The 57,671-nt window shown below is 45.5% G+C and carries 59 protein-coding genes, 1 pseudogene and 1 riboswitch (2 of these 61 cut by a window edge); of the genes and pseudogenes, 54 read left to right on the top strand and 6 right to left on the bottom strand.

The genetic code is table 11. From position 1 onward, the window contains the following. The 9 genes from accB to Tfer_RS01950 form a co-directional block, all read left to right on the top strand. A protein-coding gene (accB, locus tag Tfer_RS01910) for an acetyl-CoA carboxylase biotin carboxyl carrier protein (RefSeq protein WP_052216641.1) crosses the window boundary here: on the top strand, positions 1–717 show its 3' end. 1,191 nt of this gene lie to the left of the window's left edge; the window shows 717 of its 1,908 coding nt (coding positions 1,192–1,908); its start codon lies off the left edge, out of view; its stop codon occupies positions 715–717. A gap of 70 nt (positions 718–787) precedes the next feature. Then, entirely contained in the window at positions 788–2,137 is a 1,350-nt protein-coding gene (gene accC, locus Tfer_RS01915) for an acetyl-CoA carboxylase biotin carboxylase subunit (protein ID WP_052216642.1), read from the top strand. A 129-nt stretch (positions 2,138–2,266) separates the two neighbouring features. Beyond that, the gene (locus Tfer_RS01920; protein WP_052216643.1) at positions 2,267–2,668 is read left to right on the top strand and encodes an Asp23/Gls24 family envelope stress response protein; all 402 of its coding nucleotides are present in this window, start codon (positions 2,267–2,269) and stop codon (positions 2,666–2,668) included. An 85-nt stretch (positions 2,669–2,753) separates the two neighbouring features. Beyond that, a complete protein-coding gene (amaP, locus tag Tfer_RS01925) occupies positions 2,754–3,299 on the top strand; it encodes an alkaline shock response membrane anchor protein AmaP (RefSeq protein WP_013120579.1) in 546 nt (181 codons plus the stop codon). A 12-nt stretch (positions 3,300–3,311) separates the two neighbouring features. Beyond that, positions 3,312–3,530: a DUF2273 domain-containing protein gene (locus Tfer_RS01930; RefSeq protein ID WP_052216644.1), complete on the top strand. Its 219-nt coding sequence runs from the start codon at positions 3,312–3,314 to the stop codon at positions 3,528–3,530. Between the two features lie 107 nt (positions 3,531–3,637). Next, positions 3,638–4,066, top strand: coding sequence for a transcription antitermination factor NusB (nusB, locus tag Tfer_RS01935; protein ID WP_052216645.1), 429 nt, complete (start codon positions 3,638–3,640; stop codon positions 4,064–4,066). 4 nt (positions 4,067–4,070) lie between these two features. Further along, positions 4,071–5,090 (top strand): tRNA (adenosine(37)-N6)-threonylcarbamoyltransferase complex transferase subunit TsaD, encoded by a 1,020-nt coding sequence (locus Tfer_RS01940; RefSeq protein ID WP_052216646.1) that lies wholly within the window; start codon positions 4,071–4,073, stop codon positions 5,088–5,090. 299 nt (positions 5,091–5,389) lie between these two features. Beyond that, a complete protein-coding gene (locus tag Tfer_RS01945; RefSeq protein ID WP_152908941.1) occupies positions 5,390–7,174 on the top strand; it encodes a hypothetical protein in 1,785 nt (594 codons plus the stop codon). A 61-nt stretch (positions 7,175–7,235) separates the two neighbouring features. Then, positions 7,236–7,315, top strand: a riboswitch (NiCo riboswitch). Positions 7,316–7,406: 91 nt separating this feature from the next. After that, the gene (locus tag Tfer_RS01950; protein ID WP_052216648.1) at positions 7,407–8,582 is read left to right on the top strand and encodes a cation diffusion facilitator family transporter; all 1,176 of its coding nucleotides are present in this window, start codon (positions 7,407–7,409) and stop codon (positions 8,580–8,582) included. Here the strand turns inward: Tfer_RS01950 and Tfer_RS16445 are convergent. After that, positions 8,579–8,734 carry a hypothetical protein gene (locus Tfer_RS16445; RefSeq protein WP_207642441.1) on the bottom strand — a complete coding sequence of 52 codons (156 nt, stop codon included), beginning with the start codon at positions 8,732–8,734 and terminating at the stop codon, positions 8,579–8,581. The two genes, Tfer_RS01950 and Tfer_RS16445, sit on opposite strands and share 4 nt — an antisense overlap. Positions 8,735–8,829: 95 nt before the next feature. Between Tfer_RS16445 and Tfer_RS01955 the strand changes: the two genes are divergently transcribed. The 5 genes from Tfer_RS01955 (at position 8,830) to Tfer_RS01975 (ending at position 13,715) form a co-directional block, all read left to right on the top strand. Further along, positions 8,830–9,366: a PGRP and LysM peptidoglycan-binding domain-containing protein gene (locus Tfer_RS01955; RefSeq protein WP_052216649.1), complete on the top strand. Its 537-nt coding sequence runs from the start codon at positions 8,830–8,832 to the stop codon at positions 9,364–9,366. A 240-nt stretch (positions 9,367–9,606) separates the two neighbouring features. After that, positions 9,607–10,470: a bifunctional 5,10-methylenetetrahydrofolate dehydrogenase/5,10-methenyltetrahydrofolate cyclohydrolase gene (locus Tfer_RS01960; RefSeq protein WP_052216650.1), complete on the top strand. Its 864-nt coding sequence runs from the start codon at positions 9,607–9,609 to the stop codon at positions 10,468–10,470. A 141-nt stretch (positions 10,471–10,611) separates the two neighbouring features. Beyond that, positions 10,612–11,457 (top strand): sulfide/dihydroorotate dehydrogenase-like FAD/NAD-binding protein, encoded by an 846-nt coding sequence (locus Tfer_RS01965; protein ID WP_052216651.1) that lies wholly within the window; start codon positions 10,612–10,614, stop codon positions 11,455–11,457. Continuing rightward, positions 11,445–12,833, top strand: coding sequence for an NADPH-dependent glutamate synthase (gltA, locus tag Tfer_RS01970; protein ID WP_052216652.1), 1,389 nt, complete (start codon positions 11,445–11,447; stop codon positions 12,831–12,833). The genes Tfer_RS01965 and gltA overlap by 13 nt, the downstream gene beginning before the upstream one ends. A gap of 27 nt (positions 12,834–12,860) precedes the next feature. Next, complete coding sequence (locus Tfer_RS01975) at positions 12,861–13,715, top strand: bifunctional 5,10-methylenetetrahydrofolate dehydrogenase/5,10-methenyltetrahydrofolate cyclohydrolase (RefSeq protein ID WP_052216653.1); 855 nt, start codon at positions 12,861–12,863, stop codon at positions 13,713–13,715. Positions 13,716–13,755: 40 nt separating this feature from the next. On the opposite strand, the gene Tfer_RS01980 is transcribed toward Tfer_RS01975, so the two are convergent. After that, positions 13,756–14,406 carry a spore coat protein gene (locus Tfer_RS01980; RefSeq protein WP_052216654.1) on the bottom strand — a complete coding sequence of 217 codons (651 nt, stop codon included), beginning with the start codon at positions 14,404–14,406 and terminating at the stop codon, positions 13,756–13,758. 380 nt (positions 14,407–14,786) lie between these two features. Between Tfer_RS01980 and xseA the strand changes: the two genes are divergently transcribed. The 7 genes from xseA (at position 14,787) to Tfer_RS16450 (ending at position 21,610) form a co-directional block, all read left to right on the top strand. Next, a complete protein-coding gene (xseA, locus tag Tfer_RS01985) occupies positions 14,787–15,986 on the top strand; it encodes an exodeoxyribonuclease VII large subunit (RefSeq protein WP_152908948.1) in 1,200 nt (399 codons plus the stop codon). After that, entirely contained in the window at positions 15,983–16,246 is a 264-nt protein-coding gene (gene xseB / locus Tfer_RS01990; protein ID WP_013120564.1) for an exodeoxyribonuclease VII small subunit, read from the top strand. Before xseA ends, xseB begins: the two co-directional genes overlap by 4 nt. Further along, a complete protein-coding gene (locus Tfer_RS01995) occupies positions 16,239–17,138 on the top strand; it encodes a polyprenyl synthetase family protein (protein WP_052216656.1) in 900 nt (299 codons plus the stop codon). Before xseB ends, Tfer_RS01995 begins: the two co-directional genes overlap by 8 nt. A gap of 883 nt (positions 17,139–18,021) precedes the next feature. Beyond that, complete coding sequence (locus Tfer_RS02000) at positions 18,022–18,618, top strand: hypothetical protein (protein ID WP_052216657.1); 597 nt, start codon at positions 18,022–18,024, stop codon at positions 18,616–18,618. A gap of 5 nt (positions 18,619–18,623) precedes the next feature. Next, a complete protein-coding gene (dxs, locus tag Tfer_RS02005) occupies positions 18,624–20,540 on the top strand; it encodes a 1-deoxy-D-xylulose-5-phosphate synthase (protein WP_052216658.1) in 1,917 nt (638 codons plus the stop codon). Positions 20,541–20,551: 11 nt separating this feature from the next. Next, complete coding sequence (locus tag Tfer_RS02010; protein ID WP_013120560.1) at positions 20,552–21,367, top strand: TlyA family RNA methyltransferase; 816 nt, start codon at positions 20,552–20,554, stop codon at positions 21,365–21,367. Positions 21,368–21,439: 72 nt separating this feature from the next. Next, a complete protein-coding gene (locus Tfer_RS16450; protein ID WP_160315512.1) occupies positions 21,440–21,610 on the top strand; it encodes a hypothetical protein in 171 nt (56 codons plus the stop codon). A 37-nt stretch (positions 21,611–21,647) separates the two neighbouring features. Here the strand turns inward: Tfer_RS16450 and Tfer_RS02015 are convergent, their stop codons facing one another. Beyond that, positions 21,648–22,145 (bottom strand): DUF4352 domain-containing protein, encoded by a 498-nt coding sequence (locus Tfer_RS02015; RefSeq protein ID WP_052216659.1) that lies wholly within the window; start codon positions 22,143–22,145, stop codon positions 21,648–21,650. A gap of 159 nt (positions 22,146–22,304) precedes the next feature. Between Tfer_RS02015 and Tfer_RS02020 the strand changes: the two genes are divergently transcribed. The 22 genes from Tfer_RS02020 to Tfer_RS02125 all read left to right on the top strand — a co-directional run bounded on the left by Tfer_RS02020 (position 22,305) and on the right by Tfer_RS02125 (position 43,876). Continuing rightward, positions 22,305–23,162, top strand: coding sequence for an NAD(+)/NADH kinase (locus Tfer_RS02020; RefSeq protein WP_052216660.1), 858 nt, complete (start codon positions 22,305–22,307; stop codon positions 23,160–23,162). Next, entirely contained in the window at positions 23,155–23,724 is a 570-nt protein-coding gene (gene mnmM, locus Tfer_RS02025) for a tRNA 5-(aminomethyl)-2-thiouridylate-methyltransferase MnmM (RefSeq protein ID WP_083436717.1), read from the top strand. Before Tfer_RS02020 ends, mnmM begins: the two co-directional genes overlap by 8 nt. A 17-nt stretch (positions 23,725–23,741) precedes the next feature. Then, positions 23,742–24,203 (top strand): arginine repressor, encoded by a 462-nt coding sequence (argR, locus tag Tfer_RS02030; protein WP_052216661.1) that lies wholly within the window; start codon positions 23,742–23,744, stop codon positions 24,201–24,203. Between the two features lie 2 nt (positions 24,204–24,205). Then, complete coding sequence (gene recN, locus Tfer_RS02035) at positions 24,206–25,915, top strand: DNA repair protein RecN (RefSeq protein ID WP_052216662.1); 1,710 nt, start codon at positions 24,206–24,208, stop codon at positions 25,913–25,915. Positions 25,916–26,375: 460 nt separating this feature from the next. After that, complete coding sequence (gene spoIVB / locus Tfer_RS02040; protein ID WP_052216663.1) at positions 26,376–27,731, top strand: SpoIVB peptidase; 1,356 nt, start codon at positions 26,376–26,378, stop codon at positions 27,729–27,731. Between the two features lie 197 nt (positions 27,732–27,928). Continuing rightward, positions 27,929–28,699 carry a sporulation transcription factor Spo0A gene (gene spo0A, locus Tfer_RS02045; protein WP_052216664.1) on the top strand — a complete coding sequence of 257 codons (771 nt, stop codon included), beginning with the start codon at positions 27,929–27,931 and terminating at the stop codon, positions 28,697–28,699. A 289-nt stretch (positions 28,700–28,988) separates the two neighbouring features. Beyond that, positions 28,989–30,110: a putative cytokinetic ring protein SteA gene (gene steA, locus Tfer_RS02050; RefSeq protein WP_052216826.1), complete on the top strand. Its 1,122-nt coding sequence runs from the start codon at positions 28,989–28,991 to the stop codon at positions 30,108–30,110. 11 nt (positions 30,111–30,121) lie between these two features. After that, positions 30,122–31,003, top strand: a complete 882-nt coding sequence (locus Tfer_RS02055) for a copper transporter (RefSeq protein WP_052216665.1) — start codon at positions 30,122–30,124, stop codon at positions 31,001–31,003. 11 nt (positions 31,004–31,014) lie between these two features. Beyond that, positions 31,015–31,689 (top strand): glycosyltransferase family 2 protein, encoded by a 675-nt coding sequence (locus Tfer_RS02060; protein ID WP_052216666.1) that lies wholly within the window; start codon positions 31,015–31,017, stop codon positions 31,687–31,689. A 3-nt stretch (positions 31,690–31,692) separates the two neighbouring features. Continuing rightward, on the top strand, positions 31,693–32,532 hold the full coding sequence (locus Tfer_RS02065; protein WP_052216667.1) for an MraY family glycosyltransferase: 840 nt from the start codon (positions 31,693–31,695) through the stop codon (positions 32,530–32,532). A 246-nt stretch (positions 32,533–32,778) separates the two neighbouring features. After that, on the top strand, positions 32,779–34,521 hold the full coding sequence (locus tag Tfer_RS02070) for a sigma-54 interaction domain-containing protein (RefSeq protein WP_052216668.1): 1,743 nt from the start codon (positions 32,779–32,781) through the stop codon (positions 34,519–34,521). Between the two features lie 114 nt (positions 34,522–34,635). Next, entirely contained in the window at positions 34,636–35,670 is a 1,035-nt protein-coding gene (locus Tfer_RS02075) for a bifunctional enoyl-CoA hydratase/phosphate acetyltransferase (RefSeq protein ID WP_282432038.1), read from the top strand. 331 nt (positions 35,671–36,001) lie between these two features. Further along, positions 36,002–36,556, top strand: coding sequence for a helix-turn-helix domain-containing protein (locus tag Tfer_RS02080; RefSeq protein WP_052216670.1), 555 nt, complete (start codon positions 36,002–36,004; stop codon positions 36,554–36,556). A gap of 35 nt (positions 36,557–36,591) precedes the next feature. Then, the gene (locus Tfer_RS02085; RefSeq protein WP_052216671.1) at positions 36,592–38,253 is read left to right on the top strand and encodes an AMP-binding protein; all 1,662 of its coding nucleotides are present in this window, start codon (positions 36,592–36,594) and stop codon (positions 38,251–38,253) included. Between the two features lie 87 nt (positions 38,254–38,340). Then, entirely contained in the window at positions 38,341–39,024 is a 684-nt protein-coding gene (locus Tfer_RS02090; protein WP_083436720.1) for a CpaE/TadZ family protein, read from the top strand. A 130-nt stretch (positions 39,025–39,154) separates the two neighbouring features. Further along, positions 39,155–39,373, top strand: a complete 219-nt coding sequence (locus Tfer_RS02095; RefSeq protein WP_013120542.1) for a 4Fe-4S binding protein — start codon at positions 39,155–39,157, stop codon at positions 39,371–39,373. A gap of 1 nt (position 39,374) precedes the next feature. After that, entirely contained in the window at positions 39,375–40,436 is a 1,062-nt protein-coding gene (locus Tfer_RS02100) for a 3-methyl-2-oxobutanoate dehydrogenase subunit VorB (RefSeq protein WP_052216672.1), read from the top strand. Beyond that, complete coding sequence (locus Tfer_RS02105) at positions 40,436–41,185, top strand: thiamine pyrophosphate-dependent enzyme (RefSeq protein WP_052216673.1); 750 nt, start codon at positions 40,436–40,438, stop codon at positions 41,183–41,185. The genes Tfer_RS02100 and Tfer_RS02105 overlap by 1 nt, the downstream gene beginning before the upstream one ends. Next, positions 41,185–41,733 (top strand): 2-oxoacid:ferredoxin oxidoreductase subunit gamma family protein, encoded by a 549-nt coding sequence (locus tag Tfer_RS02110; RefSeq protein WP_052216674.1) that lies wholly within the window; start codon positions 41,185–41,187, stop codon positions 41,731–41,733. Before Tfer_RS02105 ends, Tfer_RS02110 begins: the two co-directional genes overlap by 1 nt. Before the next feature lie 567 nt (positions 41,734–42,300). Then, complete coding sequence (locus Tfer_RS15815; RefSeq protein ID WP_160315513.1) at positions 42,301–42,744, top strand: amidase domain-containing protein; 444 nt, start codon at positions 42,301–42,303, stop codon at positions 42,742–42,744. A 20-nt stretch (positions 42,745–42,764) separates the two neighbouring features. Then, the gene (locus tag Tfer_RS02120) at positions 42,765–43,343 is read left to right on the top strand and encodes a nuclear transport factor 2 family protein (RefSeq protein ID WP_052216676.1); all 579 of its coding nucleotides are present in this window, start codon (positions 42,765–42,767) and stop codon (positions 43,341–43,343) included. A 92-nt stretch (positions 43,344–43,435) separates the two neighbouring features. Beyond that, positions 43,436–43,876 carry a hypothetical protein gene (locus Tfer_RS02125; protein WP_052216677.1) on the top strand — a complete coding sequence of 147 codons (441 nt, stop codon included), beginning with the start codon at positions 43,436–43,438 and terminating at the stop codon, positions 43,874–43,876. A gap of 359 nt (positions 43,877–44,235) precedes the next feature. Here the strand turns inward: Tfer_RS02125 and Tfer_RS02130 are convergent, their stop codons facing one another. From Tfer_RS02130 to Tfer_RS02140, 3 genes and pseudogenes are all read right to left on the bottom strand, one after another. Next, entirely contained in the window at positions 44,236–44,748 is a 513-nt protein-coding gene (locus Tfer_RS02130; protein ID WP_242843536.1) for an ExeA family protein, read from the bottom strand. Between the two features lie 130 nt (positions 44,749–44,878). Further along, a pseudogene (locus Tfer_RS02135) lies at positions 44,879–46,125 on the bottom strand (transposase). 96 nt (positions 46,126–46,221) lie between these two features. Beyond that, a complete protein-coding gene (locus Tfer_RS02140) occupies positions 46,222–46,542 on the bottom strand; it encodes a DUF6431 domain-containing protein (RefSeq protein ID WP_052216678.1) in 321 nt (106 codons plus the stop codon). Positions 46,543–46,763: 221 nt separating this feature from the next. On the opposite strand from Tfer_RS02140, the gene Tfer_RS02145 reads away from it, so the two are divergent. The 11 genes from Tfer_RS02145 to Tfer_RS02195 form a co-directional block, all read left to right on the top strand. Continuing rightward, complete coding sequence (locus Tfer_RS02145) at positions 46,764–47,909, top strand: YncE family protein (protein WP_052216679.1); 1,146 nt, start codon at positions 46,764–46,766, stop codon at positions 47,907–47,909. 394 nt (positions 47,910–48,303) lie between these two features. Next, complete coding sequence (locus tag Tfer_RS02150) at positions 48,304–49,437, top strand: M20/M25/M40 family metallo-hydrolase (RefSeq protein WP_052216680.1); 1,134 nt, start codon at positions 48,304–48,306, stop codon at positions 49,435–49,437. A gap of 2 nt (positions 49,438–49,439) precedes the next feature. Continuing rightward, a complete protein-coding gene (locus Tfer_RS02155; RefSeq protein WP_052216681.1) occupies positions 49,440–50,510 on the top strand; it encodes a DUF3866 family protein in 1,071 nt (356 codons plus the stop codon). Between the two features lie 69 nt (positions 50,511–50,579). After that, a complete protein-coding gene (locus tag Tfer_RS02160; RefSeq protein WP_242843537.1) occupies positions 50,580–51,917 on the top strand; it encodes an endonuclease Q family protein in 1,338 nt (445 codons plus the stop codon). A gap of 3 nt (positions 51,918–51,920) precedes the next feature. Next, positions 51,921–52,604: a hypothetical protein gene (locus Tfer_RS02165; RefSeq protein WP_052216683.1), complete on the top strand. Its 684-nt coding sequence runs from the start codon at positions 51,921–51,923 to the stop codon at positions 52,602–52,604. Positions 52,605–52,691: 87 nt separating this feature from the next. Continuing rightward, a complete protein-coding gene (gene spoIIM, locus Tfer_RS02170) occupies positions 52,692–53,324 on the top strand; it encodes a stage II sporulation protein M (RefSeq protein WP_052216684.1) in 633 nt (210 codons plus the stop codon). A 105-nt stretch (positions 53,325–53,429) separates the two neighbouring features. Next, positions 53,430–53,693, top strand: a complete 264-nt coding sequence (locus tag Tfer_RS02175; protein WP_152908942.1) for a hypothetical protein — start codon at positions 53,430–53,432, stop codon at positions 53,691–53,693. A gap of 119 nt (positions 53,694–53,812) precedes the next feature. Further along, positions 53,813–54,700, top strand: coding sequence for a site-specific tyrosine recombinase XerD (xerD, locus tag Tfer_RS02180; RefSeq protein WP_052216685.1), 888 nt, complete (start codon positions 53,813–53,815; stop codon positions 54,698–54,700). 16 nt (positions 54,701–54,716) lie between these two features. Continuing rightward, complete coding sequence (locus Tfer_RS02185) at positions 54,717–55,907, top strand: phosphopentomutase (protein ID WP_052216686.1); 1,191 nt, start codon at positions 54,717–54,719, stop codon at positions 55,905–55,907. 160 nt (positions 55,908–56,067) lie between these two features. Beyond that, positions 56,068–56,892, top strand: a complete 825-nt coding sequence (locus tag Tfer_RS02190; protein WP_052216687.1) for a purine-nucleoside phosphorylase — start codon at positions 56,068–56,070, stop codon at positions 56,890–56,892. After that, a protein-coding gene (locus tag Tfer_RS02195; RefSeq protein WP_052216688.1) for a pyrimidine-nucleoside phosphorylase crosses the window boundary here: on the top strand, positions 56,892–57,671 show its 5' portion. Its footprint extends 546 nt past the window's final position; 780 of the gene's 1,326 nt are visible here — the first part of the coding sequence; it begins with the start codon at positions 56,892–56,894; the stop codon falls past the right edge of the window. Before Tfer_RS02190 ends, Tfer_RS02195 begins: the two co-directional genes overlap by 1 nt.

The raw sequence follows: 57,671 nt of genomic DNA on the forward strand, positions 1-57,671 counted from the left end.
ATTAAGTGCCGCCCTGCTGATTTATTGGAACCCAGAATGGATAAACTAAGGAAAGAAGTGGAAGGCATTGCCCGGTCAGAAGAGGATGTCCTGTCATATGCCTTGTTCCCACAGGTGGCGCTGAAGTTTTTTGAATGGCGTAAGAATCACGAAAATGATGCCGATGATGATATCCCGGATGAGGTAATAGAAGAAGCCGGTGCGGAACAAACAGATATACAACAAGTATCATCATCCAATGTATCGAAGGGGGTTGAAGAAGTGAATCTCAATGAAATTAAGGAATTAATCAAACTGCTTGGGGAGACCGATATTACCGAACTGCACCTGGAAAGCGCCGGGGTTAAGGTAGCCATCAAAAAGGGTAGCACCGGACAGTTAGGTGCACCGGTTTTCGAAGCTACAGGCGACGTGCAGGCGGAAAAAGCTGAAAAAGCGCCCAAACCGGTAATTGAAAAGTCCAGGGATACCAGCAACCTTATTCCGATTACGGCTCCCATGGTCGGGACTTTCTACCGCCGCCCGGCGCCTGACGCGGAGCCTTTTGTGGAAGTAGGTCAAATGGTATCCGAAGGACAGCCCGTTTGTATAATTGAGGCCATGAAACTGATGAATGAAATAGAATCGGAAGTAGCGGGCAAAATTGTCGAGGTTCTGGTTGAAGACGGACAGCCGGTGGAGTACGGACAGACTTTGTTCCTTGTTGAAAAAGCATAAATAGCGCCGGTGACCGGTGGTCAGTGGCCGGCGGTGATATTACTTGAAGCTACAACGGTGGAGGTGTGTAATGTTTAAAAAAGTTCTGATTGCCAATAGGGGAGAAATCGCCGTTCGGATTATCAGGGCATGCAAAGAAATGGACATCAGGACTGTTGCTGTATATTCGGAAGCAGACCGGGATTCTTTACATGTCCGTTTGGCAGACGAAGCTTTTTGTATAGGTCCTGCTCCCTCAGGTAAGAGTTATCTGAACAAAGCTAATATCATAGCGGCGGCAGAAGTATCCGGAGCCGATGCCATCCATCCCGGCTACGGGTTTTTGGCTGAGAACGCCGAATTTGCGGAAATATGCGAAAGCTGCGGTATAAAGTTTATCGGGCCGTCTATTTCCGCTTTGGAAAATATGGGCGCAAAAGCAGTAGCGCGGGAAACCATGATCAAGGCCGGGGTACCTGTTGTTCCCGGTACTGAAGGAGTTATTACTGATAAAGAAGAAGCGGTCAGAATTGCCCAGGAAATCGGTTACCCGGTTATTATTAAAGCTTCAGCAGGCGGTGGCGGCAAAGGCATGCGCATTGCCCAGAGCAAAAATGACCTGATCAAAGCCATTCAAACGGCCCAGGCAGAAGCCGAGGCAGCTTTCGGCAATGCTGAAGTTTACATCGAGAAATATGTGGAAGAACCGAGACATATTGAGTTTCAGATTCTGGCTGACAATTACGGCAATACAGTTTACCTGGGTGAGCGTGACTGCTCTATCCAGAGAAGAAACCAGAAATTGCTGGAAGAAGCTCCTTCTTCGGCCCTGACCCCTGAACTGAGGAAAAAAATGGGTGAAACGGCTGTGCGCGCGGCAAAAGCAGTAAATTACAGCAATGCCGGTACTGTGGAGTTTCTCCTGGATAAAGATAATAATTTTTATTTTATTGAAATGAATACCCGGATTCAGGTAGAACACCCTGTCACTGAATTGGTCACAGGAATTGACCTGATTAAAGAACAGATCAGGATTGCTGCCGGTGAAGAATTGGGCTATACGCAGGATGATGTTAAAATCAACGGGTGGGCTATCGAATGCCGGATAAATGCCGAAGACCCGGCCAAAAATTTTATGCCTTCGCCCGGGAAGGTGATAAAGTACGTCCCGCCGGGTGGCATGGGAGTACGGGTAGACAGCGCCGTATACGAAGGCTATACCATTCCGCCTTTCTACGATTCGATGGTAGCTAAGCTAATTGTGTGGGGACGCAACAGGGAAGAGGCTATTCAGAGAATGCGCCGGTCCCTGCAGGAATTTGAAATAGAAGGGGTAAAAACCACGATTCCTTTCCATTTGGTGGTTGTGGATAATGCTTTCTTCCAGAGGGGGGACTTTTATACCAATTTTATTCAGCGCCGCGTCTTGCAGGAAGATTAGAATTGGCGGCAGAAGGTTTGACTAGCGCGCATGACAAGAATAGATGCGCGCTTTTCTTGAATAGAAGTTTACAATTTGGTATAATATGTTTATAGTTGGTGTAAGCAATTCGACCGGGAGGTGTCGGTTATGGAAAAGAAAGAGCTCATTGAAAGGCACGAAACAGAACTGGGTGTAATCCGCATTGCGGATGAAGTAGTAGCGATTATTGCCGGCCTGGCTGCGACGGAAATTCCAGGGGTAGCGGGCATGAGTGGAGGCTTAGCCGGTGGAATTGCTGAGATGTTGGGACGGAAAAATCTGTCCAGGGGCGTTAAAGTAGAAGTAGGTGAAAAAGAAACGGCTATCGACATGTTTGTAATTGTGGAATTTGGTGTGCGAATTCCCGATGTTGCTCATCAAATACAGGAAAACGTCAAACGGGCCATTGAAAGCATGACCGGACTGAATGTCGTGGAAGTAAACATAAATATCCAGGGAGTGGTTTTTCCCACACCTGAACCCAAGGAAGAAGAACATAGAGTAAAGTAGTTTTTTCCCCCTGAACACTCAGGGGGTTCAAATTATTTGGTAATGTAAATTTATGTATTTGAAGAACCCGAATGGAGTGTTGCTCGTGAATTTTTTTGACCGTTTGTTATTGGGATTGTACAGTCTAAGCATGGTTATCCTGTTTGTAGTGGTCGGCTTAGTGGCTGCTGGATGGACAACTCCTCTCGACCTTTTGGAATTTGCCCTCTTTAAGCAGGACCAAAGAATTGCGGTAGGACTGGTCGCTATAGTATTTATTCTTATCAGTTTAAAGTTTTTGATTAACAGTTTTGGCACAAAAAATGAGGTAATGCATGCCCTGATCAAAGAATCGGCTATGGGACAGGTACGTATTACGGTGCAGGCCCTGGAAAACATTGTCAAAAAATCCGTGCTGCAGGTGCGGGGTATCCGAGAAGTTCAGCCCAGGATTATTTCCCGCCCGGAGGGGATAGGGGTATTTATTCATGTTATTGTTGCGCCTGATTTGGCTATTCCACAGGTATCCGATGAAATTCAGGAAAAAGTCAAAGAGAACCTTGAACGTATTGCCGGGGTTAATGTACATGCCGTTAAGGTATTGGTGGAAAATATTGCTACTGACATGAAGGTCAGGGATAGGGTCAATTAGGGGGAATGAATAATGCGAGACAGGTCTTGGCAGGATTTTCTGGGAATGCATTTAGGAAAAATACTGGGTGTAGCCCTGGGCCTTCTATTAGGCTGGATGGTTATTGAATACGGCTTGTTGAAAACCTTGTTTGTTATAATATTAATTGTACTGGGTTATTTTATCGGCAAAAAGGTCGATGAAGACGAGGATATATTGATGGCTGTCAGAAGGTTTTTCAGAGGTTATTAGCAGCCGGCCCCTGCCATTTAGGCGGGGGTGTTTTGGTTTGCCGGGTAACAGAAATTTTTTGACCTTGTAAGGTTATACTACTTATAGTTACAGACAGGAGGTTATCAATGAGCAGGAGAAAAGCCAGGGAAGCGGCCTTACAGGTTCTCTTCCAGATAGAAATGGCCGGAGTGGAAGAAGGAAAGGCTTATGAATACATTTTTTCGGAATTCAACATAGGTGAAAATGCCCAAAAGTTCTGCCGGGAACTGGTCCAGGGCACGTTAAGAAACCGCGCGTATATTGATGACATCATCAGAGAAGTTTCTAATGAATGGGATTTGTACCGAATGGCTAATGTGGACAGGAATATTATTCGCATGGCCCTTTATGAAATGCTTTTTCGGGAAGATGTGCCGAAGAATGTGGCCATAAACGAGGCCATTGAGCTGGGTAAGGATTTTAGCACGGCTGATTCAGGCAAGTTTATAAACGGCATTTTGGGCTATGTGGCCAAAAATATGGAGCAGTTCAAAAGGACCGAACCAGGAGTGTAGCCATATGGGGTTGGTTTTGGGCATTGATACAAGTTGTTACACCACTTCTCTTGCTATGTTGGACACAGGCGGAGGATTGGTGGCGGACCAGAGGAAGTTGCTTGATGTTCCTGCCGGTGCGCGGGGTCTGCAGCAGAGCAACGCCGTATTTCAGCATATTCAGAACATCAAAAACCTCTTTGATAATCTTTGGGAAATACCAGGCAGAAGAAAGCTGATACTAGGGGTTGCGGCCAGCGTCAGGCCACGCCCGGTGGAAGGCTCTTATATGCCCGTATTTACTGTGGCGGAAAGTTACGGCCGGACTATAGCCGGGTTGCTGGGCGTGCCTTTTATCCCTACCAGCCACCAGGAAGGGCATATTATGGCGGGGTTGTGGTCGATAGGCATATTTCCGGCCAGGGAATTTTTAGCGGTACATTTATCAGGAGGAACTACGGAAGTCCTGCGGGTCACCCAACAAGGGGAATCAGCGGATATGATGTTTGACATCCGCCTGCTCGGGGGAACAAAAGATTTAAATGCCGGCCAGTTCATTGACCGGATAGGGGTGGCTTTGGGTTTACCTTTCCCGGCGGGCCCAGAACTGGAAAAATTGGCCCGTAGGGCTGCCGGCGCCATACCTATTCCCTCATCGGTACACGGATTGGAAATAAGTTTCTCCGGTCCGGAGACAATGGCGCAGCGCTTAATCAGCAGCGGGGCAGATGCAACTGAAGTTGCCCGCGGTGTAGAACAGTGTATAGCAAATTCCCTGGAAAAGGTCCTGCGCAGGGCTATAGAACAGACAGGTGTGATAGACATTCTCCTGGTAGGCGGAGTGACCGCCAATTACTATATCAGATCCCGGTTGCGGGAGCGCTTGGAGCACCGGGCAGTAGGAGCCAGGCTTTTCTTTGCCGAACCGTCCATGAGTTCCGATAATGCCGTTGGCGTGGCGGCAATTGGGTTGCGTAAGCTAAAAGCAAGCCCCGGTGGGGAAAATGGGTCCTACCCGACCCGGATTAAAGATAAAATTACATAAGGGGATTTTAGCCCTGCTCCAAAAACCATTTACAACTATTCTGGGAGAATACATTTGTGTCATATACTGGGTCGGGAAATAGGATGTTTCCCGACCGGTTTTGCTTTCAGGCACTGGGTGAAGTTGTGGGTGCAAAGTCGCACCATGCCAAAGTAATAATTTGGCATAAATTACCTCTGCTGTATTGGCAGGAATATTGAGGAAAATTGTCGAAATTGGTCAGTACATTTGGACATGATAGAAAGGAGGGAAAAGGGAAAATCAACGACATATATGATATGTCAACAAGGGGAGGCAATATGATGAACCGCACTTCGCTACAGGACAAGCCGAGGTTTCCATTATTGCTGTTTCTAGTGGTTTTCAGTATCTTTATTCTAAGCGTTCCGGCCCTTGCCTTTGCCGATACTAACGGTCCCTCGTTTACTAACCTTTTTCCGCAGGGTGGAGCGGTAATAAAATCAAGCAGAGTAACTATTGCTTTAACGGCAGTTGACCCCGATTTTATCGATTACAACTCCGTTGTAATGCTGCTGGACGGTAACCTGGTCAATCCGATCAAGCAGTATGGATGGATTGACGAGTATACCGATGACTATTCCACCTTGGAAATGTATTATTCTGCCAGCCTGGTGGAAGGCAGTCATTTTGTTTCAATCACGGTAAGAGACCGCGCGGGGAATTCTTCTACCAAACAATGGAACTTCACAATATCAGAACCACCGCAAATTTCCCCCATACAGCCCGAGGGCAATGCTACCGTAACGGAATTAAAACCTCTTATATCTGCCAAGGTTACCGATAATACAGCCGTTGACAGTGGCTCAGTGGAGATGTATCTTGACGGCACTAGGGTAAACGCTGTATTTGATGCGGCATCTGGGGTCATAAACTTTACGCCGGAAAATGAACTGCCCAATGAAAGCTGGCACACGGTCTTGGTCAAGGCCCGTGATACTGCAGGCAATCAGGCGCAATTTTCCTGGAAGTTTTTTATCAACACTTATACTGAAATGACTTTTTCCATGAATGATGCAACCTGCCAGCAGTGCCATGATCGAACCAGTCATCCCATGAATAATTGCGGTAAATGCCACGGTACAAATCTATCGCCATCCAATCCTACATATCCGTTGGACGATTGTTATAAATGCCATTTTAACGCTACCACCTACCCAAGCGCTTACCATAACCAAGGGCTGCCGGTAGCAAATCCGCCTCTTCACGGGGCGCAGGATACGGACAGTTGTATGGAGTGCCATGGCAAGACATGGACGACAGGTATTCCGCCTGTACACAGTATCAGTGATGTTTCACGAAGGCACACAACAACATCACAGGGATGTACCATGTGCCATGCCACCACGCTGACCAGGGAACATGCTCGCCGGTATGATGACAACGGCAATCAACTGACCTGTTTTACCTGTCATAATAATCCTGATCCACAGGTGCAAAAGGCTATCGCCGAGAAGAATTCGGCCTGCAGCGCATGTCATCTGAACCTTGATGCCGGCGGCGGGCACCCGGCACACCAAAACGGGCTGGATGCAGCCTGTCAGACCTGTCATTCCGACACTATCCTGGGCGAACAACAGTTTCACAAGGCTAAAGGATGTAATATCTGTCACCAAAAAGACGCCGGCGAAACTGTTAAGTATGCAATTAATACAAAAAATACCAATTGTCTGGCCTGCCATGACCAGGGACATAATTTACACATGATTGCCAAAGAACCCGCCGATTTGCCTAAATATCCCGGGTTTACCTGGAGTGTTCCCCAAAAGGCCAGTATTATGGCTGGTGAAGCCTGGATGCCTGCGGAATACGCAGGGGTAGGCGGTAAGCTGCTGATTTCCTCACGGCGCAGTGATGTTAGCGCTGGAGAACTTTTCAACTGGTATGAGGAACAGATGGCCCAGGCCGGCTGGGAAAAAGTGTCCGGAAACATAGCACCCGGCAATTACATGGTTATGTCATATCAGAAAGGGAACCGGCATGCTACCGTTATTATATATAACGGGGAATACCATAGCGCTCAGGCCCCGGCAATAGGTTTCCGGATAGAAATACTTTATAAGTAAAATATTTGAAAAATTATTTGCACAAAGGTTTGCTTTTAGCAATAAATTGTGTTAAAATAAAAAAGCATAATGGATCAGGTAGAACGGAAAAGTTTTACCGGGCTTTTATGAGCAGCAGGATTATAAACCTGTGGGACCGTGTGGTTCCACAGGTTTTTCGCTAAACGGGGAAATTTTTTGAACATACCAGCACACAGAATTCATATAATAAAGATGTTAGGGGGTATGGCCATTGGCGCAGGCTGATTTTGCGGATGCTCAAAAAGAAAAAAAGGCGGTAGCTTTAAGCTCGGTCCTGGCATCCCTGTTTCTGACGGGTGGAAAACTCATTATAGGTTTGCTGACGGGCAGTCTGGGTATTCTGTCTGAAGCTGCCCATTCAGCCCTGGATTTTGGCGCTGCAGCCATAACTTACTTTGCAGTCAGTATTTCCGATAAACCGGCGGATAAAGAACACCATTACGGTCACGGTAAGGTTGAAAATTTTTCTGCTCTTGTAGAAGCCCTATTACTAATGGTAACATGTCTGTGGATTGTTAAAGAAGCCATAAACAGGCTAATGATGCCGGAACTCCGGTTGGAGGTAACGGCATGGGGTTTTGGAGTTCTGGTTGTGTCAATTATTATAGATTTCTCCAGGTCCCGGGCGCTGAAAAAGGCAGCTAAAAAGCACAAAAGCCAGGCTCTGGAAGCCGATGCCCTGCATTTTTCCAGCGACATCCTGAGTTCTCTGGTAGTAATTGTGGGTTTGGTATTTGCCAAGTTTGGCTATGAGAAGGCTGACCCCATTGCAGCATTGGTGGTTGCGGTTCTGGTTATTATTGCCAGTTTGCGTTTGGCCAAGGAAACCGTTGATGGCCTGCTGGACCGGGCTCCGGAAGGGATAAGGCAGCGGATTGAATCGGATGTAACGGGTGTACCCGGAGTTTTGGGTTTACATAAGATACGGGTACGCCGGGTGGGCCCTAAAATATTCGGGGATTTGCACGTATTGGTTGACGGGAATAAGACTATCAAAGAAGGGCACCAGTTAGCCGACCGGGTTGAGGATGTACTGGCCAAGTATGCTTCCGATGTGGTAATCCATATTGAACCTGTCGAAGAGGTGATGAAGGAAGATATCATCACAGAGGAAGATTTAAAAAAGATACTGGAGAAAGCGATGGAAAGGCTGGGCGGTAAGTTTGTCAATTACCATGAATTATCCCTCCGGTATGATTACATTGCAGGTCCCGTGGGCGGTGTACACCTGGTTCTACCCCAAGGTTTGCCTTTAAATGAGGCTCATCATATAGCCCACTCCATTGAAGAGGAAATAATGGCCAATTACCCGGGAACGAAATTTAACGTAAAAATAGAGCCCTGCGCCGGGACCTGTACCGAATGCGCCCTGTTTTGCGATGATTAATCGTCTTCCTGGTTAATAAAGTTTATTATTTGTTCCGCGGAGAACCCGAAAATTTCTATCAACTTATCTTCCGGCGGATTGTCCGGGTTTTTCCATATTTCGATTATTTTTTCCCGGATACTGTTTTTTAAATCCTGAATTGATTTGGACATCATACATACCTCCGAATTTCACATTATTGTAATTCCCTTCATAAACTGTAATATGCTCAGAAGGCAAAAAAAATACAGTTTTGGAGGGATTTTTCGTGCGTTATGTTGTAAAGCCGGGCGATACGCTCTATATTATTGCCCAGCGTTTCGGGGTGACAGTAGCCGACATTCTGGCCGTTAATCCTCAAATTAGAGACCCTAACTTGATTTTCCCCGGCCAGGTAATAATTATTCCTGGCAAAAGGCCCGAAATTCCGCCTTATTACCCTGGGTTTCCGCCAATGTTTCCCCCGGGATATTGGGGGTGGCCGCCCTATATTCCCGGTGAATATCCTGTAGGTTGGTGGCCTAATGTACCTCCGGGATACTATCCATACATGCCTTCGGGTGGACAATGGCCCCAATTACCTGCTGAACCGGGTCCAGGCTTTGGGGTGTTAAAGAGAGGGAGCAGAGGCCCGGAAGTAAAAATGCTGCAGGAACGCCTGGCAGAACTTGGTTACTATACAGGACCTATAGACGGGGTATTCGGTAGGCGGACCGAAATGGCTGTAAGGGCTTTTCAGAGGGAAAAAGGGTTCCCGGAAACAGGCATCGTTGAAGAAGTAACTTGGGCAGCGTTAGGCTTATAAAATAATAAATCTTTTTGAGGGGTTGGACTATTTCGGGCACATAGTGAATATAATCACTATGTGCATTTATTTTGAGCATGGCAATATAAACGGGCTTATGTGCTACATTGCCAAAATTTAAAATATTACAACTTTTTTTAATTATTCAGGCAGGATTAAGGGCAAAGTTAGCGAATAATTTCACATTAGTGACATTTAATAACAAAAGATATTTAATTAACAAAAGGAGGTTTTTAAAAAATGCCTGCACAAATTTTAAAAGGCAAACCATTAGCGGACAAAATTAAAGAGCAGACCAGGAAGGAAGTTGAGGAACTGAAACAGAAAGGTATTGAGCCTTTCCTTGTAGCGGTTCAGGTTGGTGAAAATGCTGCTTCCAAGTTTTACACCGATAACCAGCGAAAAAACGCAGAGCAGCTTGGTATCAAGTATGAATTAAGGGAACTGCCTGCCGAAACTACTCAGGAAGAACTTATCAAATACATAGAAGACCTGAACAACGATGACAAGGTTTCCGGCATAATTCTGCAAATGCCTCTGCCGCCGCACATTGAAGCCAGAGAGGTGCAGTGGAAAATAGCTTTTGAGAAAGATATCGAGGGTGTTACACCGCATAACATGGGACTTGTTTCTTTCGGTAAGCCCCGGCTTGCTCCGTGTACGGCCGTAGGTGCTTACGAGCTTGTCAAGTCAACGGGCATCGACCTAACCGGTAAAGAGGTAGTTGTTGTGGGACACAGTGATATTGTTGGTAAACCGGCAGCCCTGCTTCACCTGAATGACCTGGGGACAGTTACCGTATGCCATATCGGTACTGCTAAAGCCGGAAAAACCCCTGAACATGTGGCTAGGGCTGACGTACTTATAGTTGCCGTCGGCGTACCCGGATTAATTAAGGGCGAATGGATTAAACCCGGCGCCATTGTTATTGATATTGGAATTAACGAGGTAGACGGCAAGATAGTTGGAGACGTGGAATTTGACAAGGCTGTCGAAAGAGCAGGTATTATTACTCCTGTTCCCGGTGGCGCCGGTACAATGACTACTGCTATTCTGCTGAGAAACGTGGTGGAAGCCGCCAAGTGGCAGGCTGAAAAAAGATAGTGTTTAGCGGAAGCCGGTTTATGAATATTTAGATTTGACCGCGATCCCTTAAAATTGAGGGTTCTGCGGTTTTTTCTTCTGAATTTTACCCGGTAGTGGTATAATAGGATTATATGCTGTAGGACAAGAGGAGGTTAATCTATGTATAGGATTCTACAGAAACGCTCCCTGGCTACCGGTATCCACATGTATGAAATATCGGCGCCGGAAATTGCAGCCAAAGCGCTACCGGGACAGTTTATCATTCTGAGAGTGGACGAATGGGGAGAACGTATTCCCCTGACTATATTTGATTTTGACCGCAAATCGGGCAGTATTAAAATTATTTTTCAGGAAGTGGGTTTCACTACAAAAAGACTGGCCTGCCTGAAACAGGGTGATTTTATCACTGATATAGCCGGCCCCCTGGGCATGCCCAGCCATATCAAAAAGTACGGACGGGTAATTGCTATAGGCGGTGGTGTGGGTGCAGCGCCCATTTTCCCTATTGTTCGTGCTCTGAAGGAGGCGGGGAACGAAGTTATTTCAATTATCGGTGCGAAATCAGCCGAGACTTTGATTTTGCAGGACGTTATGAATAATGTCAGTGACCGGCTGATTATTTGTACTGATGACGGTTCCGTCGGCGAAAAGGGGTTTGTTACAGAGGTACTGCAGAAACAATTGACAGGTGAAAAACCGGACCTGGTGATGGCCATAGGACCCCTGCCGATGATGCAGGCGGTCAGTGAGTTAACGGCTTCTTATGCTGTAAAAACGCTGGTTAGCCTAAACCCGATTATGGTGGATGGAACAGGAATGTGTGGAGCCTGCCGGGTAAAAATAGGAGAGGAGACCAAGTTTGCTTGTGTTGAGGGACCGGAGTTTGACGGACACCTGGTTGATTGGGAAACCCTGATCAGGCGGTCCACAATGTATGCCAAAGAACAAGAGCTAATTCTCGGTGAGAAGGTCCGTTCAGGAGGTGGCTGCGGATGTCATTCATAACTGCTAAACACCCCATGCCTGAACAGGATCCACGGGAAAGGATTAAGAATTTCAAAGAAGTTGCTCTTGGTTACGATCAGGAAACGGCTGTTGCCGAAGCCAACCGGTGCCTACAGTGCAAAGGTGCTCCCTGCCAAAAAGGGTGTCCTGTCGGAGTGGAGATCCCTGCCTTTATTAAGTTGATTAAAGAAGGAGATTTTATCGCTGCCGGTAATAAAATTAAAGAACGTAATAACCTGCCGGCTGTTTGCGGTCGGGTATGTCCACAAGAAAACCAGTGTGAAAAGCAGTGTGTGCTGGGTAAAAGAGGAGAGCCTGTCGGCATAGGCAGGTTAGAAAGGTTTGCCGCCGATTTTGGTGCAGCTTTTGACAGGACAGCGCAGCACTTAAGCCGGCAATTAACCGGTAAGAAAGTAGCTGTAATCGGTTCGGGACCTGCGGGATTGACAGCGGCCGGGGATTTGGCCAAACTTGGCTATCGGGTTACCGTTTTTGAAGCCCTGCATGTTCCCGGCGGCGTTCTTGCCTACGGCATTCCGGAGTTTCGCCTGCCGAAAGACATTGTCAAAAGAGAAGTGGACTACCTGAAAAGTCTAGGTGTGGAAATAAAAACAAATATGATTATAGGGAAGACTTTTACCATAGACGAATTATTTACAGACGGTTTCCAAGCAATATTTGTCGCAACTGGGGCAGGGCTGCCTTACTTCATGAACATCCCGGGTGAAAACCTGAATGGGGTCTTTTCGGCCAACGAGTTTTTAACGCGGACCAATCTCATGAAGGCATACATGTTTCCGGAATACCATACGCCGGTCCATATCGGTGCAAAAGTAGCAGTCATCGGAGCAGGAAACGTAGCTATGGATTCGGCCCGGACAGCCCTTCGGCTGGGAGCGCAAAAAGTAACTGTTGTTTACCGCCGTTCGGAGAAGGAAATGCCTGCCCGGCTGGAAGAAATAAAGCATGCCCAGGAAGAAGGCGTGGAGTTTCTTTTCCTGACCAGCCCCGTCAAACTTATTGGGGATAAAGAAGGTTGGGTGAAGAATATGCAATGTATCAGGTATGAACTTGGTGAACCCGATGCCTCGGGTCGGAGAAAACCGGTGGCGGTCCCCGGATCGGAATTTAATGTTGAGGTGGATACGGTTATCATGGCTATCGGCCAGGGGCCCAACCCATTAATAACACAAACGACTGATGGGCTTATGTCGAATGCCCGGGGAAACATTATCGTGGACGAGCGGGGCCAAACTACTCGTTTGGGTGTTTTTGCCGGCGGCGACATCGTTACAGGGGCGGCCACAGTTATTCTTGCTATGGGGGCAGGCAAACAGGCGGCCATATCTATTGACCAGTATTTAAGGGACAAATAAATATAAAATTTTCAGGGGAGGGGTATTATGCCAGCTCAAATTCTTGATGGGAAAAAGCTGTCCAACGAGATTAAAGAAGGCTTGAAAGCAGAGGTAGAGGCTTTAAAAGCCAAAGGCGTTGTACCGACCATTGGTATGTTGTTGGTTGGAGATGATGAAGCATCCGCCCTATACGTGGGGTTAAAGGCTAAAGCTGCCACGGCTATCGGCGGAGAGGGAAAAACATTCAAATTACCTGAAGATGTGACTTTTGAAGAGATTATGGAATTAATTGATAAGTTGAACAATGACCCGTCAATTCACGGCATCCTGGTGCAACTGCCTTTGCCCAAGCACTTGCATGACAAAGAAAAAGCAATACTTGACGCTATTAATCCCGAAAAAGACGTAGACGGTTTCCATCCTACCAGTATTGGTAACCTGGTTATTGGAGACGACGGTTTTGTAGGTTGTACGGCCTTTGCTTGTATGAAACTGCTTGAGCTTACCGGTCAGGATTTAAAAGGCAAACATGCCGTTGTGGTAGGTCACAGTATTGAAGTGGGTAAACCGGTAAGTATGCTCTTGTTTGCCAAGGGATGCGTAGTAACCATTGTCCATCCAGATGATCCGAAGCTTACGGAATATACCAAGCAGGGCGATGTCTTGATTCTTGAGATGGCGAAACCTAAATTCGTTACCGGCGATATGGTAAAACCGGGCGCTATTGTAATTGATACCGGATCTAACTGGGTTGACGGTAAACAGGTCGGCGATGCGGACAAAGAGAGCGTGGAGCAGGTAGCAGGTTGGTTGAGCCCGTCTCCCGGCGGCGTAGGGCCTATGATCATCGCTATGCTCATGTATAACCTGGTCAAAGCCGCTCAACAACAAAGTGCATAAATATTGAATGGGAAGGTACGAAGCCTTCCCATTCCACTTTCTACTGCATTTGATAGCTATTAACCATGGTATTGGTTGTATTTTGTTGCATGGTGGGTACCTGGTACATGCCTCTTTGATTCATATAGGTGAAGCATTCCCAGGCTTGATTCATACAGGAAACGGAACAATTTTGCATTAATTGCCTTAGGTTATAATCGGCACATTCAAGAGCAGCCATAGTACATTTCAAGGCACTGGACTTATGGTATGCCAGCATACCTAAAGCCACATCGCGATCATCAATTTCGTTTACGCTGCTGCTGGGCTGCATTGGGGACGGATTCCTGAGCCCGTACTGGACAGGGGTTTTCTTCACGCCATGATAAGGCATAAAACTTATTACCCCCTTGCTGTGCAGATACGAAGCAATTTGATCGTAAGTCCTGTTCATATGGCTTAAATGACTGTCCATCATGGAGTTTAATTGCTGGTCTTTGATATATGGTTTATAAAGTTGAAACCTGTTTATGCCCTCAATCAGTGAGGACAAAACCTCATGGACTTCCATGATTTCGTGAGCTCCGAATTGGGCAGCCTGACCTTGCTGAGGAGTTTGCCAGCCGGGTTGGCCTATACCCATCTGCTGAGTTCCGTATGCTTGGGCTCCGGGTTGTTGAGCGCCGAATTGTGGAGAACCAAATTGTTGCACAAAGAATACCTCCCTAAAGATTAGTATTGACCTTACAAGTTATGTTTTCCCCAAAAAGCGGCGCTTTATCCATATTATTTTATTTCTTTTCCGGGCCGTAAATGCAGTTGGGGCTTTTATTAATATTATGGCAAGGTTTGCAGCAAAATAAATCGGTGGACATAAGACCCTGGGTTTTATGGTTTAAGGTAGGTTCCACTCCGATTATTTGAATATCGGGGTTAAGTTCTTTTTTGTCCTTAGTGTTTTCAGTGGTTCCAATAAAAAAAAGAATATCATCTGTGATAATAAAGAGGAAAAACCGGATTAACCGTGAATTGTAAAAGTATAAATGAGCTTTTGCCTAAATCATTAAGGGAGAGTTGTTCCAATTGCGGTTAATGACTGTGGCGGAATTAAACAATTACATAAAGGAAAAATTGGAAGGCGACCTTTTTTTGAATAACATCTGGCTGAAAGGAGAAATCTCAAATTTCAAATTCCATTATTCAGGGCATATGTACTTTACGCTTAAGGATGCCCAAGCTACAATCAAGTGCGTCATGTTTAGAAGCCGCTGCAGTAATTTAAAGTTCTTGCCGGAAAACGGCATGGGAGTTGTTGCCCGTGGTCGGGTAGGAGTTTACGAGAGAGATGGCCAGTACCAGTTGTATATTGAAGAAATGCAGCCCGACGGAATTGGAACCTTGTACATCGCCTTTCAGCAGTTAAAAGAAAAACTTGAAAAAGAAGGGCTTTTTAACCAGGAGCTGAAAAAAAAGATACCCAGGCTGCCAAAACGCGTGGCCGTGGTCACTTCTCCCACGGGCGCCGCGGTGCGTGATATAATTACAGTGTTACACAGGCGTTGCCCCCATATTGAAATACTCCTTATACCTGTGGCAGTACAGGGGGAAAACGCGCCGCCCGAAATAGCCCGGGCTATTGAAATGGTCAATGCTTATGGGCAAGCCGATGTCATTATCGTAGGGCGCGGCGGGGGTTCTTTGGAAGAACTATGGGCTTTTAATACAGAGATTGTAGCCCGGAGCATTTTTGCGTCCTCTATTCCTGTTGTTTCGGCGGTGGGCCATGAAACCGATTTTACCATTGCCGATTTCGTTGCTGACTTGAGGGCCCCGACACCATCGGCTGCAGCCGAACTTGTAGCTCCAAATTACCTGGAATTGGTTCAGAGGTTCGCTGAACTGCAGGAAAGGCTTGTACTCGGGATAAATTTTTATCTACAGAAAAACAGGAATAGGCTGGAGGTCTGCATGAAAAGCAGGGCTATGAGCAGACCTATGGATTTGATACAAAGTCTTGTCCAGAAACTGGACTATACTGTGGTCAGATTGGAGCAGGCTATGCGTGGGTTCCATAGAGAAAAGGGAAACCGGTTTCGGGTTGCCTGTGCCGGCTTAAACAACCTGAATCCTTTGGCTACATTGGAAAGAGGTTATGCCGTATGCCGGGATAAAGTTACCGGCAGTCCAAAAACTACAATCAGCCAGTTTCGGGTAGGAGAAACAGTAGAAATAATTCTCCGGGACGGTTTGGTGGATTGTACCGTTGAAAGAACAGAGGAGGGAAATTCATGAGCGGGGAGCAGGAGTTTAACCTGGATATAGAAAACTTTGAGGAAGCCATAAACCGTTTGGAGGAAATAGTCAAAACACTGGAAGAAGGCAATATTGGTCTGGATGAAGCTTTGCAGAAGTTTGAAACGGGGGTTCGTTTATCCAGGTACTGCAATAATAAATTGACAGAAGCTGAAAGAAAAATCAATATGCTGATCAGGGAAAATGATGGGACATTTTCCGTTAAACCTGTAAACCCTACGGAGGATTTCAATGAATAAAAAAGCTTTTTTAAAGGAACTGAAAAGAAAAGTAAATATAATAGAAGATGCATTAAGCCAGTATTTACCTGGTGAAGACGAGTACCCGGAAACCATTCACCAATCAATGCGGTATAGTATGCTTGCCGGCGGGAAAAGGCTCCGCCCCGTTTTGGTTTTGGCTGCTGCCGAAGCAGTGGGCGGAGATGTTAAAAAAGTTATTCCGGCGGCTTGTGCCATTGAAATGATTCATACCTATTCCCTTATTCACGATGACCTTCCGGCTATGGATGATGATAACTACCGAAGGGGAAAACCAACTAATCATGTTGTTTATGGGGAGGCTATTGCCATTTTAGCGGGCGATGCTCTCCTTACTTTAGCCTTTGAAGTTTTAAGTTCTTTGGTGGAGGAGCCCGGTATAGCCCCGCAAAAAGTACTGCGCGTAATCAAAGAAATAAGTTTAGCCGCTGGGTCTAGGGGGTTAATAGGTGGTCAGGTTGTGGACATCGGGTCCGAAAATCTCGACATTTCAGCAGAGACACTGAAATATATTCATATTAATAAGACCGGCGCCTTATTTAAGGCTGCTCTGAAAACAGGCGCTATTTTAAGCTCAGCCAGTGAAGAACAAATTACTGCTCTATCCCGGTATGCTCATTTCCTGGGACTGGGTTTCCAGATAACCGATGATATTCTGGACATTGAGGGCGATACAGAGAAACTTGGCAAACCGGTAGGCAGTGATATCAAGAAAAAGAAAGCCACTTATCCATCTATTTTCGGTCTACAGGAAGCCAAGCAAATGGCTCGGGAGGCAGTGGCAGAGAGCCTTATGTCGTTGGAAGGTTTTGATGAAAGGGCAGATTTTCTCAGGGAAATGGCCAGGTATTTGCTGGAGCGGGATAATTAGTGGGAATAAAGATACGGCTCAAAGAGATTTTGGGATATACACGGTGGAAGTCATTTTTGGAACAGTGTAGGGCATTACCATAGCTTTATTAATATAAGCAACTAAAACGGTCAAATTAAGTCGAAATCGGTTAAAATAAAAGAAGCAGGGGAATTGACCTGAATTGAAGAATAATTTAATATGTGTTATAATTAGTTCGCTTTTTCAGCAGAGTATTATTAAAAAATTCAATAGGTGGCGCAGTATCCTAGTCAGAATCCCTACTTCGAAGGCGGGGCTAAAAATCCGCTAAAGGGCACATCGATGAAGTTCCTGGTTTCGGCTGCCGACGCCCAGTCGGGGGTCGGGGCTGGGAGTAAGGAGGAAGGGCGATCTACAATGGCATGTAGGCGTTGACCCAGCCTCCGTGGAGGCCTGTAATCCGGACGATAAGAGATTCGGGTTACAGGATAAACCTACAAAAGATTCTGTTTTTGAAACAGAGTCGAGTGTAGCGTAGCCTGCCTTGAGTGGTGTTGGTGGATTACGGGTTATCAGGCGCTTTGGATTCGGGCCCGATTCCAAAGGGCTTGCTGTTTGAAACCTCCACTGCAAAAGAGGCTAGAAGTAGTTCGTTTCTGTCGAGGAAAACTCCTAGGCTGTTCAACCGGACGGTTGAGGTGCGCTGGGGATTAAAGTATGGACTCAGTGGTAATCCAGTCCTGTACAGGGCGACCGTACAGATTCGTCATAAAGGGAAACCGCCGACATGGCAACGTGTCGGAGACGGATGGGAAAACCTACTGGACCTAAGCCATAACATTTACTCAGCGTATTGCCACCTGACCTTACATATCTGGCGCCGGAACATGGACCGCCAGCTTGCTGTATGAGGTGAAAATGGTTGGGTGATAACAGGGCAACCTCTTTGAAATCAGCCTTAATTATTGGGATAGGAACCTTTTTTCTTGCATCTTTTTTCAGCTTGTTTTCCGAATTAGTACTGCCAAAAATTCAAATACTTTTACTGTCTTTTCTTTTTTTATTTTTAATTATCTTTCTGGGGATAATCTTTGACATTATTGGGATAGCAGCGGCCGCAGCCAATGAACGTCCCTTTCATGCCAAAGCAGCCAAAAAGGTAAAGGGTTCGGTACAGGCTATTAAAATAGTGCGGAATGCTGACAGAGTGGCCAGTTTTTGCAATGACGTGGTGGGAGATATATGTGGCACGGTAAGCGGGGCTTTGGGCGCAGCCATTGTTTTTCAGGTTGTACTAAACCATCCGGGCTTCAACGAGTCAATTTTATCAATAATAATGACGGGGTTGGTTGCTGCTCTGACGGTTAGCGGTAAGGCTCTTGGCAAGAAGAAAGCCATAGCAGAGGCCGACCATATTGTTTTCCGCGTTGGACAGGCCCTGGCCTGGATGGAAAACGTAATGGGCGTGGATCTGTTTTCCAGGAAAAGTAGCAGGAAGCATAAAGACAGGAGAAGGTGAAAACTATGGAAACCCCCCTGTTGAATCAAATTAAAACACCAGAGGATTTAAAACGTCTTTCATTGGATGACTTGAATATCCTGGCCAGGGAATTAAGGCAAAAATTGATTCATGTGGTATCCAGGACAGGCGGTCATTTGGCGCCCAACCTGGGAGTAGTTGAACTGACCCTGGCCCTGCACTATGTCTTCGATGCGCCGAGAGATAAAATTGTATGGGACGTAGGCCACCAGTCTTACGTACATAAGTTACTTTCAGGCCGGCAACAGGAATTTGACACTCTCCGGCAATACGGGGGGTTAAGCGGATTTCCAAAGAGAAGCGAAAGTGAATATGATTCCTTTAATACCGGCCACAGCAGTACTTCTATTTCAGCCGTATTGGGTATGGCGTTGGCTCGCGACCTGAAAAAAGAAAATTTTCATGTAATTGCTGTGATAGGCGATGGAGCCTTAACGGGCGGTATGGCTTTTGAGGCCCTGAATCATGCCGGACACCTAGGGACGAACATTATTGTAGTCCTGAATGATAATGAGATGTCCATCTCGGAGAACGTAGGAGCTTTATCCGGCTACCTGAGCAGGATGAGAACGGATCCCATGTATAACCGGCACAAGGAAGAGATGGAAAATTTATTAAAGAAAATACCGTCTATCGGCCCGACGGTTTTTAAGGCCATCGAAAGGATTAAGGACAGCTTTAAATATCTGGTGGTTCCCGGTATGATTTTTGAAGAACTGGGCTTCACTTATTTAGGTCCCATTGATGGGCATAATATTATGGAAGTGAAAACAGTGCTGGAAAGGGCCAAAAGAACTAAAGGGCCTATTATGGTACATGTGGTGACCTGTAAAGGGAAGGGATATGAACCGGCGGAAAAAAACCCCGACCGTTTTCATGGGATCGGTCCTTTTAACATAAATACCGGGGAGCCTGTTTCCGCCTCCAGTGTTGTTTCTTATACGGAGATATTTGGGAAGACTCTTTGTCAACTGGCGGCCGACGATGAGCGTTTATTGGCTATTACTGCGGCTATGCCTACGGGGACGGGCCTAACCAGGTTTGCGGAATTATTTCCTGATCGTTTCTTTGACGTTGGTATTGCCGAACAGCATGCGGTAACCCTGGCTGCCGGTTTGGCCACAGAAGGATTCAGGCCGGTGGTGGCAATTTACTCCACATTCCTGCAGAGGGCCTATGATCAGATTCTTCATGATGTAGCCATGCAGGATTTACCGGTGATTTTTGCCGTTGACCGGGCCGGATTGGTTGGCGAGGACGGTGAAACCCACCAGGGGATTTATGATTTTGCATATTTACGCCATATACCCAATATGGTGATTATGGCGCCTAAGGATGAAAATGAACTGCGGTTCATGTTAAAAACAGCTCAGTTGCTGGATAAACCAGTTGCAATCAGGTATCCGAGGGGAAGCGGCATCGGCGTGCAGATAAGCGAAGAGATCAAGGACATTCCGGTTGGAAAAGCTGAAGTTTTGCGGGATGGAAAGGATATTGCCCTATTTGCTGTCGGTCCCTTAGTATACGAGGCTTTGGCAGCTGCGGAAAGTCTCCATGAGCACGGTATAGAGGTAGCGGTGGTGAACTGCCGGTTTATAAAACCGCTGGATGTGGAAACAATAACGGAATACACCCGGAAAACCGGTAGGGTAATTACATTGGAAGAGCATGCCCTGGAGGGGGGCTTTGGCAGCGCTGTTTTAGAGCTGTTACAGGAACAGGGGCTACGGGCTCATGTGGAAAGGATAGGACTACCCGACCGGTTTATAGAACAGGGCGCTCTCCGGGTTCTCAGGGAGAAATTTGGTTTGTGCCGGGATAATATTGTTAAAGTAGGGCTTAAAATGGCAGCCACGAAAAAACTTGTTCCGGCAAAAATGAAACTGCTCTCCAAGTTGTAGGTGATAAACACATGGAAAAAATGAGACTGGATATGCTGCTTGTTGAAAAGGGCCTTTTCCCGTCGCGGGAAAAGGCCAAATCTGCCATTATGGCCGGTTTGGTTTTTGTTGACGGCCAAAGGGTGGATAAAGCCGGGACCACTGTCTCTGTGTCTGCTGATATTGAGGTGCAGGGTAACCCCATTCCCTATGTCAGCAGGGGAGGGCTTAAATTGGAAAAAGCTATTAAAGAATTTTCTGTCCGGCTGGAAGGGAAAATAGTTATGGACATTGGGGCCAGTACAGGCGGCTTCACTGATTGCGCTCTCCAAAACGGGGCGGCCAAGGTTTATTCTGTGGACGTGGGATATGGACAACTGGCCTGGTCGTTGCGCCGGGATCCCCGCGTTGTTAACCTGGAACGGACCAATATCCGGTACCTGGAGAAAGAAAAAGTTCCCGATAATATAGAAGTAATTACAATAGATGTTTCCTTCATATCTTTGAACAAGGTGCTGCCCAAGGCTTATGAATTATTGCAACCTGAAGGTCAGGTTATAGCCCTGATTAAGCCCCAGTTTGAAGCGGGCCGGGAAAAGGTTGGGAAAAAAGGGGTCGTAAAAGACCCAGCGGTTCATGTAGAAGTAATTGAAAAGGTTATCACCGGCGCCCAGGATTTGGGTTTTGTTCCTGTTGGTCTGACCTTTTCACCGGTCAAGGGACCGGAAGGAAATATTGAATACCTTTTGTTACTTGAAAAGCCGGCAAACCCCCGGGAATCAACTGTAGATATCGATGCCTGGAACATTGTTCTGCAGGCTCAGCATGACTTTGACAAAAACAATTGAATTCAGATAAATATTTTTTTATTATGTACATATAATATTGTATACAATATATTTTATTTGGGGGTATTTTTTATGGATTATCTTCTAACTTGGAGTGAAGGTGAAGAGGTTGGATACAAATTGCTTTCGCGCCATCAGTTGAAAGGGCTTAAGATAGAATCCGATAAAAGATATTCCCTTACAGAGTTGAAAACAGGTAGAGAAATTAGCGATATTAAAGGGTTCATTGAGGAAAACAAATAAAGAAGGGTAAAGTAAAAGCTAGCCTTTTGGCTAGCTTTTATACACTGGAAGATTCGCCCGATTCGAAGTTAATATTAAATTCATGATTCATTTGATCTTTATATATAACTTTGTTGATTTTTATTCCCTTTTTGATCTCAAAAAGCAGGAGACCGCCTCCTCGGTAATCAGGCGGCAGCGTAACTTTGCGGAAAGCGCCTTTGCCCGTTACAGATTCAGTAATTTCGGAATACTTGTAAGTGGTATTATCTATGGCGACCAGGGTAACATAATCCGGTGAGATGGGGACGTTCTGCTGAGACTTATTTATAACAATAACTGATAAACCGACAATATCATAACCCTCTTTGGTGGCAAGCATATTCTTGGGAAATGTTTTCAACTCCCTGCTCACTTCCAGGGTTATGCCGTCTTTTTGGGCAGTTAGGTGGTTAGTATTGGGAGTTGTGTCAGGTTTTGGCGCCGGAACTTTGCTGCCGGTGCATCCTGCCAGCAGGAAGGCCACACATAAAATTATGATAATGTATTTTTTCATACGTTAAACACTCCTTATCAGAATATAAGTGTTTTACCAAATGAGCTGTTTTTATTATATTCGACGTTATCTCACAATATCCTTGGTAAACAAACAAAAAATTTATCACAAGGACTTCTGTTATTTCTGTAGAATATTACCTGTTGGAGGGAATCCAGGTTGCAAAAAATAGGCTTGATTGTAAATCCAGGAAAACCAAAGGTTTCCGTTCTGGCGGAAGAAATTGCTGACTGGCTGCAGGCTAAAGGAAAGCGGGTTATTTTGGGGACTATCGGGCAAGGGCCCCAGCCCGAAAGCATCAGTAACGAAATGACTATTCGCGAATGTGATTGCGCCATTGTTCTTGGAGGAGACGGGACCCTTTTGCATACTGCCCGTAATAAAACCCTGGTGGGAATACCACTTTTTGGTATCAACCTGGGACATTTAGGCTTTCTGACGGAAGTGGAAGTTAACGATGTTATACCTTCCCTGGAGAAACTCGTCGCCGGGGACTTCCAGGTGGAAGAGAGAATGATGCTGAAGGCGACGGTTGTCAGGGATGGTCGGCCTTTGGAACAGTTTTTTGCTTTAAATGATGCTGTCGTTACCAAGGGCGCTTTTGCCCGGCTGATTAGGCTGGAAACATACATTAATGACAAATTTTTCGATGTATTTCCCGCTGACGGCTTAATTATTTCCACGCCTACGGGTTCCACAGCCTATTCCCTTTCTGCCGGAGGCCCTTTGGTTATGCCACACTTGGACCTGATGATTGTCACACCCATCTGTCCACATACTCTTTATTCCAGGCCTTTGGTAATCCACGGGGACAGTCAGGTACGGACTGTTATTTGTTCGAAACAGGGGGAAATCATGCTGACCCTGGATGGCCAGGACGGGTACCCGGTAAAACACCTGGATGAAATCATCATTGAAAAGGCCGAATGTACGACAAAGCTGCTAAAATTAAACAACCGTACATTTTTTGAGATACTTCGTGCGAAAATGAAGGAAGGCGGCAGCACCGATGTTTGAAATGATAGCGAGTCCGGTAAAAGTTGCACATTTACTGATGGGCAACAAAATTGGTCCGGGCGCGACAGTAATCGATGCCACTGTGGGAAACGGGTATGATACATTGTTTTTAGCTGAAGCCGTTGGCGTTGTAGGAAGGGTTTACGGTTTCGACATTCAGGCTGAGGCTATCGAAAACACAAAGCTTCGCCTGCTAAAAGAAGGGTTACTTGAACGGGTCCTGTTATTTCACGAAGGCCATGAGAATCTCGCCCATAGAGTAACAGAGAACATCGACGGGATAATGTTTAACCTAGGTTACCTGCCTGGCGGTGACCACCGGGTTATCACGAAACCCAGCACCACCATTATGGCCCTGGAAGGTGCTTTAAAGCTACTGAAACCGGGGGGGCTAGCTACAGTTGTTGTGTATCCAGGGCATGAAGGCGGCGCCGATGAGGCTCAGGCTTTGGACGAATATGTTGCGCACTTGCCGAAAAATACATACAGTTGTGTAAAAATTACTTTTGTAAATCGTTCCCGCAGGAGTCCTTACGTTCTGGCCATAGAAAAAGCTCAATAGAGGTTCAGGGTGATATGATGAAATCAAAAAGACACCTTAAAATACTGGAAATTGTCAATAGCAAAATAATTGAAACCCAGGAAGAACTGGCAGAGCAGTTGAAATGGGCAGGATTTGATGTCACGCAGGCTACTGTTTCCCGTGATATAAAGGAACTCAGGCTGGTTAAAATCCCGATTGGGGACAACCATTACCGTTACGGGGTTCCCACGGCAACAATCAACTTACATAATCAGGAACGTATGAAGACCATGTTCCGGGATTCTGTGGTCAAATTGGACTATTCGGAAAACATCATCGTAGTTAAAACCTTGCCGGGAACTGCCCAGGCAGTAGCCTCCACCATTGACGGCGCCAACGATCCGCATATAATCGGCACGGTGGCCGGTGATGATACAATACTGGTGGTAGTCAAGCCCATACAGGCCTTGCTTTCGGTCTTTAATAAATTTACCGCTCTCACACAACGGAGGGGTTAAATTTGATTATCAGGTTAATTATAAAAAACTTTGCTTTAATCGATAATATTGAATTGGAGATATCACCCGGATTTAATGTCCTGTCGGGGGAAACAGGGGCCGGAAAATCCATAATAATTGACGCTATGGGAGTTATTATCGGTTCTGCCGGTTTGCATGAGTACATAAGAACCGGGGCCGACAAAGCTTTGATAGAAGCTCTCTTTGACATTTCCGGTTACCGGGCTGTAGCAGCTAAACTGGAAGATATGGGTTTTGCATCGGAGGACGGTACTTTGCTTCTAACCCGGGAATTGCAGCGCAATGGTAAAAACATCTGCCGTATAAACGGGCGCACTGTTACTTTGTCCATGTATAAGGAAATCGGTGAATTACTTGTAGATATATACGGTCAAAATTACCAGCAGTCGCTGCTTCGCCGTGAAAAACACCTGCTGCTGCTTGATTCCTTCGGCGGGGAGGCTATAAAACAAAAGCTGGAGGAAATTTCAGCGGTGGTTGAGGAGTACAGGCGTGTTAGAGTAGCCCTGGAAGGACTGCAAACGGATGAGGCTGATAAGGCCCGGCGGTTGGATATGTATAACTACCAAATGCGGGAAATTGATGAAGCTCAACTGGACCCCAACGAAGAAGAGCGACTACTGGAAGAAAGAAAAGTAATGGCCAATGCTGAAAAACTTGCCGAACTTGCTGTCAATGCCTATAATCTATTGTATCTTGGTGATGCGCCTCAGCTCTCGGCTTTGGATTTACTGCACAAAGCCCTGATGTCATTGCGGGAGCTTGTCGGGATTGATTCTTCCATGGCTCATGTTGCAAAACAGTTGGAAGAAGCCTTGTACCAGATTGAAGATTGTGCTTCCGAAATCGGTGATTATAAAAATAATCTTAATTTTGATCCAGTACTGTTGAATGAGATCGAAGACAGGCTGGAAAAGATTAATAAGATTAAGCGCAAGTATGGCAGTACAGTTGCGGATGTTTTAAGGTACAGGGAGGAAATAGCGGCTGCCATTGAACAGATTACTTATGCCGATGATGAAATACAACGCCTGACGGAAAAGCTGCGGGAATTAAAAGTTAAATACGATACGGCAGCAGAAAAATTATCAGCTTTAAGAAAGGCAGCGGCCCAAAAGATAGAAGAAGAAATTTGCCTGGAGTTGGCTGACCTGAATATGCCGTATGTAAAGTTTAAAGTACAGTTTTGTGAGCGCGAGGAAATATCGGCCAAAGGAAAAGATGATGTTGAATTCCTGCTGTCACCCAACCCCGGCGAGCCTTTAAAGCCTTTAGCAAAAATTGCCTCCGGAGGAGAAACTTCCCGCATTATGCTGGCTATGAAAACCATTTTGGCAAAGGTCGATGAAGTGCCGACCCTAATTTTTGATGAAATTGATGCTGGGCTTGGAGGAAGCGCCGTACAGGCCGTGGCCCGAAAACTGGCTTTTATTGGCGGCAACTGCCAGGTTATTTGTGTCACCCATTCACCAGTTACAGCAAGCTTTGCCGATACCCATTTTCATATATTGAAAGAAGCAGGAGAGAATAAAACTGTTACCAAAGTCTTTGCATTGAACGGAGAAGCCAGAATTAATGAAATTGCCCGCATGCTCGGCGGAGCCAATATTACGCCCACTACTTTAAAAAATGCCGAAGAAATGCTGCAACATGCGCAGCGAATAAAGGGGAGTACCAACAGGGGCAAATGATTCCTCCGCTCTGGGCAAAATCTCCATCGGATAGCCATTCCCGCTTACTCGGATTGCCGTGGATGATTTTAGCCCTGCTCCGGAAAACATTTGTTCCTGTTCTAGGTAAAACTTAGTCCGTCATCAATCTAAGTTCGTCAACATATTTGACGAACTTTTTTTGTATCCAGGGTGCTTTTTTAATTTTTCCGAAATTAATAAAAAAATAGCTGTTAAATTTAAGAATAATTTTTTTCACTGAATAATACGGAATTTTTCAAATAATTGCCCAAAACCCGTAAATAATTCTGTTTAAATTTAATTTTGCCAAGAAAACTCATTATTTCTTGTTATAAAACCAAAATGAATCGGATAATTTAAGTTTAGAACTTGCAACAAAACGTTTCCAAGCGCATAATTCAATAGTTTTTCAGGAAAAATATGGAGGTGGTTCAGACCTGGACAGCGGGAGCGTGATGATGTGGATGTTAAAGGTTATCGCAAATTAACCGGCATAGTTTTAGCATGTTTGATTGTTATTTTCAGTTGCACACCGCAAATGCGATATTTTTATAGCTTGCCGACTTACCAAAAAATAACCGTAGGCGACTATCTTGATTTAAGTTTTGAAAAAGCTCAAATTTCAAAAACCATCCAAAATACCTTGAAACTAAATATTGATGGAGAAAAACAAAATATATTGCGCGTTGATAAAAGCAAAATAAATGCATTAGTTGCCGCTAAACCGGGTGTCGCCAACCTGCAGTTAAAGTTATTTGGCCTCATACCGTTAAAAACCATGCAAGTGGAAGTTGTTCCTTCCGTGAAGCTAGTACCGGGAGGACATTCTGTAGGGGTGATGCTACATTCCGAAGGCGTATTGGTAGTTGGACAATCGATAGTTGAGGACGCAGAGGGAAATAAATCGAATCCGGCTAAGGAAGCCGGTATTGAAGTAGGAGATATTATTTTAAAAATAAACGACGAAACAGTGGTAAATGACGAGCAGGTGGCAAGGCTTGTAAACGATTACGGTAAAACCAAAAAGCCGCTAAAAGTATTGATTAAGCATAATAAGAGGATAGAAGTAAAATATGTAAAACCAGTGTTATGCAAAGAAACCTCTAGGTATAGAATTGGCCTCTACATTCGTGATACGGCGGCAGGTGTGGGGACAATAACTTTTTATGACCCCAAAACAGGCAGATATGGTGCTTTGGGTCATATTATAACCGATGTCGATACCAAGAAACCTATTGACATTGCCAACGGCAAGGTAGTCAGGGCTGGGATTCAGGGTATCCAACCGGGCAGATGCGGACAACCAGGCGAAAAAATTGGCATGTTTATTGAAGACAAAGATTTTGAGGGTAATATTAAAAAGAATTGCCGTTTTGGTATATTCGGCACATTAAAAAAACCTCTGCAAAATCCAATTTATCCGGAATTGCCTGTAGCTTACTCAGACCAGATAAACACAGGTCCCGCTGAAATATTAACTGTTCTCGACGGCGAAAAGATAAACAAGTATAAAATAGAAATAGAAAAAATATTGCCCGAACAACGAAGTTCCGGGAAGGGAATGGTTATCCATATAACCGACCCTAGGCTGCTCCGGAGAACCGGCGGTATAATTCAGGGTATGAGCGGTAGCCCGATTATCCAGAACGGCCGGCTAATAGGCGCCGTGACCCACGTTTTTATAAATGACCCAGCTAAAGGTTATGGATGCTTAATCGAATGGATGCTTGATGAATGTAATTCATTCAACCCCAAGATAGGATGGAGGGCTAAAAGCTCTCCATCTCTATGTTTTTTTAGTACCTGTTTGTTATAAAAAAATTAAAATATGAGGCGATTATTAGGTATCATTCCTAAAAAAAGGATATGAGAATCGACGGAAAGAGGACTATTTTGTCTATATTTGTTTTAAAAATATTGCCAATTTTTTTGTTATTTATGAAGGACTTCCAAAGTTTGGCGTCGAAGTGAATATAGCGAATTGAAAAAAGTACCAGGAGGGCGGGTAGTGAAATGGTTTTATTCAAAACGATTAACATCGTAATTGCAGATGATAACAGAGAGTTTTGTGAACTGCTGAAGGAGTTCATCTCTCAGGAAGAAGATTTTAACCTGGTAGGGGTAGCCAATAATGGCGTTGAAGCTGTGGAAATCATAACCCGGGAAAAACCTGATGTTGTTGTGCTGGATATTATCATGCCGCATTTGGACGGAATAGGAGTTTTGGAAAAGCTGGCCAGCTCCGGTATGTCGCCGAAACCCAAAGTTATTATGCTTACTGCTTTTGGCCAGGAAACAGTAACCCAAAGGGCTATAGAACTGGGAGCCGATTATTACATATTGAAACCCTTTGATTTCTCTGTTTTGGCTACCAGGATTCGTCAGTTGGCAGAAGGCGAAACGGTTCCTACATATACACCACCTGTTAAAACGAAAAACCTTGATGTGGCAGTGACAAACATCATTCATGAAATGGGTGTACCGGCCCATATTAAAGGCTACCAGTACCTGAGAGATGCAATATTGATGGTAGTTGAAGAGGTTAACTTGTTGGGAGCGGTAACTAAAGAGCTGTATCCGATGATAGCGCAGAAATACTCTACTACACCCAGCAGGGTGGAAAGGGCGATCCGCCACGCTATAGAATTGGCTTGGGACCGGGGGAACGTGGAAATGATGAATAGGTTCTTCGGGTACACAATCAACCTTGAACGCGGAAAACCCACAAATTCTGAATTTATAGCCATGGTAGCAGACAAGCTGCGTATTAGCAAAGTGAGTTAATGACTCGGGAACCTGACCGTAAAGGTCAGGTTTTTCCTTGATTACAATTAATTATCTCCGAAAATCTTGTTAAATCCGGTTATTTCTTTTTAAATTATGGCAAAACTAATTATAAATGTATAACTACATAATCATATTTAATAAGCGCTAAGACTTGCAGCCTATTGCTGACTTGCTAGCCGTCAATAAATGGTGTAAAATTAAACATTAGGAATTTAAAAGATGGAAATTTGCACGCAAAATTATAAACATCAGTTACCATATTAATTTGCGGGAGCTGAATATTATGTTGTCTGTCAAGGGCATAGCCCGTGTTGATAAAAAGACCAAGCATCTCGTGCAGAGACTTGAACCTGGCAACATTGCGATAATAAATCACCAGGACCTGGACGAAGTTTGTGCGGAAGCTTTGGCAAAAGCAAAAGTTAAAATGGTGGTTAATGCCGCCCAGTCAATCAGCGGCAAATACCCTAACCAAGGGCCGATGGTACTGGCGGAAGCAGGTATTTTAATTCTTGATAATGTCGGAGAAGAAGTGATGGCCCAGGTAGAAGAGGGAGCGGAGGTGGAAATTTCCGGCAACAGGATTAGGGCTGCCAACGGTTGGGTAGGCAGCGGGACCTTGCTGACTAAAGATGAAATTGCCCGGAAGATGGAAGAAACCAAAAAGAATTTAGGTTCTGTTTTAAGCGATTTTGTGCAAAATACTTTAGAATGGGCACAGCAGGAGCAGCAACTGGTCCTTGGTAAATTACCCATACCTGAGACAACAGTGGATTTTACCGGGCGTCATACTTTAATAGTGGTTAGAGGACAAAATTATAAGGAAGATCTTCTGGCGATAAAATCTTATATAGAAGAAGTCAGACCCGTTTTAATCGGGGTAGACGGCGGCGCTGACGCTCTACGTGAGTTTGGCTATTGTCCGGATATCATAATAGGTGATATGGACAGCATTAGCGACGATACATTACGATGCGGTGCCGAAATAATTGTCCATGCTTACCCTGATGGTAGAGCGCCTGGATTGGCCCGTGTACAGAAACTGGGGTTGGATGCGAAAACATTTCCGGCGCCCGGGACCAGCGAAGATATTGCTATGTTGCTGGCTTACGAGAAAGGAACGGAACTTATCGTTGCCGTGGGCACCCATTCTAACATGATTGATTTTTTGGAAAAAGGAAGAAAAGGGATGGCCAGTACCTTTTTGGTAAGATTAAAAGTAGGGTCTATTCTTGTTGATGCCCGCGGTGTAAACAAGCTTTACCGGCGCAGCATCAAGTTTAAGCATTTGGCTTTTATAGTGCTGGCGGCGCTGATTCCCTTTGCTGTTGTGGCTGTTATTTCGCCTACGACCAGCCAGTTTATTAGACTGGTATGGATTAAAATGAGATTGGTATTTGGGCTTTAGGAGGATTCCCGATGATTATAGATTTAAAGTATCATATAGCTTCGCTGGTAGCAGTATTTTTAGCCTTAGGCATAGGGATTTTGATAGGGAACAACTTTTCCGCTGTGGGTAACGAAATTATGGTACAGCAGCAGAAACAGATGATTGATAAATTGGAAAGGGATTTTGACCAGATTCGTGACGAGAATAAAAAAGTGCAACATCAGATTTCGGAATTTAAGAATGCCATCAACGTACATAAACAGTTTGAAAAGCAAATTGTGCCCCAGTTAGTTTATGGTAAACTGCAGGGATATAACATTGCCATCATTGAGACCAATAACTACGGTTTTCATGAAGACTGGATGAATACTTTAAAAGCGGCCGGCGCAAATATTACTTCAATCACCACGGTTCTTGGCGGTTTTGACCTTAGTGATTCTAAAATAAGGGAAAAGATTGCCACCAAGTTACTGCTTACTTCCAAGGAGGAGGATGACCTGACGAGGGCTATAGCTCAGGAAATCAACGTAGCTGTCATGACCGGCCAGAACCTGGAAAACCTGCAGTTTTTAGAGGGGCTTGGTTTTCTGAAGAAAGTCGGTAATTATGGCACTCCTGTTAACGCTGTCATAGTAGTTGGTGGCAGCCAGGACGAAAAAACCGTGAAGGTAAAAAACCTGGATATTCCCATAATGAAATATTTCTTGGACCACAATATTCCCGTATATGGAGTGGAACATACAGATGTGGAAATTTCATATATGAAGGAATACCAAAAGCTTAAAGTTGCCACTATTGACAATGTGGATATGGTTCCCGGGCAGGTAGCTCTAATCAGGGCTATATCAGGGTATCCCGGGGACTACGGGGTGAAGACAACAGCCAAGGAGTTATTACCGGCTTTACATTAGGAGTGATTTGATTGAGGAAAAAAGTTAGCGTATTAATTCCGGCTTATAATGAAGCAAAATACATCTTTCAAACAGTAGCGGCAGTTAAGAAAATACCGGAAGTGGACGAGGTTTTTGTTATTGATGATGCTTCGACTGATAATACCTCGGAGCTGGCCAAAAAAGCCGGCGCCGAGGTTTTGACCCTTCGAGAGAATCACGGTAAAGGGGGCGCCCTCAACAAAGGGATAGCTTTGGCCACAGGAGATGTAATTGCCCTAATTGACGGGGACGTTGGGGAAACAGCATCGGAAGTGCGCAAGCTCATCATGCCCGTAATTGAAGGAAAGGCCGATATGACTATTGCCAGGTTTCCCAAGGCCAAGAAAAAGGGCGGTTTTGGCCTGGTTAAAGGTTTGGCCCGAAATGGCATAAAATTATTGACGGGTTTGGAAATGGCAGCGCCTTTATCAGGACAACGGGCTATGACCCGTGAGGTTATCAGGGCAATTGGCCGCTTTTCTTCCGGATACGGGGTAGAAGTTGGTCTAACTATCGATATAGCCAGAAAGGGCTATAAAATTTTGGAAGTAGATGTAAATATGACTCATGCCGAAACAGGGCGAGATCTGCGCGGTTTTATGCACCGGGGGAAACAGTTTATGCATGTATCGAAAGTACTGGCCCGCCGGTTGATAATGAGGTGAAAAATGGTTATCTATGGCATAATTGTAATTAGTCTGGCTTATATGGTTACATATTCCACAGTTCCCGTAATCGGAAAAATGCTGGCCAAGGCCGATTTCGTCCGGCCCAATTTCCGGGGAGATATGATTCCGCTTGGAGTTGGTATCGTTTTTGCGCTGGCTCTATTAGTCACCGGTTCAGTCTGGATTTTATTGCAGCCGGACCAGGCCAGGAATACTCTACTTTTCTTATTCGCCGCTTTTAGTATGGCTTTGCTGGGATTGGTAGATGATGTTTTCGGATCACGGGAAGCTTCAGGGCTAAAAGGTCATTTGAAAAAACTGCTGGTCGAAGGGGAATTGACAACAGGGGCTCTTAAAGCTCTGGCCGGCGGCATGGTTTCTCTTTTGATCAGCCTAGCACTGATAAAAATTGAAAAGATACAGGACATCCTGCTGGTGCTGCTTAACACTTTCATAATTGCCCTTTCTGCCAATGCTATAAACCTGCTCGATTTGCGACCGGGCCGGGCTATTAAAGGGTACTTGCTATTGGCTGCCTTTTTGGTGGCTTTTGGCTATAACCAAGAGGAAGTTTGGTTGCTGGGCATTCTCACAGGTTCTGTTTTGGCTTACCTGCCCTTTGACCTGAAAGCACAAACCATGATGGGCGATACTGGTTCCAATGTATTGGGGATATCTGTGGGTCTCCTGGCGGTACTTGTTTTACCCCTTATTTCAAAGTTGGTATACTTTGGTTTGCTTGTATTGTTTCATTTATACACTGAGAAGTTTTCTCTCACCAGGACTATTGAAAACAACCGGGTTTTAAAGTTTATTGACATGATCGGCAGGGAAAAGTAGAGAATTTAGCAAGCTGAGAAAAACTTTCTCCGGCTGCGTTGTGCGTTTGCCGCAATCCTCAACGTACCTATGAGAACACCCTTTTTCAGGAGAGGTGTTTAACGGTCTAAAACTAATTGCCACTTAGTTTTGTTGGCAGTTTTGGCCTTGTTAAACACCTCTCTTATTTCTGCAAAAAATTGCAGGAGTAATTCCTGTTGACAGTGAATATGTATGCATAAGATTTCATAGTTTAAGGAGGTAGTTATGGGTCAAGACATTAGCAGGGCAGAGATGGAAGTCATTATGAATGTTACCCATGATGCCATGATTGGTATCGGGCTTGACGGCAAAATAAATATCTTTAACCGGGCTGCTGAAAAAATAACCGGTTTTAAGGCAGAGGAAGTTATCGGAAAAAATATCAAGGAGGTTATTCCCACAACGAAGTTATTTGAAGTAATGAGAACGGGTTGCGCGGAATTAAATCAAAGCCAGTTGCTGGGAAACACCAAAATAATCACCAACCGGGTACCGGTACGGGATGAGAATGGAATAATCATTGGTGCCGTGGCTGTATTTCGCGATGTTACCGAGATTACAGCTTTGTCGGAGCAGATTACCGATGTGATGGAAATGCGCAGTCTGCTGGAGGCTATCATAAATTCTACTCAGGATGCTATTTCAGTTTGTGATGAAAATGGCCTGAACATATTGGTGAACCCTGCTTATACCAGGATTACGGGGCTTAAACCGGAAGAGGTTTTGCATAAGCCTGCTACCATTGATATTGCGGAAGGAGAAAGTGTGCACATGCAGGTACTGAAGACCCGGAAGGCAGTAAGAGGAGTTCCGATGAAGGTAGGACGGTTCCGTCGTGAAGTGGTGGTAAATGTGGCCCCAATCCTGATCGGTGACAAATTGAAGGGCAGTGTGGGGATCATCCATGATATTTCCGAAATTAAGCGGTTATCCGATGAATTGGATAAAGTAAAAAGCCTGATCAGGCGCATGACTGCTAAATATACTTTTGACGATATCATTGGTTCCTGTGAGCTCATGGCTTCTGCCATTGACCAGGCCAAGCGGGCGGCAGAGACACCGGCAACAGTTCTGCTTCGGGGAGAAAGTGGCACGGGCAAGGAATTATTTGCCCATGCTATTCACAATGCCAGTGTACGGCGCCGCGGACCTTTTGTACGGGTTAACTGCGCAGCTATTGCTGAGCCAATACTGGAAAGTGAGCTGTTTGGGTATGTGGAAGGGGCATTTACAGGAGCCGTAAAAAGCGGTAAAAAAGGCTACTTTGAGGAAGCCGACGGGGGAACCATTTTCCTGGACGAAATAGGAGAAGTAAACCCCAGCGTTCAGGCAAAACTTTTACGGGTGCTGCAGGAGAAAGAGATTGTGCGGGTGGGCGGAACCAAACCTGTGCCTGTCGACGTGCGGGTAATTGCGGCGACGAATGCCAACCTTGAACAGCGGGTGAGTGAAGGGACTTTTAGGGAAGACTTGTACTACAGGCTGAATGTGGTGCCAATTTTTGTACCTCCCCTGCGGGCCAGGAAAGAGGATATTCCTTTGCTGATCGATCACTTATGCAGAAAATACAGTCTGGAATATGGACGGAAGGTTGCTGAGATAACGCCGGAAGCCCTTGATGTACTGATGCATTATGACTGGCCGGGAAACGTGCGGGAACTGGAAAATATCATCAGCCGGACCATCATAAATATGAAGTATAACGAGACAACAATTCTGCCGCACCATGTTCCGGCCCTGGGCAGGGCAGCAGGCCCCCAGTGGCAGGCGCAAAAAGCGGAACAAAGTATTCCGGTACCTGCCTTGGATGGGTCTCTTGAAGAGGTATTGGCTGCCGTCGAAAAAAAGGTTCTTCAGCAGGCGCTGGCAACAGCGGGTGGCAATAAAACGAAAGCCGCCAGAATGTTAGGTATTTCCAACAGGAGTTTGTATTACAAGCTGGAACGGCATGGTATATCTATGAAATAGAGTTCATACCACGAAAATTGTTGCGTGCAAATAATTTCGCATTCAATAAAAAAATTAGTCAGAAAACGTAAATAGACTGAAAATACGACAATTTTATAAAAATTTAAAGTTGGCATGGGAATTGCAATAAGAAATCTTCAAATAAACAAAATCGGGTTGAATAACAGGATGGTGAAGGATATGAAAGACTTTCAGGAATTGCTTGCTGAGGCCAGAAAATGCAGGCCTAAAAGGGCCGCCATAGCAGTGGCTCAGGATGGCGGGGTACTGGCGGCTGCCCGGGAATGTTACGAGATGGGCATTGCCGAATCGGTATTGGTGGGCGATGCGGCCGAAATATCAAGGATTGCCCGCGAAAGAAAAATCGATATAAGTAATTTTGAAGTTATTAATGAAGTCGAACCGGAAGATGCTGTGCGCAGGGCCGTTCAGTTGGTACGTGAAGATAAGGCTGATATTTTGGTAAAAGGTGCAATAAAGTCACCTGTGTATTTAAAAGGGATCCTGGATAAAGATACCGGCCTCAGGGTTGGCCGGGGACTAAGCCATGTGACGGTTTTTGAAGCAAAGGCATACAACCGCCTGATGTTGATGACGGATGCCGGCCTGAACATCATGCCCACCCTGGAGCAAAAAATTGTCATGGTGAAAAACGCCGTTTGCGTGGCTCGGTCTTTGAAAATTCCCCAGCCCAAAGTAGCCGTTATCTCGGGCCAAGAATTAGTTAATCCCGATATGCCCAGCACCATCGATGCGGCTATCCTTTCCAAAATGGCGGAAAGGGGTCAGATAAAAGATTGTATTATTGACGGACCTCTTTCTCTGGATTTGGCTTTATCAAAGGAAGCGGCGCTGGCTAAAGGCGTCGTCAGCCCAGTGGCCGGCCAGGCCGATATTCTGGTGCTGCCCAATATAGATGCCGCCAACGTATTATACAAATCCATCGGTTTCTTGGCGGGGGCCAATATCATAGGCCTTATAGTAGGGGCCAGAGTTCCTGCCACTTTACCTTCCCGCGCCGACTCGCATGAAACAAAAATGGCTTCCATAGCCATGGCTGTATTGTTTGCCAGCAAAGAGGAAGAAAAGTTACAACTGAGCCCGTCTGCGGCCCATGGGGAGACTATGAAAATAGCTGCCCGTTCTTAATGAAAAACAGACTAAAGTCCAATTTCAAATGATTTACGTACTTTGATTTCCCCCGAGTCCAAGTTACCTATAAAATTAACGGCTGTGAGTCGTTAAACAACTGCCCGAACAGGTGACTTGGACCTTTTAATTTCAAGCATGGAGATTCTCCCTTGACAAAATGTTTTTTTCCGAACGGACTTGCCTTTAACAAAGACAATTTTTTAAAAATTCACAAGTTTAAAAGGAAAATTGAGATATCTGTCGAATAAACATACCAATTTTTAATGTATAGCACTTTCCCAAATGTAGTCAAGATATATTTTTCCAAAGTATAGAAAGGATGGTTTCAATGTCAGAGCAATTAAAGCAAATTGCTGCACGCATAAGAGAGCTCAGGGAAATTTCCGGCATTTCTTTGGAAACCCTGGCTCAGGAATTCGGCGTTTCAAAAGAAACTTACCAGGAATACGAAAGCGGCGAGGTTGACATTCCCGTGAGTTTCCTTTATGAAGTTGCCAACAAATTCAATGTGGAGCTAACGGAGATCCTGACGGGTGAAAGCCCCAGGCTGCATATCTATTCAGTGGTAAGAAAAGGCAAAGGCGTAAGCGTTGACAGGAGGAAAGAGTATAAGTACCAAAACCTGGCTTTTAATTTTGTGCACAAAAAGGCCGAGCCTTTCCTGGTTACTGTTGAACCAGACCTCGTTGACGGGCCTGTCAGCTATAATTTCCATCCCGGTCAGGAATTCAACTATGTGCTTGAGGGCACCCTCAAAGTAATTATTGACGGGCATGAGGTCATACTCAATGAAGGAGATTCATTATTTTTTGATTCGGGCTATAAACATGGCATGAAGGCAATGAACAACAAGCCGGCTAAGTTCTTGGCCATTATTTTATAAAAATTTGAACTGAACAAGTGACGGAGGTAGGACGGATGCTGGAAAAATTCATTTCAAGGGAGAATTTTGATTCGTACGAGGATTTTGTTGAAAATTTCAAGATTAATATACCCGGTAATTTTAACTTTGCTTATGACGTGGTAGACTTTATGGCTCAAGAAAACCCAGACAGGGTGGCTATGGTCTGGTGCGATGATAAGGGCGAAGAAGCCGTTTTTACTTTTGCCCAGATGAAGCGTTATAGCAATAAAGCGGCCAACTTTTTTAAATCGCTGGGCATTAAAAAAGGGGACCCGGTAATGCTTATTTTAAAAAGGCGTTACGAATTCTGGTTCTGCTTGCTGGCGTTGCATAAAATCGGGGCAATATGTATCCCCGCAACTAACTTGCTGACCACAAAAGATTTAGTTTACAGAAACAATGCTGCCGACATAAAAATGGTAGTAGCCGTAGCCGATGAAGAAGTTTTAACACATGTGGATGAAGCGGAGAAAAAATCCCCAACGCTTGTACTCAAAGCTGCCGTAGGCGGTCAGCGTGACGGCTGGATCGACTTTAACAGTGAACTGGAAAAGGCCTCGGAAATTTTTGAAAGGCCTGTTGGAGCAGAAGCTCCTCAAAATGAGGATATTATGCTCTTATACTTTACTTCCGGCACTACGGGAATGCCGAAGATGGTGCAGCATAATTTTACATACCCCCTGGGCCATATCCTGACAGCCAAGTACTGGCAACAGGTTAAGGAGGGCGGGCTACACCTGACTGTCGCGGAAACGGGGTGGGCCAAAGCTGTATGGGGTAAAATATATGGCCAGTGGATTTGTGGCAGTGCAGTGTTTGTTTATGACTTTGACAAATTTATTCCGAAAAATCTTCTAAAGGCAATAGAAAAATACGGCGTTACCACATTTTGCGCTCCCCCGACAATCTACCGGTTCTTTATCAAAGAAGACTTAAGCCAGTTTGACCTTAGCAAGCTGGAACATTGTTCTATCGCCGGTGAACCTTTAAATCCCGAAGTATACGAGCAATGGCTAAAAGCAACAGGTATTAAACTTATGGAGGGTTATGGTCAGACCGAATTAACGGTAACAATTGCCACTTTTCCCTGGTTAAAACCGAAGCCGGGTTCCATGGGTAAACCGGCCCCGGGTTATGATGTGGATTTAATTGATGAGAACGGAAATTCTTGCGATGTGGGGGAAGAAGGTCAGATTGTTATCCGCACCAAAGGAGGAAAACCCTTTGGTATGTTCGACGGCTATTACCGGGATGCGGAATTAACCAAAAAGGTGTGGCACGATGATATCTATTATACCGGGGATATGGCATGGCGCGATGAGGACGGTTACTACTGGTTTGTGGGTAGGGCCGATGATGTGATTAAGAGTTCAGGGTACCGGATCGGGCCCTTTGAAGTTGAAAGTGCGCTTCTGGAGCACCCGGCTGTTCTTGAATGTGCGATAACGGGTGTCCCTGACCCTGTCAGAGGTCAAGTAGTTAAGGCTACTGTGGTTTTGACCCCAAATTACACCCCCAGCGATGACCTGGTCAAGGAACTGCAGGAACATGTGAAAAAAGTGACTGCGCCATATAAGTATCCACGGATTATAGAATTTGTGGATGAACTGCCCAAAACCATCAGCGGCAAAATACGTAGGGTAGAAATAAGGGAGCAAGATAAGAACAAGCAGTAGTATGAAAGGCGGCATTAGTGTGGGCGCCCATTATAAAGGCAAAATCACACGACAATAAAAATTTTCGCCAAAATATGAGGTACAGAGATGGCAATTGATTACGCACAGAAAAGAATTACCATATTCACCGGCCATTATGGCAGCGGAAAAACAGAAATATCGATTAACTATGCTTTGCGGGCCAAAGATATATGCGCGGAAACGACTTTAGTTGACCTGGATTTTGTGAATCCATACTTCCGGTCCAGGGAAGCGAAAAATTTCCTGGACAAGGCAGGCATCACAGTCCTTGCTTCTGTTGAAGACTGTTTTGATACTGATTTGCCTGCTTTTTCACCACGTATTAACGGTGTGCTAAAGAATCATGCCGCCAGGGTCATCATTGACCTTGGTGGCGATGAAATCGGGGCCAGGGCTGCCGGAAGGTTCCGCAATCATATTTCTGACGACGCATACGAAATGTTTTTTGTTATCAATCCCTTCCGGCCTTTTACCACCGGAGTAACGGAAGTCCGGCCGATTCTGGAAAGGATAGAAGCAGCCAGCCGGTTAAAAGTTACGGCCCTGGTAAGCAACCCTAATTTGCTGAGTGAAACTACGCTTGCTGATATTATCGCCGGACACAACAAAGTGCTGGAAATGGCCCGGTCTTTGGAACTGCCTGTGAAATTCCTTGCTGTCGAAAAGAAATTTACTTACTGCTCCGCATTAAAAGCCATATCGCAGCCTGTTTTAGAGATTGACAGGTCGATGTTAGCCCCCTGGGAGTAACTTGTTAATTTCAGGGGATGATTTTTCAGTATTATGGTAGTATAATTAAAAGAAACCCATGGGGCTTTCTTTTTTTACGTTAAAAAAATATAATTTTCGCTATAGAATTTGGCACAAAGGAGGAGTAGAGATGGCAAAAGGACGAGCTATTATTCACGAGGAACGCTGCAAGGGCTGCGAACTTTGTACCACCGCGTGTCCACAGGGCTTGATAGAAATGGCCAAACATTTAAACGCCGCCGGCTATCACCCGGCAGTAGTTACTGACCAGTCCAAGTGCAAGGGCTGCGCCCTGTGTGCAGTGATGTGTCCCGATGTGGCAATTGAAGTGGAGAAGGAGGAGAATTAAGTTGGGCAAGGTATTGATGAAAGGCAATGAGGCTGTAGCAGAAGCAGCCATATTAGGTGGCTGTAAATTCTTTTTCGGTTACCCCATTACACCGCAGAATGAAATCCCTGAATACATGGCCAAGAGATTACCTCAAGTCGGGGGTACATTTATACAGGCCGAAAGCGAAACGTCAGCAATTAATATGGTTTATGGAGCAGCCGGTGCCGGAGCAAGGGTGATGACATCGTCATCCAGCCCGGGCATAAGCCTGAAACAGGAAGGTATTTCTTATATTGCCGGGGCTGAACTGCCCTGTGTTATCGTGAACATGGTCAGGGGCGGCCCGGGTTTAGGGAATATTGCCCCCGCTCAATCGGATTATTTCCAGGCCACCAAGGGCGGCGGTCATGGCGATTACCGGCTGGTTGTCTACGGACCGGCTTCTGTCCAGGAATTAGTGGACCTGACTATTGAAGCCTTTGACGTGGCAGACCGGTACAGGAATCCGGTGATGATACTGGGTGATGGTATTTTAGGCCAGATGATGGAACCTGTCGAGTTCAAAGTGCAGGAAGCTAAGCAGGGTCCGGACAAACCCTGGGCCACTACGGGAGCGAAAGGCAGAGAAAGAAACATTATCAATTCTCTGTACATTGTTCCCGAAGACCTGGCCAGGCATTGCGCAAAGCTGCAGGCCAAGTATGATGAAATTGCCGCCAAGGAAAAGCGCTGTGAAGAATATTTCACCGCCGATGCGGAAATAGTCCTGGCAGCTTATGGGACGACGGCCCGAATTTGCAAAGCCGTTGTTGACCAGGCCCGGCAGGAGGGTATTAAAGCCGGCTTAATCAGGCCGATAACCTTATGGCCTTTCCCCGATGAACCGTTCAGCAGGGTGGCTGAACATGCCGATGCTTTTATGGCGGTAGAAATGAGCACCGGGCAGATGGTCGAAGACGTCCGCCTGGCCGTTAACGGTAAAAAACCTGTATATTTCTTTGGCCGGACCGGTGGGATAGTACCGACTAAAGCGGAGATTTTTGCGGAAATGAAAAAGATACTGGAAGGGGGTAACCGGTAATGAAGAAGGTTTTCACCAGGCCTAAAGCCCTGACAGATAAACAAATGCATTATTGCCCCGGGTGTACCCATGGTGTGGTTCACAGGCTGGCGGCAGAAGTGATTGATGAACTTGGCATCCAAGAGAAAACCATAGGTATTGCTCCTGTCGGATGTGCTGTTTTTGCTTACGAATACTGGGATATTGATTGCCAACAGGCTTCCCACGGGAGGGCTCCTGCCGTAGCCACCGGTATTAAGCGTGTTCATCCCGACAGTGTAGTTTTCACCTACCAGGGGGACGGCGACCTGGCAGCGATAGGAACGGCAGAGATCGTACATGCCGCTGCCAGGGGAGAAAAAATTACGGTTCTGTTTATCAACAATACTATTTACGGCATGACGGGCGGTCAATTGGCGCCTACGACCCTGATCGGACAGAAATCCACCACCACTCCTTACGGCCGGGACAAGGATGTGAACGGCTATCCCGTGCGGATGACAGAAATGCTGTCCGTGTTGGACGGAGTTGCTTATGCTGTCAGGGTTTCCGTGCATAACCCGGCCAATATTCTCAAAGCAAAAAAGGCTATTAAAAAGGCCTTTGAAGTACAGATGAACAATGAGGGTTTTGCGATTGTGGAAATTTTGTCAACCTGCCCGACCAACTGGGGTTTGCCGCCTGTAGAAGCGGTGAAATGGCTGGAAGAAAACATGCTGCCTTACTACCCCTTAGGTGAATATAAGGTTTCCGGGGAGGTGGCCAAGTAATGCTGGAGGAATTGATAATTGCCGGATTTGGCGGCCAGGGTGTTATGTCCATGGGGCAGTTGCTGACCTATGCCGGAATGATCGAGGACAAGCATGTGGCTTATATTCCCTCCTATGGGCCGGAAATGCGCGGTGGTACCGCCAACTGCTCTGTGACTATTTCTGACAGAGAAATCAGTTCACCTGTTTTCACCGAGCCTTCATCGGTCATTATTATGAACCAGCCGTCATTGGCTAAGTTTGAACCGATGCTGAAACCGGGCGGCTTGATGCTTATAAACAGTTCTCTGGTTTCCCAAAAAGCAATCCGCCAGGACATCAGGGTTCTCGAGATCCCCGGCAACGAAATGGCCGAAAAACTGGGTAACGGCAAGGTGGCCAATATAGTGCTGCTGGGAGCATATATAGAAATGACCAAAGTGGTGACCATTGATTCGATCATAGAATCTCTGAAAAAAGTTCTTCCTGAGCGCAGGCATAACTTGATTCCTCTGAACAGGCAGGCTCTGGAGCTTGGGGCGGAGATAGTTCGGAAAACAACAGAATAGGGGATAAGTTGCTTAGCCAGGAGGTAAGTTCATCAAATGTGTTGGGGAAACACATCTGATGGCGAGGAGATGGTCATCGCCCAAAAGCGTCAACCGCTACAATCACTTGCCGCGCTTACGTTTGACTAATATCCGCCTAGTAACTGTATCAATATAAATGCTAACATAAAATTTAACATTTTTACTAAGGTTCACATTAAGATAACTCATATTTCTTAAAAATATTAGGCGGAAAAAACTTTATAATTGTATTTCTTAATCAAACCCCAGCCGTTCGGCTGCCATAGGCTCAAAAAAATTCCTACCAGGTTGTATTTCAAACCGGGTGGGAATTTTTTTGCTCCGGGGGTTGACCTGGCCAGAGATGCGTAGCCTATGTTCGTTTGCATATTACTAGGGGTAATACAAGCGAAGCTGTCATGGCCCGCAAACATTTTTATTGATATGTAGGAACCTAAATCAATATAATAAAAGGGAGGTAGGAAAAAGTGAAAGTAACAAGCAAAAAGGTCTGTTCTTTGTTTCTCGTGGTCAGCCTGTTAACTCTCGTTTTTGGCGTTAATGCTTATGCTTACAATGGATTTGCAGCAAAGACATACGCAGATAAGTATTGGAAAAACTATAATACTGCAGGGTATACTTTGGGATTCCTGGTCTTATAGTTGGGTAAATGCCAGTATTTTTGCGAACTACTTAAAAGAAAATCCTGCTGCAACTTTAATCGCAAGATATAGTGCTAGAACTGATGATAGTTATCCAACTCCGCCAAATAACGTATCAACCACTGCTGTAGGTGATGTTCTGATGTATGATTTGGATAGCAACGGTAAAAGTGACCATGCTGCTATTTTGGTAAGTACATATGGAAAAGATGAGAGCACTGCCCCCAGCAATGGACAGTATGGAGACTTACAGGATCAACATACTAAAGATTATTATCATGTAATATGGAATCTTAATTATTATAGCGATTACAAGACTATGACGATTACGGTTCTGAGGCCTAATTAGATTAGAAAGGAGGAGATTAAATGAATTCAAACACTTTCAATAAAAAAGGTTTGCTAATAAGCATTGCAATTGTCACCATTGCAGGATTAATGATTTGGGCCAGTCTTGGTTTTGTTGATAAAGATGAAGCAAAGGATATTGCTGAGATTGAAAAGGTAATAACCAAAGGTGTGCATACATTTAATAGTCTAGATATTGCTCCTGCCCCTTACAACTCAGTCTTCGACAAAGTACCCGATGATGTGAAGAATAAGATGAACGATAAGTTTGTTGCCGAATTGTCAAAATATTATAGCGGCCCTCTTTTAAATGACCGTATTGCTCAACTGAAAGGAGCAATTCCGTATCAAGAGTTAAATGAATTTCGGGTCAAAGATGGCGGAGTAAGGAAGATTGAAAATTTTACAGCGAATATAAACGGAGACAAAGCAACTGCAGAAGCTGATATAAGAAAATTTATGAAAAGTGTCAGAAAAAATGGTGACGGTGACAAAACCTGGGAAGGCGTTGCACATTATAAATTTACTCTTGATAAAATTGACGGCAAATGGAAAATTACTGGTGAAGAGTGGAATTACTTGCCTGGCCAGGGTCCCTAATATTGAACAATAAGTCCTCTACAAAAAGTAGAGGGCTTATTTAATATAAAAATTGTATTTTTAAAAATAGTTGCAATAAAAGGGTGAACAAAATGGTAACACGAAAAAGTCTTTTACAAAGTATCGTAATTGTAACAGTTTCTAGCTTGATGCTTTGGGGTATTGTTGGTTTTATATACAAACCAAACGCTAAAGAAATAGCTGCGATTCAAGGTGTAATAAATAAGGCTATTTACCTTCAGCTAGATAACCAGGCTACGACTAAGGATTTATCCGAAATTTATATTGATCCCTTAGTAGAACAAGGAATTAATCAGGTAAAAGAACTTAATGAGATTAGAAGCATTTCAAAAATAGAAAATGTTGTAATTAATATTAACGGGGAGTTGGCCACTGCGGAAGCAGACATAATTTGGACAAAAACAAGTGACTTAAATTCAACTGGCAGCAACCATGTGAAGTTTACCTTATCTAAGATTATCGATAAATGGAAAATAACAGGTGAAGAAATTTCTCCTATTACCTGGAAGTAAATTTTAGAATGATGATGAAAAGTGATTTAGAAATAAAAAAATAAAATATTAGTATAACAACACAAAAGGAGTTCATTTAAAATTGTCGCTTCCTGAGCTATTTGTCAGTGGCATTCCAGCCGTCAATGGCAGTTAGAAGTGGGCATTTCCCGAAATGCATGACATTTTAGAAATGTTTAGTTTCAACTGCCATTGACAGTAGAAATGGTGAAAAACAGCCCTCTTTGTCAGAGGGCTGAGACAAGTCACTGGCGTTCGGCAATAACCCGGGCAACAGTAGTGGCGTCAATAGTGTGCTGCTGGCGGGTGACGGCGTCCACCAGGCAGTCGGTACATATAGTGTGATTTTGCAAATTAATTTAGCGCCGCTTTTGCATGCCTGGCGCCGGCATATGGTGCCGGATGTAACCCGCCACCTCTTCCCTGCTCAACGGTTCTATCTTGTAACGCATCATAATCCTGTGAAACAATGGCCGGTTTTGATTCAGCGTCAACCGTTCGAGCAGATTAGGGAGACCTGACAGAACAAGGATAAAGGGGTTTTCCGAGTCCATGCCAAAGTTAAAGAGGATGCTCAGGTCACAAAAGAACAGGTCTTTGGCCATCTGCATTTCATCTAAGATAAACACCGGTGTGACCTTCCGTTCCCGGAAGAACACCTGGACAGCATGCTGAATCTGGTGAAATAGGTCAACCTTGCAGAACTTCAGTTTCTCGCCAAGACCTGCCTCCAGGCCCCGGTAAAAATCCATTACCGTACCGGTGGACAAGGGAAAATATATCACCTTGTAAAGTGAAGGATTCAGACTCTCAGCAAAAGCCCGCAGAGCAAAGGTCTTGCCTGCTCCCGGCTCGCCAACGATCAATCCCATCCCGCGGGTCTTTTTCAGAACTCCAGCCGGGCAGTAGTCTCGGCAAAAGCGGCAGAAGGAAAGGAATCAGATGTTTTAATTTCCTTGGCAAAGGGTATTTGGCCAGTGAATAAAAAGAACGGTACATGGGTTACCCCTCCTTTCCTGAGAGCATCTCCTGGAAGGAGAGGGCACGCTCCCGTTTCACCCTGGCATTGTCAGCGAAATTAACCGGCACGGCCTTTGCGACAGCCTGGCTGTCCTCATAGACATAGACCTCGTCATCGTCAAAGCGGACCTCAATCCTCTGGCCGATAAAACGTGGGGGCACCTCATAAAGTTTGTTATTGACGGAAATAGTCCCATCATGCTTCACCTTGCGTTTTTCGCGTTTTAAGAACAGCGGGTCTAAGGAAGCCGAATCTTCCACCATCTGCACCCGGCTGGCCTGGGACAAATACATATCCAGCGGACTCATCCCCAGTGAAGCATGAATCTTCCGGTGATAATCCTCCTCCAGCCACTGCCAGAACCGGCAGTTTAACTCATCAAGGGAATTAGCCGGCCGGGATTTCAGAAGCGGCATAAACCGCGTCTTGACAGTGCCGAAGAACCGCTCAATCTTGCCTTTGCTGGCCGCGTCATAAGGCTGGGTATGGGTAAGGGCGATACCCAGGCTGGCACAGGCGATCTGGAAGGTATCGGAACGGTAGATTTTACCGTTATCAACATACACAATCCTTGGTACCCCCCGGCGGATCAATGCCTCTTTAAACACTGTCCGCAGGGAATCAAACTTCTCTGAAAAAAAGAACTGGGCAAAAGGCACCAACCTCGAACAGTCATCGATAAAAGCGAAAAGAAAAGTCTTAGTCTTCCGCCCGTTCAGCACCAGATACGGCCCAACCGGCATATCCCCCTGCCAGAGAGTGTTGACTGTATCATAAGCAAACGCTTCCGTTCAGGGGACCTGACTGATTCTTTGCCAATCATCCCATGTTTTCTAAGGATACGGTAGACTGTGGCATAGGAAACATCCCTGGGCAGTATTTCACCCTTGTCCACCAGCCGGTCATAAAAGACAGACACTGGCATATCCCGCAGTTCCTGGCGCAAAGCCAGCAGATGTTCTTCCTGCTCCCGGGTGAGTTTCCCGGACTGACCCTGGTCGGAGCGTTGCTTGGGCTTAAGCCCATCAAACCCGGCCCGGCGGTAGGCCAGAAGCCAGCCCGCCAGCGTTTTGGGCGTAAACTCCTTAGGCCCGTAGTGGGGCACCTGATGAACTTTACCCGCTACTTCTGCCAGGTACTCCTTCTGGTTGGCAACCTGGCCGTTTAAAATGGGCGCAATGAGACCGTAACGGAATAACGCTACCTTTTCCTGATCTATTTCCTGCATAAAATCCCTCCTTTTTCAGGAGGTTAACCGGTTAACCATCCATGGTTCCATCCGGTTTAGGTTCTGGAGAAACCGGTTCCGGTAGAATAGCACAAGTTAATGATAGCCGGTGATTTTCCTGTATATCAGGCTGTTGTGCAACTTCTCCAGGATAACATCAACGGCATGCTGGAAATATGGGAGCAAAAACGATGGCAGTAGTGAGACCGTTTTTTTGCAGGAAGGGCATATCAGCCGGCAAATCGGCAACCGGTATTGTTTCGCGGCGGTGATGGCATTCCGCCAGTAGAAACCATGCCGGGCCAGACGCGTCCGCCCTTTACAACAAGGGCACTGATCAATCTCCGGGAAATCGTTCTTTTTCCCGCGCTCCGCGTACTCATCAATTGAAATGCTAAAATCATACGGTAGTATCAAGTAAATCACCCCAAACATTTTGCCAAAATTATATCAAAATGCCAGGGTGTCGAAAAATTGTTCAGGTTGTTTGATTTTGAAAAAATCTCACTGGTTCGGGAGAGGTTATTTTGCTAATCGACAGCAGATGGCGGGTACTGGTGTTTACCTGTTGACATTTATAATAGCAACAATGTTATTTCCTGGTTGTACTTTTCATAAAAATTTAAAACATGAGAGGTATGGGATTCCATACCTCTCATAACAATATAAGGGGAGTATCGAATGTTGAAAAAAACAACATATCTGATTCTTGTAATGTTAATACTTCTTTTTTAAGTAGTGGATGTGGCCATAGTGAAACGAATACAAAACTGATCAGCAATCTGAAATATAGTTTGTATGCTGATAATTTGGGAGATGTGAGTTATATTGAAATATTTAGTCTTGATAAAGGTAATTTTAAGTACAATGTTAAACAGATTCAGCTTAGAAAAAAAGGTTTGAACGCCAACCATATATATAAAGTAAGTGAAAATAAAATTTATTGTTCGAATTACGGTAGTAATGGCGAAATTCAGAAGGGTAGGATTGTTGTACTGAAAAATGGCGATATTATCAATACTATTAAAATTAAAGATAAATATGGTGCGCAGGATATTATATTCGACCCTGGTAAAAAGAAGGCTTATGTAATGTTCATTTTGCAACCTGCACCATACAATCCTTCAGGAACGCCGTTTAAAATAATTGATACTGAAAAAGATGAAGTAATTAAACCCTTTAGTCTCAAGGGATCGTTTTATGGATATGACATTAAAGGTAATTATATTTACGTTTGTGTAGACGCAATAGACTTAGGTTATAAAGATGTGCCAAATAATTATATTGCATCTATCAAAAGAAATACACAAGAAATCAAAGTTTTAACACCAAAAGGTCTAAATTTTTGCCCCACAGATCTTAAGATAGCCCCTAACGGGAAAATTTATATGGTTAGTAGCTTTAATAACCTCAAATACGAAGGCTGCAAAGAACCCAAAGTAAGTATTTATAATACTGATGGAACATTTTTGAAGGAAATAAAACTAGATTTGCCTGACTGTAATAAAATTGTCATAAACAAAGATGGGATGGCATATATAACTCACAATAATGGAGGTGATTCCGGCGATACAATAACTGTTTTTAACACAAATACAGATAAAGTAGTTGGTAAAATCAAAGGATTTAGTGGACCAGCAGGAATGGCCATTAAAGATAATTATTTGTTTGTTAGCAATTATAATACTGGTAAGATTTCGGTAGTAGATTTAAAATTAAGTAAAATCATTGGCAACATTAAACTGGGTGAAGGTGTTAATCCTTCAACGTTAGTAGTCTTTTGAAATTTAACTAGACTTCGCAACCCAGAGATTGAACAAAACCGATTTTCCTTAAGATGTTTTTTGCAAAAGGAAATTCCTCAGTTGTAAAGATTTTTCCCCAGGTACCGGTGGGGAATTTTTTATGTTAACCTAATTGCCGCATAAGAGATTGTTTCATCCGGTAGATTTCGGAATATTTAAGTACTGTAAATTCCTACTTCGGAGCAATGATTGTTTTATAATTGTGGTACCAAATCTGGCGACCGGCGGACAAAGGGGATGGGTGAATTTCATATAAAATATGGAATATAGAAAAAAATTCAGGTAGAATATAATCAATGAGCCAATCTGTTTTCGGCTGCCGCCATATATCGGTAGACGGCAGGCAGCTAATAACATAATGGGAGGCATTCTGATGGTTAACCAAATACGGATAACGGACGAGTTTTGTGAAATGGTTAAGATTGACTCCGCCTCATACAATGAGCGGAACTTTGCCGACTGGTTGAAAAACCGCTTAACCGGCATGGGTTTAACTGTTTACGAAGACAAGGCCGGCGAAATGCTTAATTCCGGGTGCGGCAACCTTATTGCCAGGCTACCCGGCAATGCCGAAGGGATACCCGCCATCATGCTGTGCGCCCATATGGATACCGTGGAGCCGGGCCGGGGGATTGAGCCTGTTGTTAAAGACGGGGTGATAACTTCTGCCGGAGACACTGTTTTGGGTGCTGATGATAAAGCCGGTATTGCTGCTATACTGGAGTGCATCCGGGTACTTCAGGAAAAAAATATTCAACATGGTGACATAGAATTGGTGTTCACCGTGGCCGAAGAATGCGGCTTGCAGGGTGTGAAACGCCTGGATTTTGATAAACTAACCGCCCGGTTTGGCTATGTCCTTGATTGTGACGGTTCAGCCGGGACCATAATCACGAAAGCACCGGCCCAGTACAGAATTAAGGCCGTAATATATGGCAAGGCAGCCCATGCGGGTATCAGCCCCGAGGAGGGCGTAAATGCCATCGTGGTTGCTTCCAGGGCCATCAGCAAGATGAAACTGGGGCGGATTGACCACCAGACCACTGCCAATATTGGTATCATCAACGGTGGAAAAGCGACTAACATTATCCCTGACATGGTCAACATTGAAGGGGAAGCCCGGAGTATTGACCCGGACACCCTGGAAAAACAGGTAGCGCAAATGTGTGGCGTGCTTGAAGAAACTGCCCGGGAGGCCGGGGCCAGGGTAGAAATAGAAAAGGAGTTTCTCTATCCCCATCTAAACCTGGCAGAAACGGACCCGGCGGTGAAATTTGCAGTACAGGCGGCCAAAAAACTGGGCCGGGAGCCAAAGCTGATCAGCACCGGCGGGGGAAGCGATGCCAACATTTTTAACGGTAAAGGTATCCCGACGGCTAACCTGGGTATTGGCATGAATAAAGTGCACTCCACGGAGGAATATATTACCATAGAGGACTTGGTATTAAATGCCAGATACCTGGTGGAAATTGTGCAAGTGATTTCAGCAAATGGTTCGGAGGTATAAAAATGATCAGAATCAGGCAGGGCAAGGTGGTCAAGGTGTTGACCGAAAACCCTGTGATGAAGGAAGTCCTGGTTGCTGTCGAAGGCGGCGAAGCCAGGGCGGTGAACTACAATTTATTAACCGGTCCCGTGGCAGAAGGTGATGTGGTAGTGCTGAACACTACGGCTGTACATAAATCGCTGGGTAGCGGCGGCTGGCATTTTGTGATGGCCAATTTATCTGTCCGGGAGACTGATACCGAAGAAGCCGGGCACATTATGAAGTTGCGGTATACGCCGGGGCAGGTAAAGTGCCTGGCCGTGGAAGAAGAGGAGAGTCCTTATCATGAGGCCATAAATGCCTGTGCATCTGTTGAGGGCTTGCCGGTCATCGTCAGTACTTTGCACAGCATGTTGCCCCTGATAGCAGCGGGGATCAGGGCTATCAGCCCGAAAATCAGAACGGCCTATATTATGACGGATGGTGCGGCCCTGCCTATCTGGTTCAGTAAAATGGTCCGCAATTTGACAGGCAAAGGGTGGATTGCAAAAACCATAACCATTGGACACGCCTTCGGGGGCGACCTGGAAGCTGTCAATATTTACACGGGCTTGGCGGCAGCGAAGGTTGCGGCCAAGGCAGATCTGGTTATCATCGGGATGGGTCCCGGCATTGTCGGGACAGGAACCAGACTGGGCTTTACCGGGGTGGAACAGGGTGAAATGATCAATGCCGTACATGTTATGGAAGGATTGTCTGTAGCTGTACCACGAATTAGCTTTGCCGATCCCCGGGCAAGGCACCGGGGCGTCAGCCATCATTCCTTAACTGCTCTGGGCAGGATAGCATTGGCCCGGGCCAAAGTGGTACTGCCTGAACTGGAGATAGGAAAAGCGGCATTAATTAATGAACAGCTCGCAGAAAGCGGTATTACTGAAAAACATGATATTGTAGTGGAGGATGGCAAGCCGGCCGTTGACCTTGTCAAAAGTGAAGGCATAAAAGTGACTACCATGGGTCGTGATATTGACCAGGATTTGGAGTTTTTCCTGACCGCCGGCGCGGCAGGGATTGCCGGGGCGAAACTAATCTAGCTTTCGGTTGATAAATTCTTTTAAGGTAACACACTGCTTTTCATATTGTTTTAGTTGCGCCAGTACTTCTTGCATTTTACCAACCAGATAGATCCTGTTTTTTACGACAATTTCGTAGAGCATGCCCGACCCCCCAAAAGTACTTCTGTTGTAGAATATGCCTGTCCACGGGAAATTATGCATGCTTACGCGATTATGAAAAAGATGGAGGCGGCCATGAAACAGTACTTTGTTGACTTGCATATCCATATAGGACGGACTATGGACGGTTCGCCGGTAAAAATAACAGCGGCCAGGGATTTGACCCTGGCCAACATATTAGATGAATGTCTGTACAGAAAAGGAATTAACGTTATTGGCGTAGTCGATGCCGGGTCGCCGAAAGTGCAAAGCGACCTGATAAGATTGGTTGAGGCGGGTAGTTTGGCTCCCTTGGACAAAGGGGGGTTAAGCTACCTGGGCAAGGCTGTGCTAATACTGGGAGCGGAAGTGGAAACGAGGGAGAAAAGCGGGGGCAAGGCGCATTTTGTCTGTTTTTTTCCTACCCTGGAAAAGATGAAAAATTTTACGTCTGTAATGGCCAAATACATTAAAAACATCAACCTGAGTTCCCAGAAAGCCGAAATCACGGCGGAAAAACTGTTTAATATTGTGGATGGTTTGGGTGGGATTTTTGTCCCGGCTCATGCCTTTACACCGCATAAAAGCCTGTTCGGGAATTGTGCTGCCCGGTTAACAGAGGTTTTTAGTCAACGGGCCATAGCCAAAATTTACGCCATCGAACTGGGGTTAAGTTCCGATACATATCTTGCTGACCGGCTGGCCGACCTTGGTGGTATAACGTTTCTTAGCAACTCAGATGCCCATTCTCTGCCGAAAATTGGCCGGGAATACAATGTGATTGATATGCAACAGGCCAATTACGAGGAGCTTTTAATGGCTTTGAAGCGGGAAAAGGGGCGGAAAGTGACGGCCAATTACGGTTTGGACCCACGCCTGGGCAAATATCACCGGACCCACTGCCTGGTCTGTGAGAAAATTGCAGGGGGAGCCCCTCCGGTTCTCAGGTGTGAGTATTGTGGAAGTGATAAAATTGTAAAAGGGGTGCTGGACCGGCTTGAAGAAATAGCCACCTATCGTGAACCGGTAAGCCCGGACCACAGACCGCCATATCACTATCAGGTGCCCTTAAGTTTTGTGCCCGGGGTCGGTAGAAAAACTGTAGACAAACTTTTGCAGTGCTTTGGAACGGAAATGGAGATACTGCATTCTGCTTCTGAGGAAGATCTGGAAAAAGTTGCAGGAAAGAAAATAGCATCTCTGCTCTGCCTGGCCCGTTCCGGTAAGGCGGAATTAACGGCAGGTGGCGGGGGCCGCTACGGCAAAATGTTAATCAGGGAGGAATAAGGTTTGCAAACAAATTTTATCGGTGTTAATGTAACGGCGAATGCCACGGGAGCAGTAGCCGCAGCCATGATGGGGCACCTGGTTATGGTAGTGGACGTGATTGATATGTCGACTACCCTGGAAGCTGCTCTGGATGCGGGGGCGGTTGCTGTATTTGGGGCCAGTCCCGACAGCTCCCGGGCGCCGGTGGACTTAAATCCGGAAAAAATAGGCATGGAAGCCGGCAGTATTGCTTTACGGAATGGTACAGAGGTAGTATTGATATCCGAACCCAGGGTCGGTACAGATGAAGAACGGCTGCAGCGGGCAAGCAAGGCGGTAGCGGGGATAAAAAAATCAGGTGCCCGGATTGCGGCGGTGGTTCCCAACAATGGGGCGGAAACGGCCAAACTGGTGGATTTTAAAAATAAGGTGGTACTGGCTGTAACCGACACGGGTGGTGTTGCCTATGATGCCGCATTTAACGCGGGAGCGCCGGCAGTAGTTACGGGGACTATTGCCAGGACCATGCAGAAAAGAGGAATAAAACCTGCCCATGACGCCGCTGCCCGGGCAGTGGAACAGGCTTCCCGGCTGGGTGTGGGTATTACGGTGGTAGCAGCCACGGCGAATTCGCTGGAAGATATCCTGGCCGCCGAATATATTGCCCGGCTCATTCTGGAGAAGGGCTTTACCCAACTTAAATAGTGGTGGCCACATTTTTGGTATAATTATCAACCAACCCCCATACTTATTTCACAGGACAAGGTTATTTTGGTGAAGGGGGTGCCGGTTGTGCTACTACGTTTAAAACGTGCATGTAGGCAATATTTTAGAAACAATTGGCTGTTGGGTTTAATATTGGTCATATTTTTCATGGCCGGTCTTATTTTTGGAGCAATAGGAGCAAAAAGTCTGGACCAGGGCATGAAGAACGAACTGTCAAAGACAATGCAAAACTTTATTACCAAGGTGCCGGGACTGTCGCTCGATAAAAAAGCAGCTATAAAGGGATCTTTAGTGCAAAATATGTATGTCATTCTGACCATGTACATTTTGGGGCTCAGTGTGGTTGGTGGCATACTGGTTCCCGTATTGGTATTCACCCGGGGGTTTACCCTGGGCTTTACCGTGGGTTTTTTGGCCTATGACCAGGCCTGGAAAGGGGTGCTGTTATCGATAGTATTGGTAATCCCCCAAAATCTGATCTTTATTCCCGTTTTATTGATTAGCGGTATGTTTACCCTGACTTTTTCGGTTTTTTTTGCTAAAAACAGGTTTATGTTCAGGGAATTTGAAGTAGGCCGGCCGGCGCTCTTTTATACCGTTGGTATGGGGTGTGCGGCAGTGATGACTGGTGCGGGATGCCTGATGGAAGCCTATATTACCCCGTCCCTCATCAAATATTCCATAGCTTTGCTGTTTTGACATATTACCCGGATAAGTTCTAAATTGCCCCTGACCACATATAAATTAATTAGAAAAGATACTTGATATATGTCAGGGAAGCGGGGGATAAGGGTGTTTTTCATATTGAGAAACAAAACCAAAGAAAAAATTACTTTTGGGATTAGAATATTAATTACGATTGTTATTCTTGGTATGGTCATCACTCATCTTTACGGGATTTATAACGGATATGTTTTTACCAGCCAGCGATTATTAAGAGAGGATAAACCAAGTGGCAACCCCATGCGGGTAGAACAAACGCAAACTGCCGGTGACAAGGAGATGAAGACCGACAACCTGCTGGATGAATTTGTGGTCAAATTAAAGGATTTCTATAAGAAGGATTAGAAAAAAAGGAATTCAATGGTGCATTGTGGAAAAAAATAGAGTAGCACTGGCTACTCTATTCTAGTTTTACCCTGCAATTGACGAAGCCACTGAAAAATTGGTGGAAAAGGGGTATTTTTATGAAAGCCTTAATAGAAGAATTTATTTATTACCTGACTGTTGAACGGGGATTGGCGGAAAATACTTTGGAATCCTATGCCCGCGATTTGGAGCGGTACAGCGCCTTTCTGTCCAAGCACGGGATAACTAAATTTGCAGCAACAAACAAGACAAATGTTATGGCCTACCTGTTGCATCTGCAAAAACAGGGCAAAGCCACATCCACGATTTCGAGGCATCTGGCTTCCCTGAAATCTTTTTATCAGTACCTGCTGCGGGAGAAACATATCGAACAGGATCCTACCGTAAACCTGGAGTCGCCAAAGCTGCAAAAGAAACTGCCCAGGGTTCTTTCCGTAGAAGAAGTTGAAATACTGTTGAATCAACCAAGGTTAAATGAACCTGCCGGGTCCCGTGATAAAGCCATGCTGGAATTGTTGTACGCTACGGGCATTAGGGTAAGTGAATTGATATCCCTGGATCTGGACCATGTCAACCTGGAAATGGGTTATGTCCGGTGTTTCGGCAAGGGTTCAAAGGAAAGGATCATTCCCATCGGGTCTCTGGCGAAGAAATATGTGGAAGAATATTTGCACCGGGGCAGAGTTAGACTAATTAAGTCCAAAGGAGAAACGGCCCTTTTTGTTAACCACCATGGCCGGCGCATGACCAGGCAGGGTTTTTGGAAAATAATTAAAAAATATGCCAGGGAAGCGGGTATTAAGAAAGATATTACCCCGCATACCCTGCGGCATTCTTTTGCGACCCACCTGTTGGAAAACGGCGCCGACCTGAGATCTGTTCAGGAAATGCTGGGCCATGCAGATATAACTACCACCCAAATATATACACACCTGACCAGAGGGCGGTTAAGAGAAGTTTATTCCAAGACACATCCAAGAGCTTAGACAGGAGGGCGATTGAATGGACATAGGCAAAATAACTCTAATAGTGTTGGACAGTGTTGGGGCAGGAGAACTGCCGGATGCCGATAAATATGGCGACCGGGGAAGTAATACCCTCGGAAATACAGCCAGGGCTGTAGGTGGTTTAAAACTTCCCAACTTACAGCAGTTAGGGCTGGGTAATATTATAGACATTGAAGGAGTTAGTCCCGATGAAGCCCCTGCGGGGGCGTTCGGCAAAATGGCTGAAGTTTCCGCCGGAAAAGATACAACTACCGGACACTGGGAAATAACCGGTATTATTCTGGACAGGCCTTTTCCGGTGTATCCCCACGGTTTTCCGCAGGACCTGATCAAAGAATTTGAACGCCGGATAAATCGGAAGACCCTGGGCAATGAAGTTGCCTCGGGAACGGAAATTATTGCCCGCCTGGGCAAAGAACATATGGAAACGGGCTATCCGATAGTCTATACTTCCGCTGATAGCGTTTTTCAGATAGCGGCCCACGAAGCGATAATCCCCGTGGACGAGCTGTATAAAATGTGCCGTATTGCCCGAGAAATGCTCGCCGGTCCTCATGCCGTAGGTCGGGTCATTGCCCGGCCTTTTATTGGGCAGCCCGGCAATTTTCAAAGGACAGCCAACAGGCACGATTTTTCCCTTTCCCCACCGGGGAAAACGGTTCTGGATTTGTTGAAAGACAATGGCCTAAATGTAACAGCCATAGGCAAGATACAGGATATTTTCAATAACCAGGGCATTACTGAAGCTATACATACGAAAAGCAATATGGAGGGCGTTGACAAAACCATTGCAGCGATGCAAAAGAAGGCAACAGGACTTATCTTTACCAATCTGGTAGAATTTGATTCTTCCTTTGGCCATCGCAACGACCCTGCCGGTTATGCTAGGGCCCTGGAGGAGTTTGACAGTCGACTGCCGGAAATTCTTGAACAAGTCGGGGAAAAGGATATTCTGATTATTACCGCTGACCACGGATGCGACCCGACCACAGAAAGTACGGACCATTCCAGGGAGTATGTTCCCCTGTTGGTCTACGGTCCCATGATAGCAGAAGGCACAAATCTGGGTACCAGAGCAACTTTTGCCGATGTGGGGGCAACTATTGCTGATTTTTTCGGTTTTAAACTGGAGCACGGGACAAGCTTTAAAAACCAGGCGCTGAAAGCAGGCGTTATCCAACCATGAGTTATCCGAACCAGTAGAAATTTATTAGAACCACGGAGTACACGGAGGACACGGAGAATTATTTAATAGAATCTGTGGTGATTTTTTTGGAGCAACGGTTCTTTCACCGCTACAGTTAGCGGCACAGACTTTATAAACATATATAGGGGGACTGGTACATATGTCGGAAAAAGCAAAATTTCAGGAGACAGTAAATTTTATCAGGGATAAGTTTACCGAGAAGGCAGATTTGGCCATGATTTTAGGCAGCGGTTTAGGTATTCTTGCCGATGCCGTGGAAGATAAAAAAGTTATAGATTATAAGGATATCCCTAATTTTCCCGTTTCAACAGTGGAAGGCCACGCCGGCCAGTTGGTTTTCGGGCGGCTGGAAGGGAAAAAGGTTTTGCTTATGAACGGGCGGTTCCATTATTATGAGGGATATCACATTAAAGAAGTGGTGTATCCGGTACGGGTGATGCAGTTATTGGGGATAAAAATCCTGCTTGTTACCAACGCCGCAGGTGGTATCAACCATGCCTTTGCGCCGGGAGACCTAATGATTATTGAAGACCATATCAATTTAATGGGTACCAACCCGTTGCTGGGGCCCAATGAAGAGGAGTTCGGCCCCAGGTTTCCTGATATGTCTGAGGCTTATAACAAGGGTTTGCGGAAACTGGCCGAAAGAGTGGCCAGGGAAGAAAAGATTGAATACAGGAAAGGCGTATATGCCGGGTTGGCGGGTCCTTCTTACGAAACTCCGGCGGAAATAAAGTACCTCCGGTATATCGGCGCTGATGCCGTGGGAATGTCCACGGTGCCCGAAGTAATAGTGGCTAATCATGGAGGTATGCGGGTGCTGGGCATTTCCTGCATAACCAACATGGCAGCCGGAGTACTGCCGCAGAAACTTAGTCATGAGGAAGTAATGGAAACAGCTAACCGGGTAAGGGATAAGTTTATCAAGCTGGTTAGGGGCATTGTCCGAGAGGTGAAAATTTAGTGCGGGCTTACGATATTATTTTAAAAAAGAGAAACGGACAGGAACTGTCCACTGAAGAAATCAACTTCCTCATTGAGGGATATATGTCCGGTAAGGTAGCTGATTACCAGATGTCCGCCTGGGCCATGACTGTGTTTTTCCGGGGAATGACCGAGCGGGAGACGGCCGACCTGACTATGGCCATGGTTAGGTCAGGGGAACAGGTGAACCTCTCACCTATCGAGGGGATAAAAGTAGACAAGCATTCTACTGGGGGCGTGGGAGACAAAACTACCCTTGTACTTGGCCCACTGGTAGCGGCAGCTGGGGTGCCGGTGGCCAAAATGTCGGGCCGGGGTCTGGGGCATACCGGCGGAACCATTGACAAGCTGGAATCAATTCCCGGTTTTCAAACGGGAATTAAGAAGGAACAGTTTTTCAACAATGTAAACCAAATAAAAATTGCCGTGGCCGGGCAGACGGGCAACCTCACGCCTGCTGATAAAAAATTGTATGCTTTACGCGATGTTACGGCCACGGTAGATTCAATTCCCCTTATTGCCAGCAGTATCATGAGCAAAAAAATAGCTGCCGGAGCTGACGCCATAGTGCTGGATGTAAAAACAGGCTGTGGTGCTTTTATGAAAACAGAAGAAGATGCTTTTAAGCTTGCCGCCACCATGGTTGGCATCGGCGCCAAGGTAGGCCGGAAAACAACAGCGGTAGTAACCGATATGGACCAGCCTTTGGGCAACACTGTAGGCAATGCTCTGGAAGTAAAAGAAGCTATTTTGACTCTT

The sequence above is a fragment of the Thermincola ferriacetica genome (assembly GCF_001263415.1).
Classification (GTDB): Bacteria; Bacillota; Thermincolia; order Thermincolales; family Thermincolaceae; genus Thermincola; species Thermincola ferriacetica.

Excerpts from the sequence above, each read along its gene's own strand:
- Tfer_RS01920 (WP_052216643.1), top strand. The coding sequence starts at position 2,267 with ATGGAAAAGAAAGAGCTCATTGAAAGGCACGAAACAGAACTGGGTGTA.
- Tfer_RS02150 (WP_052216680.1), top strand. The coding sequence starts at position 48,304 with ATGGTTAACCAAATACGGATAACGGACGAGTTTTGTGAAATGGTTAAG.
- Tfer_RS01940 (WP_052216646.1), top strand. The coding sequence starts at position 4,071 with ATGGGGTTGGTTTTGGGCATTGATACAAGTTGTTACACCACTTCTCTT.
- Tfer_RS02055 (WP_052216665.1), top strand. The coding sequence starts at position 30,122 with ATGATTATAGATTTAAAGTATCATATAGCTTCGCTGGTAGCAGTATTT.
- accC (WP_052216642.1), top strand. The coding sequence starts at position 788 with ATGTTTAAAAAAGTTCTGATTGCCAATAGGGGAGAAATCGCCGTTCGG.
- Tfer_RS02015 (WP_052216659.1), bottom strand. The coding sequence starts at position 22,145 with ATGAAAAAATACATTATCATAATTTTATGTGTGGCCTTCCTGCTGGCA.
- spo0A (WP_052216664.1), top strand. The coding sequence starts at position 27,929 with ATGGTTTTATTCAAAACGATTAACATCGTAATTGCAGATGATAACAGA.
- Tfer_RS02105 (WP_052216673.1), top strand. The coding sequence starts at position 40,436 with ATGAAGAAGGTTTTCACCAGGCCTAAAGCCCTGACAGATAAACAAATG.
- Tfer_RS02190 (WP_052216687.1), top strand. The coding sequence starts at position 56,068 with ATGTCGGAAAAAGCAAAATTTCAGGAGACAGTAAATTTTATCAGGGAT.
- Tfer_RS16450 (WP_160315512.1), top strand. The coding sequence starts at position 21,440 with ATGGATTATCTTCTAACTTGGAGTGAAGGTGAAGAGGTTGGATACAAA.
- Tfer_RS02075 (WP_282432038.1), top strand. The coding sequence starts at position 34,636 with ATGGGAATTGCAATAAGAAATCTTCAAATAAACAAAATCGGGTTGAAT.
- Tfer_RS02010 (WP_013120560.1), top strand. The coding sequence starts at position 20,552 with ATGGAAAAAATGAGACTGGATATGCTGCTTGTTGAAAAGGGCCTTTTC.
- Tfer_RS02095 (WP_013120542.1), top strand. The coding sequence starts at position 39,155 with ATGGCAAAAGGACGAGCTATTATTCACGAGGAACGCTGCAAGGGCTGC.
- Tfer_RS01960 (WP_052216650.1), top strand. The coding sequence starts at position 9,607 with ATGCCTGCACAAATTTTAAAAGGCAAACCATTAGCGGACAAAATTAAA.
- Tfer_RS01945 (WP_152908941.1), top strand. The coding sequence starts at position 5,390 with ATGATGAACCGCACTTCGCTACAGGACAAGCCGAGGTTTCCATTATTG.
- Tfer_RS02085 (WP_052216671.1), top strand. The coding sequence starts at position 36,592 with ATGCTGGAAAAATTCATTTCAAGGGAGAATTTTGATTCGTACGAGGAT.
- Tfer_RS02065 (WP_052216667.1), top strand. The coding sequence starts at position 31,693 with ATGGTTATCTATGGCATAATTGTAATTAGTCTGGCTTATATGGTTACA.
- Tfer_RS15815 (WP_160315513.1), top strand. The coding sequence starts at position 42,301 with ATGCTTACAATGGATTTGCAGCAAAGACATACGCAGATAAGTATTGGA.
- xseA (WP_152908948.1), top strand. The coding sequence starts at position 14,787 with ATGACTGTGGCGGAATTAAACAATTACATAAAGGAAAAATTGGAAGGC.
- Tfer_RS01965 (WP_052216651.1), top strand. The coding sequence starts at position 10,612 with ATGTATAGGATTCTACAGAAACGCTCCCTGGCTACCGGTATCCACATG.
- Tfer_RS01975 (WP_052216653.1), top strand. The coding sequence starts at position 12,861 with ATGCCAGCTCAAATTCTTGATGGGAAAAAGCTGTCCAACGAGATTAAA.
- Tfer_RS02080 (WP_052216670.1), top strand. The coding sequence starts at position 36,002 with ATGTCAGAGCAATTAAAGCAAATTGCTGCACGCATAAGAGAGCTCAGG.
- gltA (WP_052216652.1), top strand. The coding sequence starts at position 11,445 with ATGTCATTCATAACTGCTAAACACCCCATGCCTGAACAGGATCCACGG.
- Tfer_RS02070 (WP_052216668.1), top strand. The coding sequence starts at position 32,779 with ATGGGTCAAGACATTAGCAGGGCAGAGATGGAAGTCATTATGAATGTT.
- Tfer_RS01930 (WP_052216644.1), top strand. The coding sequence starts at position 3,312 with ATGCGAGACAGGTCTTGGCAGGATTTTCTGGGAATGCATTTAGGAAAA.
- argR (WP_052216661.1), top strand. The coding sequence starts at position 23,742 with ATGAAATCAAAAAGACACCTTAAAATACTGGAAATTGTCAATAGCAAA.
- Tfer_RS02110 (WP_052216674.1), top strand. The coding sequence starts at position 41,185 with ATGCTGGAGGAATTGATAATTGCCGGATTTGGCGGCCAGGGTGTTATG.
- Tfer_RS02185 (WP_052216686.1), top strand. The coding sequence starts at position 54,717 with ATGGACATAGGCAAAATAACTCTAATAGTGTTGGACAGTGTTGGGGCA.
- Tfer_RS02130 (WP_242843536.1), bottom strand. The coding sequence starts at position 44,748 with ATGGGATTGATCGTTGGCGAGCCGGGAGCAGGCAAGACCTTTGCTCTG.
- Tfer_RS02090 (WP_083436720.1), top strand. The coding sequence starts at position 38,341 with ATGGCAATTGATTACGCACAGAAAAGAATTACCATATTCACCGGCCAT.
- mnmM (WP_083436717.1), top strand. The coding sequence starts at position 23,155 with ATGTTTGAAATGATAGCGAGTCCGGTAAAAGTTGCACATTTACTGATG.
- dxs (WP_052216658.1), top strand. The coding sequence starts at position 18,624 with ATGGAAACCCCCCTGTTGAATCAAATTAAAACACCAGAGGATTTAAAA.
- Tfer_RS16445 (WP_207642441.1), bottom strand. The coding sequence starts at position 8,734 with ATGTCCAAATCAATTCAGGATTTAAAAAACAGTATCCGGGAAAAAATA.
- xerD (WP_052216685.1), top strand. The coding sequence starts at position 53,813 with ATGAAAGCCTTAATAGAAGAATTTATTTATTACCTGACTGTTGAACGG.
- Tfer_RS01995 (WP_052216656.1), top strand. The coding sequence starts at position 16,239 with ATGAATAAAAAAGCTTTTTTAAAGGAACTGAAAAGAAAAGTAAATATA.
- Tfer_RS02155 (WP_052216681.1), top strand. The coding sequence starts at position 49,440 with ATGATCAGAATCAGGCAGGGCAAGGTGGTCAAGGTGTTGACCGAAAAC.
- nusB (WP_052216645.1), top strand. The coding sequence starts at position 3,638 with ATGAGCAGGAGAAAAGCCAGGGAAGCGGCCTTACAGGTTCTCTTCCAG.
- xseB (WP_013120564.1), top strand. The coding sequence starts at position 15,983 with ATGAGCGGGGAGCAGGAGTTTAACCTGGATATAGAAAACTTTGAGGAA.
- Tfer_RS02120 (WP_052216676.1), top strand. The coding sequence starts at position 42,765 with ATGAATTCAAACACTTTCAATAAAAAAGGTTTGCTAATAAGCATTGCA.
- Tfer_RS02125 (WP_052216677.1), top strand. The coding sequence starts at position 43,436 with ATGGTAACACGAAAAAGTCTTTTACAAAGTATCGTAATTGTAACAGTT.
- Tfer_RS02145 (WP_052216679.1), top strand. The coding sequence starts at position 46,764 with ATGGGATTCCATACCTCTCATAACAATATAAGGGGAGTATCGAATGTT.